The organism is Shewanella sp. T24-MNA-CIBAN-0130 (assembly GCF_040310185.1).
Lineage (GTDB): Bacteria > Pseudomonadota > Gammaproteobacteria > Enterobacterales > Shewanellaceae > Shewanella > Shewanella psychromarinicola.
The window spans coordinates 1-46,634 of sequence record NZ_JBEOPP010000038.1; the positions used below are offsets into that span (position 1 = coordinate 1).

The 46,634-nt window shown below is 40.3% G+C and carries 35 protein-coding genes and 6 pseudogenes; 30 read left to right on the forward strand and 11 right to left on the reverse strand.

The window, feature by feature from the left end; translation table 11 throughout:
- The first annotated feature begins 520 nt into the window (after positions 1–520).
- The 19 genes from AAEZ02_RS14715 to AAEZ02_RS14805 all read left to right on the forward strand — a co-directional run bounded on the left by AAEZ02_RS14715 (position 521) and on the right by AAEZ02_RS14805 (position 21,300).
- A complete protein-coding gene (locus AAEZ02_RS14715) occupies positions 521–1,633 on the forward strand; it encodes a polysaccharide export protein (RefSeq protein WP_351123737.1) in 1,113 nt (370 codons plus the stop codon).
- 29 nt (positions 1,634–1,662) lie between these two features.
- Positions 1,663–2,097: a low molecular weight protein-tyrosine-phosphatase gene (locus AAEZ02_RS14720; protein ID WP_351123740.1), complete on the forward strand. Its 435-nt coding sequence runs from the start codon at positions 1,663–1,665 to the stop codon at positions 2,095–2,097.
- A 14-nt stretch (positions 2,098–2,111) separates the two neighbouring features.
- Complete coding sequence (locus AAEZ02_RS14725) at positions 2,112–4,352, forward strand: polysaccharide biosynthesis tyrosine autokinase (protein WP_351123742.1); 2,241 nt, start codon at positions 2,112–2,114, stop codon at positions 4,350–4,352.
- 114 nt (positions 4,353–4,466) lie between these two features.
- The gene (gene rfbB / locus AAEZ02_RS14730; protein ID WP_351123745.1) at positions 4,467–5,579 is read left to right on the forward strand and encodes a dTDP-glucose 4,6-dehydratase; all 1,113 of its coding nucleotides are present in this window, start codon (positions 4,467–4,469) and stop codon (positions 5,577–5,579) included.
- Positions 5,580–6,494, forward strand: coding sequence for a glucose-1-phosphate thymidylyltransferase RfbA (gene rfbA, locus AAEZ02_RS14735; protein WP_351123748.1), 915 nt, complete (start codon positions 5,580–5,582; stop codon positions 6,492–6,494).
- A 15-nt stretch (positions 6,495–6,509) separates the two neighbouring features.
- The gene (rfbD, locus tag AAEZ02_RS14740; protein ID WP_351123751.1) at positions 6,510–7,379 is read left to right on the forward strand and encodes a dTDP-4-dehydrorhamnose reductase; all 870 of its coding nucleotides are present in this window, start codon (positions 6,510–6,512) and stop codon (positions 7,377–7,379) included.
- Entirely contained in the window at positions 7,379–7,933 is a 555-nt protein-coding gene (gene rfbC, locus AAEZ02_RS14745; protein ID WP_351123754.1) for a dTDP-4-dehydrorhamnose 3,5-epimerase, read from the forward strand. The genes rfbD and rfbC overlap by 1 nt, the downstream gene beginning before the upstream one ends.
- A gap of 15 nt (positions 7,934–7,948) precedes the next feature.
- Complete coding sequence (locus AAEZ02_RS14750) at positions 7,949–9,388, forward strand: oligosaccharide flippase family protein (RefSeq protein ID WP_351123757.1); 1,440 nt, start codon at positions 7,949–7,951, stop codon at positions 9,386–9,388.
- Positions 9,388–10,653 carry an O-antigen polymerase gene (locus AAEZ02_RS14755; protein ID WP_351123760.1) on the forward strand — a complete coding sequence of 422 codons (1,266 nt, stop codon included), beginning with the start codon at positions 9,388–9,390 and terminating at the stop codon, positions 10,651–10,653. Before AAEZ02_RS14750 ends, AAEZ02_RS14755 begins: the two co-directional genes overlap by 1 nt.
- A 25-nt stretch (positions 10,654–10,678) precedes the next feature.
- Positions 10,679–11,698 (forward strand): glycosyltransferase, encoded by a 1,020-nt coding sequence (locus AAEZ02_RS14760; protein WP_351123763.1) that lies wholly within the window; start codon positions 10,679–10,681, stop codon positions 11,696–11,698.
- A 420-nt stretch (positions 11,699–12,118) separates the two neighbouring features.
- Positions 12,119–13,981, forward strand: coding sequence for an asparagine synthase (glutamine-hydrolyzing) (gene asnB / locus AAEZ02_RS14765; protein WP_351123766.1), 1,863 nt, complete (start codon positions 12,119–12,121; stop codon positions 13,979–13,981).
- Positions 13,963–15,102, forward strand: a complete 1,140-nt coding sequence (locus AAEZ02_RS14770; RefSeq protein WP_351123768.1) for a glycosyltransferase — start codon at positions 13,963–13,965, stop codon at positions 15,100–15,102. Before asnB ends, AAEZ02_RS14770 begins: the two co-directional genes overlap by 19 nt.
- Positions 15,099–16,208: a CapA family protein gene (locus tag AAEZ02_RS14775; protein ID WP_351123771.1), complete on the forward strand. Its 1,110-nt coding sequence runs from the start codon at positions 15,099–15,101 to the stop codon at positions 16,206–16,208. Before AAEZ02_RS14770 ends, AAEZ02_RS14775 begins: the two co-directional genes overlap by 4 nt.
- A gap of 11 nt (positions 16,209–16,219) precedes the next feature.
- On the forward strand, positions 16,220–17,557 hold the full coding sequence (locus AAEZ02_RS14780) for a phenylacetate--CoA ligase family protein (RefSeq protein WP_351123774.1): 1,338 nt from the start codon (positions 16,220–16,222) through the stop codon (positions 17,555–17,557).
- A gap of 120 nt (positions 17,558–17,677) precedes the next feature.
- On the forward strand, positions 17,678–18,184 hold the full coding sequence (locus tag AAEZ02_RS14785; RefSeq protein WP_351123777.1) for a glycosyltransferase: 507 nt from the start codon (positions 17,678–17,680) through the stop codon (positions 18,182–18,184).
- A gap of 15 nt (positions 18,185–18,199) precedes the next feature.
- The gene (locus tag AAEZ02_RS14790; RefSeq protein WP_351123780.1) at positions 18,200–19,315 is read left to right on the forward strand and encodes a glycosyltransferase family 4 protein; all 1,116 of its coding nucleotides are present in this window, start codon (positions 18,200–18,202) and stop codon (positions 19,313–19,315) included.
- On the forward strand, positions 19,312–20,268 hold the full coding sequence (locus AAEZ02_RS14795; RefSeq protein ID WP_351123783.1) for a UDP-glucose 4-epimerase family protein: 957 nt from the start codon (positions 19,312–19,314) through the stop codon (positions 20,266–20,268). Before AAEZ02_RS14790 ends, AAEZ02_RS14795 begins: the two co-directional genes overlap by 4 nt.
- Entirely contained in the window at positions 20,261–20,812 is a 552-nt protein-coding gene (locus AAEZ02_RS14800; RefSeq protein WP_351123786.1) for a sugar transferase, read from the forward strand. The genes AAEZ02_RS14795 and AAEZ02_RS14800 overlap by 8 nt, the downstream gene beginning before the upstream one ends.
- A 152-nt stretch (positions 20,813–20,964) precedes the next feature.
- Positions 20,965–21,300: a hypothetical protein gene (locus tag AAEZ02_RS14805; protein ID WP_351123788.1), complete on the forward strand. Its 336-nt coding sequence runs from the start codon at positions 20,965–20,967 to the stop codon at positions 21,298–21,300.
- A gap of 72 nt (positions 21,301–21,372) precedes the next feature.
- Here the strand turns inward: AAEZ02_RS14805 and AAEZ02_RS14810 are convergent.
- Positions 21,373–22,311 (reverse strand): annotated as a pseudogene (locus tag AAEZ02_RS14810) (ISAs1 family transposase).
- A gap of 523 nt (positions 22,312–22,834) precedes the next feature.
- Here AAEZ02_RS14810 and tviB point away from each other — a divergent pair.
- Complete coding sequence (tviB, locus tag AAEZ02_RS14815) at positions 22,835–24,115, forward strand: Vi polysaccharide biosynthesis UDP-N-acetylglucosamine C-6 dehydrogenase TviB (RefSeq protein ID WP_351123791.1); 1,281 nt, start codon at positions 22,835–22,837, stop codon at positions 24,113–24,115.
- Positions 24,116–24,216: 101 nt separating this feature from the next.
- Here the strand turns inward: tviB and AAEZ02_RS14820 are convergent.
- A pseudogene (locus AAEZ02_RS14820) lies at positions 24,217–24,378 on the reverse strand (IS66 family transposase); the annotation flags it as partial.
- An 87-nt stretch (positions 24,379–24,465) separates the two neighbouring features.
- Here AAEZ02_RS14820 and AAEZ02_RS14825 point away from each other — a divergent pair.
- From AAEZ02_RS14825 to AAEZ02_RS14860, 8 genes and pseudogenes are all read left to right on the forward strand, one after another.
- On the forward strand, positions 24,466–25,488 hold the full coding sequence (locus AAEZ02_RS14825; protein WP_351123794.1) for an NAD-dependent epimerase/dehydratase family protein: 1,023 nt from the start codon (positions 24,466–24,468) through the stop codon (positions 25,486–25,488).
- A 367-nt stretch (positions 25,489–25,855) separates the two neighbouring features.
- A pseudogene (locus tag AAEZ02_RS14830) lies at positions 25,856–27,217 on the forward strand (IS4 family transposase); the annotation flags it as partial.
- 21 nt (positions 27,218–27,238) lie between these two features.
- Positions 27,239–27,394, forward strand: a pseudogene (locus AAEZ02_RS14835) (sugar transferase); the annotation flags it as partial.
- A 216-nt stretch (positions 27,395–27,610) separates the two neighbouring features.
- Positions 27,611–29,545 carry a polysaccharide biosynthesis protein gene (locus tag AAEZ02_RS14840; RefSeq protein ID WP_351123797.1) on the forward strand — a complete coding sequence of 645 codons (1,935 nt, stop codon included), beginning with the start codon at positions 27,611–27,613 and terminating at the stop codon, positions 29,543–29,545.
- A 495-nt stretch (positions 29,546–30,040) separates the two neighbouring features.
- Complete coding sequence (glmM, locus tag AAEZ02_RS14845; protein WP_351123800.1) at positions 30,041–31,390, forward strand: phosphoglucosamine mutase; 1,350 nt, start codon at positions 30,041–30,043, stop codon at positions 31,388–31,390.
- A gap of 106 nt (positions 31,391–31,496) precedes the next feature.
- A pseudogene (locus tag AAEZ02_RS14850) lies at positions 31,497–31,643 on the forward strand (hypothetical protein); the annotation flags it as partial.
- Between the two features lie 209 nt (positions 31,644–31,852).
- A complete protein-coding gene (locus tag AAEZ02_RS14855) occupies positions 31,853–32,179 on the forward strand; it encodes a helix-turn-helix domain-containing protein (RefSeq protein WP_124013248.1) in 327 nt (108 codons plus the stop codon).
- The gene (locus AAEZ02_RS14860; RefSeq protein WP_351123803.1) at positions 32,172–33,401 is read left to right on the forward strand and encodes a type II toxin-antitoxin system HipA family toxin; all 1,230 of its coding nucleotides are present in this window, start codon (positions 32,172–32,174) and stop codon (positions 33,399–33,401) included. Before AAEZ02_RS14855 ends, AAEZ02_RS14860 begins: the two co-directional genes overlap by 8 nt.
- A 61-nt stretch (positions 33,402–33,462) precedes the next feature.
- On the opposite strand, the gene AAEZ02_RS14865 is transcribed toward AAEZ02_RS14860, so the two are convergent.
- Positions 33,463–33,657 carry a hypothetical protein gene (locus AAEZ02_RS14865; RefSeq protein WP_124013250.1) on the reverse strand — a complete coding sequence of 65 codons (195 nt, stop codon included), beginning with the start codon at positions 33,655–33,657 and terminating at the stop codon, positions 33,463–33,465.
- A gap of 452 nt (positions 33,658–34,109) precedes the next feature.
- Here AAEZ02_RS14865 and AAEZ02_RS14870 point away from each other — a divergent pair, with 452 nt between their 5' ends.
- Entirely contained in the window at positions 34,110–35,306 is a 1,197-nt protein-coding gene (locus AAEZ02_RS14870; RefSeq protein WP_351123806.1) for a J domain-containing protein, read from the forward strand.
- A gap of 127 nt (positions 35,307–35,433) precedes the next feature.
- On the opposite strand, the gene AAEZ02_RS14875 is transcribed toward AAEZ02_RS14870, so the two are convergent.
- From AAEZ02_RS14875 to AAEZ02_RS14895, 5 genes are all read right to left on the reverse strand, one after another.
- Positions 35,434–36,600, reverse strand: a complete 1,167-nt coding sequence (locus AAEZ02_RS14875; RefSeq protein WP_351123809.1) for an Arm DNA-binding domain-containing protein — start codon at positions 36,598–36,600, stop codon at positions 35,434–35,436.
- 340 nt (positions 36,601–36,940) lie between these two features.
- Positions 36,941–38,197 (reverse strand): hypothetical protein, encoded by a 1,257-nt coding sequence (locus AAEZ02_RS14880; protein ID WP_351089065.1) that lies wholly within the window; start codon positions 38,195–38,197, stop codon positions 36,941–36,943.
- Between the two features lie 12 nt (positions 38,198–38,209).
- Positions 38,210–41,089: a site-specific integrase gene (locus AAEZ02_RS14885; RefSeq protein WP_351123812.1), complete on the reverse strand. Its 2,880-nt coding sequence runs from the start codon at positions 41,087–41,089 to the stop codon at positions 38,210–38,212.
- Between the two features lie 4 nt (positions 41,090–41,093).
- Positions 41,094–42,677, reverse strand: a complete 1,584-nt coding sequence (locus tag AAEZ02_RS14890; protein ID WP_351123815.1) for a site-specific integrase — start codon at positions 42,675–42,677, stop codon at positions 41,094–41,096.
- Positions 42,674–43,207, reverse strand: a complete 534-nt coding sequence (locus AAEZ02_RS14895) for a hypothetical protein (RefSeq protein ID WP_192115886.1) — start codon at positions 43,205–43,207, stop codon at positions 42,674–42,676. Before AAEZ02_RS14895 ends, AAEZ02_RS14890 begins: the two co-directional genes overlap by 4 nt.
- Positions 43,208–44,131: 924 nt before the next feature.
- Between AAEZ02_RS14895 and AAEZ02_RS14900 the strand changes: the two genes are divergently transcribed.
- Positions 44,132–44,401 carry a hypothetical protein gene (locus AAEZ02_RS14900; RefSeq protein ID WP_351123818.1) on the forward strand — a complete coding sequence of 90 codons (270 nt, stop codon included), beginning with the start codon at positions 44,132–44,134 and terminating at the stop codon, positions 44,399–44,401.
- Between the two features lie 85 nt (positions 44,402–44,486).
- On the opposite strand, the gene AAEZ02_RS14905 is transcribed toward AAEZ02_RS14900, so the two are convergent.
- The 3 genes and pseudogenes from AAEZ02_RS14905 to AAEZ02_RS14915 all read right to left on the reverse strand — a co-directional run.
- Positions 44,487–44,756: a hypothetical protein gene (locus AAEZ02_RS14905; protein ID WP_244212476.1), complete on the reverse strand. Its 270-nt coding sequence runs from the start codon at positions 44,754–44,756 to the stop codon at positions 44,487–44,489.
- A 128-nt stretch (positions 44,757–44,884) separates the two neighbouring features.
- On the reverse strand, positions 44,885–45,907 hold the full coding sequence (locus tag AAEZ02_RS14910; protein WP_351123821.1) for a HipA domain-containing protein: 1,023 nt from the start codon (positions 45,905–45,907) through the stop codon (positions 44,885–44,887).
- A 73-nt stretch (positions 45,908–45,980) separates the two neighbouring features.
- Positions 45,981–46,634: pseudogene (locus AAEZ02_RS14915) on the reverse strand (transposase); the annotation flags it as partial.

A 46,634-nucleotide genomic window follows, 5' to 3' on the forward strand; every position in this document is an offset into this window, starting at 1 on the left:
TAGAGCGGACTTCGTCCTGCTAGGTTCTAGAGCGGACTTCGTCCTGCTAGGTTCTAGAGCGGACTTCGTCCTGCTAGAATCGCTTCTAGGGACAGCTTCAGAAACGATAACAAGAGATAACAAGCGAACGCTGCGCTCACGGATTGAGCTCTCTAGCACCTAGGCTCTTGGCTTGTCATCTCGATTGTATAGCCTCTAGCCGCGAAGCGTCCTAGCAGCGCAGCGCTCTAGGCTTGCCAGCTTGATATCGCTTGTCATCATGCCCTTAGGCTTTTGGCTTGATATCGTTTGTCATCGCTTGATATCGCTTGTCATCATATTGGCTTGCCATCTAGCACTACTTGGCTGTTGATTGTATAGCATCTAGCAGCGAAGCGTCCTCGAAGACCGCAGGTCGTCCTAGCAGCCGCGGGCGCATTATTCCTAGCCTCTAGCCGCGCAGCGATCTAGGCTCTTGCTTGATCACACCCATTACGGGTAAAAAAATTTTAAAAATAGTTTAATAATTTAGGGTCTTACAATGACGTTCAGCTACAAAATATTCATTACTTCATTAGTGCTTGTCACAGTGTCAGGTTGCGGCATGATCCCGGGAAGCCACTTTGAAGGGATTGATTCTGGTGATCAGACTCGTAACCTCGAGCAAGACCTAGATAATGTTAATATTCAAATCATTGATGCATCATTAATTGCGCACCAAAAACAACAACGGAAAAAGCCTAAACCTATGTCAAGTAATGCGGGGCTCAACACCCGTCATTACCAGTATAAATTAGGGGTTGGCGACGTATTAACCATCGGCGTGTGGGATCATCCTGAGTTAACTATTCCTGCCGCAGTGCAACGTACTGCCGAGTTTGATGGTTTTAGGGTACAAGAAGACGGCACCATTACTTATGCTTATGCGCCCAATATTCCCGCTGCAGGTAAAACTGTCACGGAATTACATAAAGAATTGGTAACACGTTTAAGCAAGGTGATAGAAAAACCCCAGGTAGACATTAAAGTGGTTGGCTTTAGAAGCCAAAAAACCTACATCACTGGAGAGGTGACTCAACCGGGTGTTTATCCCATCACCCAAATACCCTTAACTTTAATTGATGCATTAAACCAAGCGGGCGGTTTATCAGAGGCCGCCGATTGGCGCACGGTCACCTTTACCCGAGGTGATAACACTGAGGTTATCCAGTTAGATAAGTTTTACGCACAAGGTGATATTTCACAAAACCGCTTACTGCAAGATGGCGACATAGTGCACGTTAACCGCAACGATGCGCAAAAAGTATTTGTATTAGGCGATGTTAAAAAAACCGGCACCGTAATGCTTAACCGCTATGGCTTAAACCTAGCAGAAGCATTAAGTGATTCCGGCGGGTTAAACGAAAACACTGCCGATGCCAATGGCATTTTTGTATTACGTAAACGCAATTATCAGCAAACCGGCATTTTAGCCGACGTATATCAATTGCACGCCAGAAATATTGCCTCATTAGTGTTAGCGGAACAATTTGAATTACAACCTCACGATATTGTTTATGTCACCTCTGCACCATTGGCCCGTTGGAACCGCGTGATCAGTCTGTTACTGCCATCGGTCGCCACATTAGACAATGTTGATGGCTTGAATAACTAATCACCCCATATTGACGAGGACTTATCCCCATGTTTGATTCCGTATTAGTGGTGTGTGCTGGCAATATTTGCCGCAGTCCGACTGCAGAATATGTATTTAAAAATAAGCTTAATGACAAAAGCATAACCGTGTCGTCAGCCGGGCTTACCGCACTGGTGGGCAAAGCGGCCGATGCCATGGCGCAAAAAATTGCCGCCAGTCATGGTGTCATCATGGATGCACATCAAGGTCAGCAATTATCGTCAAAACTGGTGGCCAACAATAGTGTCATCCTTGTTATGGAACAACGCCACTTAAACGATGTCCACAGCCGCTACCCTGAGGCGCGTGGTAAAACGTTTTTACTCGGGAAATGGATCAACAATGCAGAAATTCCCGATCCTTATCGCCAAAGCCAAGAAGCCTTTGAGCATGTGTACGCATTAATCGATAGCGCGTGTAGCGCTTGGCAAAAATATCTATAAGGAATGGCAACTTAATGAGTGCTCAGCCTACAACAAAAACTGAAAACCTTGCTCAACAAGCACAAGAAATCGATTTAATGGCCTTATTGGGCGCACTGCTCGATCGCAAATACTTTATTATTATTCTAACCGCATTATTTATGTTGGCAGGCGTGGTATACGCGGTGCTTTCAACCCCAATTTACCAAGCCACCGCAATGCTCCAGGTAGAAGATGGCGGCGGGGCCTCTGTCCCTGGCCTTGATGATATGGCGGGGATGTTCGAAAGTACCTCGGCTGCCGTGACCGAAATTGAATTATTAAAGTCGCGCTCTGTTATTGGCGAAGCCGTTGATAAATTAACCCTCGATATTGTTGCCAAGCCCAATCTATTCCCGTTTATTGGCGCCCGCTCTTTTAGGCATTTTACTCCAATCAATGCAGGCGATATCGCCGAGCCCAGCTTTGGTGCCAGCAGTTATGCTTGGGGCGGCGAGAGTATCAACATCTTCCGCTTTGATGTGCCTAAAAATGCTATTGGCAAAGGGTTTACCCTAATCGCATTAAACAATAATGGCGTTGCATTATTAAATAGCGATGACGAGCAAATATTAAAAGGCAAAGTAGGCCAAGAGCTTAGTAACGCTCAATACAGCTTAACCGTGCGCAGTTTACAGGCCCGCCCAGGAACTCAGTTTACCCTAGTCCGCAGAAACCGATTAAATACCATTTTAGACCTGCAAACCGATATAGGTGCAAGTGAGAAGGGTAAAGACTCAGGCATTATTAACCTAAGCTTACAAAGTGATAGTCCACTCTATGCCGAAAATGTGCTCGATAAAGTAGCGGCAATTTATGTGCGCCGCAATGTGGAGCGAAATTCCGCCGAAGCGCAAAAGTCATTAGAGTTTTTAGAAGTTCAACTGCCAGAAATTAAAAAGCAGCTTGAGCTTGCTGAGCAACGCTTTAACGATTACCAAATTAAGCGTCAGTCTATTAACATCACTTTGGAAACCCAAGGGGTGCTCGAACAAGTTGTCAAACTTGAAACTAAACTGCAAGAGTTACATTTAAAACGCCTCGAAGTGGGCCGTAAATTTAAGAAAAACCACCCAAAGTACCAAGCCTTAATCGAACAAATTAGTGCGGTTAGCGAGCAGAAAAAACAATTAGTCGCAGAGGTCGGTAATCTGCCAGAAACCCAACAAGAGCTATTACGCTTAAAGCGTGATGTTGAAGTCAGTAACGAAATTTATACCATGTTGCTGGGCAAAACTCAGGAGCTGGATATCGTCCGCGCTGGCACCGTGGGTAATGTGCGCATTATTGACTCCGCCGCGGTCAATACTTCAAAACCCGTAAAACCTAAAAAAGCCTTAATCGTGGTCATGGCCACTATGTTAGGTGGCATGTTAGCCGTCGCCATTGTATTGCTGCAAAAAGCCTTAAACAAAGGGGTTGTAGACCCAAGCGAAATAGAAGCCATCGGTTTGCCTGTTTATGCCAGCGTGCCGTATTCAGACAATCAAGATAAACTGCTAGACTTTAGCCAATCGCGTAAAGCTAGAACTGCCAAAGCCAAAGCCAAAGCCAAAACCATTTTAGCACTTGAAAACCCCGCCGACTTATCTATCGAGGCATTACGCAGCCTGCGTACCAGCTTACATTTTGCGATGATGGAAGCTAAAAACAATATCATTGCCATCTCAGGCCCAAGCCCTGGGGTGGGTAAATCATTTATATCGGTCAACTTAGCTGTAGTACTGGCCCAAAGTGGCAAAAAAGTGCTCATTATCGATGCCGACTTACGCAAAGGTTATTTGCAAACTCAATTTGGACTTAAGTGGGACGATGGTTTAAGTGATTACCTTTCCGGTCAATTAACATTGGAGCAAATCACCAAGCCAAGCCAAGTCGAAGGCTTAAATGTGATCACCCGCGGCCAAATACCGCCCAACCCTTCTGAGCTATTAATGCACGATAACTTCAGCAAGCTAGTGGAAGAGGTCAGTGCAGCCTACGACATCATCATTATTGATACACCGCCGATATTAGCAGTAACCGATCCCGCCATTGTCAGTGCCCACACAGGTACAACCTTATTGGTGGTCCGTTTTGGTCAAAATCATTTACGCGAAATCGAACTTACCCGCAATCGCTTCGAGCAAAACGGCATCGACGTAAAAGGCGTGGTATTTAATGGTTTGATTAAAAAAGCCAGTAATGCTTATGGATATTATGGTTACTACAACTACGAATATAAGTCAGATAAGTAAAAGGCTAGTGTCTACATAATCGATAATAGAACTGATTTAATATGACGAGGGTTTCGGAAATACTATCTTTAAATAGTATTTTTGAAAACTTAGAACGTAAATTAAGGATTAATAGTGAAAATTCTAGTCACAGGTGGAGCTGGTTTTATTGGCTCTGCAGTCGTGCGTCATATCATCAATAACACCCAAGATAGCATCATTAATGTTGATAAATTAACCTATGCCGGTAATCTTGAATCATTGGTGAGTGTTGAGTCAAGTGAACGTTATGTTTTCGAGCAAGTCGATATTTGCGATCGCGCTGAATTAGACCGAGTCTTTAAACAACACCAGCCAGATGCAGTGATGCACCTAGCAGCAGAGTCTCATGTTGACCGCTCTATCACTGGACCGTCTGGCTTTATACAAACCAATATCGTAGGCACCTATACGCTACTTGAAGCGACTCGCGAGTATTGGAACGCATTAGCAGCAGAGGCCAAACAAGCATTTCGTTTTCATCATATCTCAACAGATGAAGTTTACGGTGATTTACCTCACCCAGATGAGCAAGATGGCCAGAGCTCTAATGAAGCGCTGCCATTATTTACTGAAAACACCCCTTATGCACCAAGCAGCCCTTATTCAGCATCAAAAGCATCAAGCGATCATCTAGTCAGGGCATGGTTGCGCACTTACGGTTTGCCAACGTTGGTGACTAACTGCTCCAATAACTATGGTCCTTATCACTTCCCTGAAAAGTTGATCCCACTGGTTATACTCAATGCACTAGAGGGTAAGCCGCTGCCTATTTATGGCAAAGGCGATCAAATTCGCGATTGGCTTTACGTTGAAGATCATGCTCGGGCACTCTATAAAGTCGTCACCAACGGCAAAGTAGGTGAGACCTACAATATTGGCGGTCATAACGAAAAGCAGAATCTTGAAGTGGTACATACCATTTGCAGTATTTTAGACGCCCTAGTGCCTAAAGAGACTCCTTACGCTGAGCAAATCACTTATGTTACCGACAGACCTGGTCATGACCGTCGTTATGCCATTGATGCCAGTAAAATGAGCAATGAATTGCATTGGGAACCACAAGAAACCTTTGAGACGGGTCTGCGTAATACAATTGTTTGGTATTTAAATAACAAAACCTGGTGGACTCGAGTGCTGGATGGCTCTTACTCGTTAGAACGTTTGGGTGTGCAGAATGAATCAGACGTTATCAAAGGAAATATTTAAATGATGTTTAATGAACACGTTTCATCCACCAACTCAGATCCCCATACTAAAGGCATCATTCTAGCAGGCGGCTCAGGAACGCGTTTATACCCAATAACTAAGGGCGTATCTAAGCAGTTATTGCCTGTTTACGACAAACCGATGATCTTTTATCCGTTATCAGTCTTAATGTTAGCGGGTATTCGTGAGATATTAATTATTACCACGCCAGAAGACAATGAAGGTTTTAAACGTTTATTAGGTGATGGTGCAGATTTTGGTATCAATCTAACGTATGCAGTTCAACCTTCACCAGATGGATTAGCACAAGCATTTTTAATTGGTGAAGAATTTATCGGCAAAGACAGTGTTTGTTTGGTCTTGGGTGACAATATCTTTTATGGCCAATCTTTTAGTAAAACACTGCAGAGTGCCGCTAATCAAGAAGAAGGTGCGACGGTATTTGGCTATCAAGTAAAAGATCCTGAGCGTTTTGGTGTTGTCGAATTTGATGAAAATTACAAAGCCATCTCGATAGAAGAAAAACCATTGCTGCCAAAATCTAATTATGCAGTAACGGGTCTATATTTTTATGATAACAGTGTTGTAGATATCGCCAAATCAATTAAACCGTCAGCACGAGGTGAATTAGAAATTACCTGTGTTAATAATGCTTATTTAGAGCGTGGTGAACTTAATGTTGAAATCTTAGGGCGAGGTTTTGCCTGGTTAGATACAGGTACGCATGACAGCCTACTAGAAGCATCATCTTTCGTGCAGACCATAGAACACAGACAAGGCTTAAAAGTAGCTTGCCTAGAAGAAATTGCTTTTAATCAAGGTTGGCTTACTTCTGATGATCTGAAGCGCATTGCATTACCAATGCTTAAAAATGAGTATGGCCAATACTTAAATAAATTAGCTATAGAAAAATAATGCGCTAAGGGTATCATGAAAGTATTAATTACAGGGTGTAATGGCCAAGTCGGGTATTGTTTAGTTCAGCAGTTAAATGATCTAGCTGATGTGTTGGCGTTAGATTCTTCCGAACTAGATATTACAGATGAAAATAAAGTAATATCTACTGTAAATAACTTTAAACCTGATTTTATTATAAATGCTGCAGCTTACACATCAGTAGATAAAGCCGAATCAGAAGAATTATTGCCTTACTCTATTAATCGTGACGGACCTCAATACCTAGCACAAGCTGCTAATTCAGTTGGGGCTGTAATATTTCATATATCAACCGATTATGTATTTGAAGGCAATAAAAAAGGCCAATATAACGAATTAGATATTACTAACCCTCAAGGTGTTTATGGAGCAAGTAAACTAGCAGGAGAGTTGGCGGTAGCAAAATATTGCCCTCGTCATATTATTTTAAGAACTGCTTGGGTGTTTGGCGAACATGGTAATAACTTTGTTAAAACAATGCTGCGATTGGCTAAAGATCGAGATGCATTAAGTATTGTGGGAGACCAGTTTGGTGGGCCTACTTATGCTGGTGACATTGCTACTGGGTTACTTAATATAATAAAAGCAATTCGAGCAGATAATAAAGCTTGGGGCGTATATCATTTATCAGGAGAACCGCATGTCAGTTGGTTTGAGTTTGCAGAAGCTATTTTTGAGCAAGCGGATAAGCAAAACTTAATTAACAGAAAACCAGTATTAACTGCTATTACAACTGAGCAGTATCCCACACCAGCAAAACGGCCAGAAAATTCAAAGTTAAATTGCAAAAAGATTATAGAGACCTTTGGTGTAAAGCCAAGTGATTGGCAACAAGCCATAAAGCGCATTAAAGAGTACAAATAATGAAAGTCATAGATACCAGTATTCCGGAAGTTAAAATAATAGAACCGAGTGTTTTTGGAGATGAACGTGGTTTTTTTATGGAAACTTGGAACCAAAAAACGTTTGAAGAAAATGTTACAGGTCAATTAACAACTTTTGTGCAAGATAATCATAGCAGGTCGGTAAAGGGTACACTCCGGGGCATGCATTATCAAATCAAGCACGCTCAAGGAAAACTTGTTCGTGTCACGCGCGGTGAAGTATTTGATGTGGCAGTGGACCTACGTAAAAGCTCACCAACTTTCGGTCAGTGGGTTGGAGAGTACTTATCAGAAGAAAATAAACGACAACTATGGGTACCACCTGGGTTCGCTCATGGTTTTTTAGTCACTAGTGAAAGTGCAGATTTTCAATACAAATGTACTGATATTTATGCTCCTCAATATGAACATTCAATTCATTGGGCAGATAGTCACTTAAACATTAAATGGCCATTTGTAGAAGGCGTTAAACCTTTAATATCTGCAAAAGATGAAAAGGGATGTAGTTTTCTTTTGTCTCAGACATATGAGTAACCTTGTGAGAAAGTTATGATCCTTCGTCATACACTACTTTATACTGGTGTAAAGTTTTTACCTGCTTTAGCATCACTAGCTGCATTAATGATATTTACCAGACTAATGTCTCCTGCGCAGTTTGGTGGGTACTCTTTAACTGTAAGTGTTTCAGCGACTTTAGTCGCTATTTTTGCAAACTTTATAGTGATTGGCTTAGGGCGTTTTGAGCCAGCTGTCAAATCAGACTCAGAAAGAGATATACTACATTCTACTATTACGTCAACAGCTATTATGATAAGCCTCAGTGTGACTCTTTTCATCTTACTGTTAGAACTGTTCAATTTACTGCCTAGTTTGTCAGTAGACTTTATCTTTCTTGTAGTACTTTTTAACGTGTCACTATTATTAATGTTAAGCCAAAAGCTAATCAATGCTAATCTTCAGCCAAAACGGTATGGGCTTTCATTAGCATTAAAAAACTTTTTACTACTAGGCTTTGGTAGCGTCAGTTTGTTGCTTGGCTTCGGTATGCCAGCAGTATTAGCAAGTCTTACTGTCGCATGTCTCATTGCATCTTTACCAGCAGTTAGCTTATGGGGGAATATTTCTTTAAAGCGCTTTAATTTAGATGTTCTTCGGCAACTATGGACTTACGGCGCGCCACTAACATTGCTGTACCTCTTTGTGATGATAATAAGCTTTTCTGACCGCATATTTATAGATGTTATGTTGGGTAGCTCTGAGGTTGGTATCTATTCAGCTGGCTACGACCTTACTCAATATACAATAGGATTCGTTGCATCTATAATACACCTAGCTGCTTTTCCAATAATACTTAGCACATATGAAAAAGAGGGTGAAGAAAAGACTAAGACACTATTAACGACTTCTTTTAAGGTCTTATTATTACTTATGGTACCTGTTACTTTAGGTTTTATAGCAACTCAGAGTGAGATTGCGAAACTTCTTCTTGGCGAGGCTTTCTCATCAACAGCTATAACACTTATGCCAATATTAGCATTGTCAGTTCTACTTTCAGCTATTAAATCTTATTACTTTGATTATACGTTTCAGCTGACTAAAACAACTTGGCTACAGGCAATTCCTCCTTTAATCGCAGCTGTTATTAATTGCATATTAAATTATATTCTAATTTTACACTGGGGCTTGATTGGCGCTGCTTATGCTACGCTCGTATCTTTCATTATTTATTTAATTGCAACCATTTATTTATCAAGCAAGATCTTTAATTTACCGCCATTTCCTTGGTTGTTTACTGTTAAAGTTGGTATCTCAGGACTAGTCATGGCATTTTCTGTCTCTGCTCTTCCAACTATTTTACCTATGTTACCATTACTAATATTTAAAATTTTACTTGGTGCTATTGTTTTTAGTGTTTTGTTATTTGTTTTACTTAAAGGTGAAGTTGTAAGTCTAATAGAAAATATTAAACATCATCAAAGGCTAAGCTAATGGGGTTTGATTGGGGTTTTGCATTAATACCCTTAACGGGTGGTATTACTTTATTAATATGCGCTTATTTATCTAAAAACTATGAAAAAACAGTTTTTGCACCTGCAACAGCTATGTTACTTACATGGGGTGTGGCTTTAACTATTTTATCCTTTTTACCACTCATTGGATTTTATTATGTATCAGCAGAAGCCGTTTTATTATATGTATTTGGAGCAGGGTGGTTTGCAATAGTTGCTTTACTAACTACTTTTTTGCTAAATAGTTTCTCTAAAAAAAATGAAATGTATCAAAACCTTGAGCTTGAAAGTTTAAACTATACGCATATTGTTTATTTTTGGACTTTTATTTCCTTTGCAAGTTACCCCTTTGCTTATTCTGAAATACTTAGTCATGGCTCCAACCTTACTGAGATTTCTTATAATATAAGGCGGTTGTCGGTATCTGGTGAGTCGATTTTAAATCCAGTATTAAATAATATATTTGTTATCGTAGGAATATTAGCAAATATCGTATTATTTGGCGTAATAAAGAAGAAAGTAAAGCTAACGACTTTTTTGGCTGTTGCATTACCGTTTCTCTTTATAAGTCTTGTTCTTAGTGGGCGAAGCGGTCTTGTTTCGTTAATACTCGGCTGGTTCGTTATAATTTCAGTTTTGTCTAACCGAGTTAAGTTTAGAATATTTGTGTTACCGATAATCCTCTTGTTAGCTATTATATTTTTTGGTGGTGTTTTTGTTAAGAAATTTGATATTGAAGGTAAAGGTGGAAGCGATACATTCATAGTTTTATTTGAACATGTGTTTGGTTACTTATATCAAGGACCTATTTTATTTTCACGCTACTTTAATAATGAAATAGATATAGCTACAAATTGGGATTTTTTTAATTCAGCATGTCATGTTTTATCTAAAGTGGGTTTGTGCGTGCCTAGCTCGATACATGCAGACTTTGCAGGTTATAGCCCTGAAAATATGGGAAATGTTTATAGTATTTATTTCTCGATTATACCTCACTATGGAATGTTTGGCTTGATTGTTGTGTTTAGTATTTATGCTATTTTATTAGCGTTTTTATTCCATAAATTAAAATCTTTAAGTCTTTTTGCAGTAGTGGTGTACCCATTAATGTTTTCAGCAATTGTTCTTTCAACATTTAAAGATAGCATTGGCTATTCTTTTTATTTTTTATTAAAAGCCGGTATCGCTATCTATGTGATAAATTTTTTATTTTCAATAAAAAATAATTACAAGCCAACTAAATAAGTCGAATCATACAGAGGAAAGTAGGTTGAAAATAAACGCTGTAATCGCAAGAAAAACTTCCCCTTCGGGCTGGTATAGGGTGGGGGTTCTTCAGGAGCTTTTTGCACAACAAGGTATAGAAATAAATCAGGTTATGCCTAAAATATCAAGCTATCCTCCAGCTAAAAAATTCAAAAGACCATTGTGGCTTTTGCCAGCACTTTTAGAACGTATTACATATATTTATAAGTTACGTGGAGCCGATGCAACAATATTACAAAGAGAATTAATATCTACATTACCAACAGTAGAACGCTTGCTCCCAGGTAAAATAATTTTAGATGTTGACGATGCCATTTTTTTGAATAGAAAGGGTTATGCAGCAAGAAATGCAGCTAAAGCAAGTATTGGGGTTGTTTGTGGTAATAGCTATTTAGCGGACTACTTTTCCAATTATAATAAAAATATTCAGATCATCCCCACTGGAGTCAATGTATCTGAAATGAAAGTCAACCAAAATAGGCTAAGCAATAATGGTAAACGAGTTATTGGTTGGCTCGGGACAGCGGGTAATTTACCTTTTTTTGAACCTATCATTGCTGATCTGAAAGCTTTATTAATAGAAAAAGCAAAAGATGTTGAGTTTAGAATTATAACTAGTCACGCCAGTGCCATACCGGCAGAGTTGCGACCACATTGTAAGTTTGTACAGTGGTATCCTGGGATTGAATTTTCAGAACTTCCACAATGGTCAATAGGTTTAATGCCACTTGCGGATACCGAATGGGCTAAGGGGAAATGCTCATTTAAGATGCTTCAATATATGTCGGCAGGTGTGCCTGTTGTAGTCTCTCCCGTAGGCATGAATACAGAGGTTTTAGAAAAAGGCGAAATCGGTTTTGGCCCAAAAACGGGTAGTGAGTGGTATTCGGCCATAAAAACTCTACTCGATGATGATCAATTAAATCAAAATTACGGCAACCGAGCTAGGCTTGTTGTAGAAGAAAATTACAGCCTTGAATATGTTGTTGATAAATGGCTTGGTGTTTTTGAGTCGTGGTTATAACATACTTTTTATTGGTAGGCTTCTTAACTAATTGCTTATGCTTAACTTAAAAGTTGTGTGATAATTAGGCAGGTAAAGATCATGAAACAACCTTATTTAATAGGCTATTCACTGAAATTTTATATGTGAAATCCTATTTGATTATTAAAATAAAAACAGATCGATTTTAAAAACCACTGGGGTCAGGTCTTTCATTTTGCATTCTTTCACTTTCAGAAAGTGGTGTTAGCGAAGTGATGAAAAACCAGAACTTGTAGATAAAAAAACGAAAAAATACAGGCCACGGCTGAAAAACCTTAATACAATAACATTCAAACTTACTCCTTGTGGTTTATTTTTGAGCCAATAATACAACGCAGTTTTTTTGACTATTCCATATGCAATTAAAAACTAGCTTTTAAGTTTATAAAAAGGATAAATATGTGTGGTTTTGCGGGTGTAATTCACTCTTCAGTAAAAAGTTTTAGTACTTCTACTTTACAAAAAATGCTTGATGCTATTAAACATAGAGGACCAGACGATGCAGGTTTATGGTCTGAAGAAAATATTTTTTTAGGCCACAGACGCCTCTCAATACATGATTTAAGTACTGCTGGTCATCAACCAATGCAAAGTAAGTCAGGTCGCTTTACTATTATATTTAATGGTGAAATATACAACTTTGAAGAGTTAAGAGCACAGTTGCCCTCAATATTGTGGGAAGGCCGTTCAGATACTGAAGTGATGTTACATGCATTTGAGGTTTGGGGTATCGAAAAAGCATTACGTTCATTCAACGGCATGTTTGCTTTTGCACTATGGGATAAACAAGAAAAAATACTAACATTAGCGCGTGATCGAATGGGTGAAAAGCCTTTATATTGGGGCTGGTGTGATGATACTTTATTATTTGGTTCTGAATTAAAGGCCTTGAAAGTACATCCTTCGTTTAATGCGAAAATTAATAGAAGTGCTCTAGCACTGCTAATGCAGCATAACTATATACCAGCACCCTATTCGATTTACGAAGGCATAGAAAAGTTATGTCCAGGCCAATACGTGCAAATCAAAGTTGGTCAAACACGTAATGACGTGATACCTAAGCATTATTGGCAACTAAATACAGCAATAGAAAGTGGTATAAAACAGCCTTTTACTGGTACAGATGAACAAGCTGTTGATTTGTTGGAGAATACACTAAAGCAGGCTGTTTCTAGCCAAATGCTTGCCGATGTACCTTTAGGTGCTTTTTTAAGTGGAGGTGTAGACAGTAGTACTATTGTCGCTTTAATGGTTAAAAGTTCATCGCTGCCAGTTAAAACCTTTGCGATTGGTTTTGATGAGCCCGGTTATAATGAAGCCGTTTTTGCTAAAGAAGTAGCGCAACATTTAGGTACTGAACATACAGAATTTTATGTTAGCGCAAAAGATGCACTTGAACTAATCCCTAAACTACCTGAAATGTACTGTGAACCCTTTGCTGATAGTTCACAGCTGCCTACGTATCTTGTTTGTAAAATGGCTAAGCAACATGTCACCGTTGCCTTAAGTGGTGATGGTGGTGATGAACTCTTTGGTGGTTATAATCCTTATCAGTTTTCACCCAAAATATGGGCAAAAGTGAAGTTATTGCCTTTATCGCTTCGTGATTTATTGTTCAAAGTGCTTTCTGGTTCCTTATTGCCAGATAAATTAAATAAACTACTTGCTGTTTTTCCTGCAAAAGATAAAGAGCATTTTTACCAACTACTAATGAGCCACTGGCAGCACCCACAACAATTAGTCATTGGCGCGCAACCACTACCAACCTTACTTAATGCTCATGAAAAGTGGCCTAAAACAGACAGTTTTGAGCATTGGATGATGGCAATGGATGCTGGGCAATATATGCCGGAAGATATTTTAGTTAAAGTTGATCGTGCAGCCATGGCAAACAGCTTAGAAACTCGTGTACCCTTACTTGACCATAGAGTAGTAGAGCTTGCTTGGCAGCTACCTTTGCATTTAAAAATACGTAATGATGTTGGTAAATGGGTATTGCGTGAAGTACTTTATCGCCATGTACCACGTGAATTGATAGAACGCCCTAAAAAAGGTTTTGCTATTCCCCTTGCTCAATGGTTACGTGGTCCTTTAAAGGAGTGGGCTGAAACCTTATTGGATGAACAGCGTTTAATACAAGAAGGTTACTTTCACCCTGAATTAATTTGTACTTATTGGTTAGAACATTTGTCTGGAAAACGCGATCACTCAACTAGACTTTGGGGCGTTTTAATGTTTCAAGCATGGCTGGAGAAACAATAGTGCGTATTGTTCATGTGATTATAGGACTTGGTGTTGGTGGGGCTGAATTAATGCTTAAGCGTTTGATTGAAGGATTAGATGGAAAAGACGGCATGGAACATAGTGTTATATCATTGACCGATCTCGGACCTGTAGGTCACCAACTTAGAGATCTAGGTGTCGATGTTAAGGCTTTAGGTATGCGTAACGTCCTATCAATACCAAAAACTCTGTTTAGGCTCCGGGTTGAATTGAAGAATTTAAAGCCTGATATAGTACAAACATGGATGTATCTTGCTGATATCCTTGGTGGGTTGGCCGCTAAATCCTTAAGGGTAAATAATATTATATGGAATGTTAGAAACACTAATTTTGGTTTGAATGGCCTCTCTCATACAATACTAATTAAAGTATCAAGTGTTCTATCCAAATCAATACCCAAAAAAATTGTCTATGTTTCTAACTCCGCAAAAGATTCGCATGAGTTAGTTGGTTATAGAATGGAAAAATCAATTGTTATTTATAATGGTTTTGATACTGAAAATTACTGTTATAAAGCTTTAGAAGGGAAAAGTTTAAGGGAAGAGTTTCAGTTTAAAAACTCAGATGTAGTTTTTTGTTCGGTCGGGCGTTATGCTGTATCAAAAGATCACTTAACCCTTATTAAGGCAATTAAGATAGCAATTAAAAGCAATAAGAATATTAAAGTATTAATGGTTGGGTTAAATGTAGATAATAGTAACGCTACTCTTGTAGATGCCATAGGAAATGATACTAGTTACTTTTGCTTAGCAGGCCAGCGTAATGATATACCAAGTGTTTTTAGTGGGGTCAATGCGTTCTGTTTACACTCAATTACAGAGGGCTTTCCTAACGTATTAGGAGAGGCTATGAGTAGTGGTCTACCGTGTATTACTACCAGAGCAGGTGATGCCGAACTGATTTTAAATAATAAAGATTATACTGTGAATATTAAAGATGTAGATGATTTAGCAGAAAAAATTATAAACATGTCGCTATTATCATTGGATCAAAGAGTTAAACTGGGCAAACGTAATAGAGTATTAGTTTTAGATAAATACTCTCTAAATAATGTATTTGAAAAGTATAAGAGCCTTTACCTAAGAGAAAGTAAGAAATGAAAATAGCATTACTAGGCGATATAGGACTTTTTGGTCGTTTTAATTTTAACAGTAAACTTGATGCTGAAAACTATTTTAGTGACTTTATTGCAGTTACAAAAGATTGTGACGTAATTGTAGGTAATTTAGAAACTCCTTTTAGTAGAGTCTATAAAGAGTTTACTGCTAAATCAGCTGTTCTTGGTGCAGATGAAAAAAATGTAAGTATTTTAGAATTACTTAATATTGATTATGTCAATTTAGCAAATAATCATACAGGTGATTTTGGTAAAGAAGGTTATGAATTAACAAAAAAGACATTAGATGCTAATGATATTAAATATTTTGGTATCGAAGGAATTGTTAACTACTTTGAATATGAAAATAATAAAATATGCTTAAGCGGTTTTTGTAATATGGACTCTAATCCAGTCTATCTTGCAGGAATAGATGAGCGTAATGGTGATGGGGTAAATGTTGCCGATTTTGATAATATTAATAGTGTTTTACAAAAAGCCGACGATGCAGGCTACTTGAACATATTATCGTTTCACTCAGGACTTGAACATATTAACTTACCAGGAAAAGCAGATGTTTGTTTTGCTCGGTATCTAGCTGAAAAGTTTAATTATGTTTTGTATGGTCACCATCCACATGTAGTACAAGCATATGAAAAGCACAAAGAGTCTTATTTGTTTTATAGCCTAGGTAATTTTTGCTTTGATGACGTTTATTCTAACTCTTCTAAAGAACCGTTTGTGAGAATGACAGAAGAAAATAGAACTGGATTAGTGCCCATTTTAACCATTGAAAATAATATAGTTATAAATGTTGAATATATTTGGACTTATTTAGGTGAAGATAAAATGCAAATATTGGATCCTAAAGTTAATAGTATAATTAAGGCGGTTAACAGTATCTATCTTACAGACTTAGATGCAGCCAAAATTAAACGAGATAAGCTTTTAAGTGAATTTATAAATAATAGAAAGTCTCAAAGAAATTTAACTTGGTATACTAAGCGCTTGAGATGGAAGTACTTTAAGCTAATTCTTAATGCTAAGAAAAATCGTAAATTATATGAACTTAGTTTCTTAAATAAACTTATAAAAAATGGCATTATTTAATCAAGGAACTTATGTTTTTATTTAACTTAACACCAACTTTTTTTCAAAATATTTTAATTAGCATCTACAACACTTATCTATATAAAATACGCCAAGGTGGGAAATACTTAGCTTATCGTAAATATTATAAAGAATGTTCTATTTTAAGCGAAAGTGCTATTGAACTAGAAAAGACTACGCGTTTGGAGAGTTTTTTGAATGCTGCTACGACTAAATCTAAATGGTATTCGAAGTTTTCAGACTATAAAACTCTTAGTGATTTTCCTGTACTCAATAAAACTGACTTGATTAATTACTTGGCTGATATTTCTACCATAAAAGAAAATGATGCCATTGTAAGTTTAACTGGAGGCACAACAGGTGCTTCTATGAAAGTTTTATACAATAAAGAAAATACCCAAGAACGACATGCGATGCTAGATCATTTTAGAGCTGAGTATGGTTATTCATTGGGCAAAAAATGTGCTTGGTTTAGCGGTAAAAATATAGTCACGCAAAAAGATATACGTAAAGGCGTGTGTTACCGCGACGATTATATAAACAAAATACGTTTTTTTTCTACTTTTCACATCACAGATGATAACTTCAATGTTTATTGGGACGCTTTATGTAACTTTACACCTGAATATATTGTTGGTTTTCCTTCTAGTGTTTATGAAATATGTTTAATAGCACAATCTAAGAGCTTAAAGCTGAACAAAAAAGTAACCGCTTTCTTCCCTACGGCTGAAACGGTTTTACCTAACCATCGTCAAGTCATTAGTTCTGTTTTGGGCTGTCAACTTGTTGATCAATATGCCTCCTCGGAAGGTGCGCCATTTATTTTAGAGTGTAAAAGTGGTCGTCTTCATATTCACCCATTAACAGGTATTTTTGAAGTTGTTGACGAAAATATGGAACCCGCTAATGAAGGTGAGATATTAGTAACTTCTTTTACTACAGAAGGTACTCCATTAATACGTTACCGAGTAGGTGATAGGATAAAGTTAGCAGCGAATGATGTTCATTGTGAATGTGGTTCGCACTTTCCTATCGTTGAAAGCATTGAAGGAAGAAGTAGCGATTATATTCTCTCGCCATCGCATGGAAAAGTTAATTTAGGAAATATAAGTAATGCAACAAAAGATGTTCAAGGTATTATTAAATTTCAAGTTATTCAGCATAAGCTAGAAGAAGTAGAAGTTTTAGTTTTAGCTACGGAACAATATAACCAATCCCAGCAGGGTAAATTTATTAAGGCTTTAGCTCAAAGGTTTGGAGAAGGGATTAACATTAATCATAACGTTGTTAATTCTATTCCGAACGAAAAAAGTGGAAAATTTAGAATTGTTAAAAATAACTTAATTTAACGGTGTAAAATACATGTCTTGTATTTTAGAAAATATAAATAATCACAAGAAAGTGCTAACACCTAAGTAATACCCATATTAATTTTTATCAATCACTGGCAATAGCAAAAGAAAGGAATCATGAGAATTTTAGTTATAGGCACTCTCCCTTCTTCTTTATATAATTTTAGAGGTCAACTGCTTAAGCATATCAAAAATGCTAATTTAGAGGTTAATGCTTTAGCTTCTGGTGCATCAAAGCAAGATATAAAAGCAGTAGAAGCGTTAGGTGCTAATTATATTGATTACTCTGTTAGTAGAAGTGGCTTAAGCCCAACTCAAGACTTTAAAACCTTTACCGCACTGCGTAATATTTTTAAGCAGCAAAAACCTGATGTAATACTAGCTTATACAATAAAACCTATTATTTGGGGCGGCTTAGCTGCTCGCGTTTTGCCTAACTGTCGTTTTTATGCGTTAGTTACTGGTTTAGGTTTTGCTTTTCAAAAAGGTAACTGGAAAAAGAACTCACTGCTAAAGCTTGTTGCGTTTTTGTATAAAACAGCATTAAAAAAAGCTGACAAATTTATTCCCCAAACCCCTGATAATCAAAAAGTATTTATTGATAATCCAGTGATAATCCAGTGATAATTAAGGCCGTTAATGAAATTATTATTTATAGTAAACGTAGATTGGTTTTTTATTTCACACCGTTTACCTATTGCTTTAGCAGCTATCAAGCAAGGTTACGAAGTGCATCTCGCTTGTGGAATAACTAATCGTAAAGCTGAACTTGAAACTTTGGGTTTAGTTGTTCATTCGCTTTCAATAAGTAGAAGTGGAACGAGTTTATTAAAAGAATTAAAAGTTATTAAAGAAATGAATACTATAGTGGAAAAAGTTGCACCCGATGCAGTTCATTTAGTGACGATTAAAGGCGTTGTTTATGGTGGTTTAGTCACGCGTTTTAAAAAGATTAAGGTTCGAATCGCTTCTATTTCTGGCTTAGGTTTTGTTTTTATAGATAAAGGCTTTAAAGCACTTATTCTTCGCTTTTTAATAACTAAGCTATATCGTATTGCATTAAATTCATCTAACACTAAAGTGATTTTTCAAAACGAGAATGACAAAGCTATTTTTATTAAAAATAACATAATTAAGCCTGAGCAAAGCCTTATTATTAGAGGTTCAGGGGTTGATTTAGAAAAATACAAGTATTTACCTGAGCCCTCAGGTGAAAAAGTGATTATGTTTCTTGCTCGTTTACTTAAAGATAAAGGCTTAGTTGAATTCTGTGAGGCAGCTATAACGCTTAAAAAGTCAGGCTTTAAAGGGCGCTTTGTCCTAGTGGGCGACATTGATCTTTATAATCCTAATTCTTTAAACCAACAAGAGCTTAATAATTATGTAAATTCTGGTTATATAGAACATTGGGGGTTTTCAACTAATGTTGCAGAAATAATCGCCCACTCTCATGTTATGGTACTTCCTTCCTATAGAGAAGGGTTACCTAAAAGTTTAATTGAGGCTGCAGCTTGTGGACGGGCAGTTATTACCACTGATGTACCAGGATGTAGAGATGCAATAACACCCAATTTAACGGGTATTTTGATCCCCGTTAAATCGTCAGAGGCAATAATCTATGCTATTCAAACCCTGTGTGATAACGATGATACAAGAATAATAATGGGTAAAAAGGGAAGAGCATTAGCAGAGTCTTGTTTTGATATAGCTGATGTTATTGAAACTCATTTAAAACTATATAAAGAGGCAGTATGAGAGTTGCTATAACAGGTGCAACAGGTTTTGTTGGAAAACATTTGATTAATGAGGTAATAATAAAAGGATTAAATGCTGAAGAGTTAGTTATTATAGGTAGGCGTAAAATTGACATATCCAACGCTATTTTTTTCAAAGGCTCTATTGATAAAGAGAGTGATTATAGCAAAGCGTTAGACTCAGTAGATGTTATTGTCCATTGTGCAGCACGAGCACACATAATGAATGATATTGTCGAAGACCCGTTAGAAGCATTTAGAGACGTTAATACTTATGGTACATTAAATTTAGCGCAGCAAGCTGCTTCATTAGGTGTTAAGCGCTTTATTTATATTAGTTCCATAAAAGTTAATGGTGAAAGTACTACAGAAATACAAGCCTTTAAGTTTGATGATGAGCGTAAGCCAATTGATCCCTATGGTACTTCAAAGTCTGAAGCTGAAATTCAGTTATTAAGCTTAGGTAAAGAAACAGGCATGGAAATCGTTATTATTAGACCGCCACTTGTTTATGGTCAAGGTGTTAAAGCTAACTTTGCTTCGCTTATGAAGTTTGTTGGTAAAGGCTTATCGCTTCCTTTTAGATGCATAAATAAAAATAAGCGTAGTTTAGTGTCTGTATATAATTTAGTTGATTTGATTCAGGTTTGTATCAAACACCCTAAAGCAGCTAATCAGGTGTTTTTAGTTTCAGATGGTCATGATATTTCTACCGCTGAAATGGTTGCATTGATGGCTAAAGTACAAAACAAAGCTAACCTGTCTTTGCCTGTGCCTTTATGGTTTTATAAGCTAGTGGGTAAAGCACTTTCAAAAGAAGATGTTATTGACCGTTTAACAGGTTCACTGCAATTAGATATAGAACACACTAAAAACACCTTAGACTGGAAACCACCTTACTCGATAGAGCATGGTTTTAAATTAGCCGCCAAAGTAGATACAAAAAATGATTAGATTACTTGATATAATATTTGCCTTTTTTGGCTTAATTTTCGCTTTTCCAATTTTTATAGTTATTTATATTATTGGTTTATTTGATACAGGCTCGCCGGTCTTCATGCAAGAGCGGGTAGGGCGTAATAAAAAGCCTTTTACTTTAATTAAATTTCGTACCATGTCAGTTGACACTAAATCAGTAGCGAGTCACTTGGCTAGTAGTGCTTCAATTACTAATTTAGGTGGCTTCCTTAGAAAAACTAAAATTGATGAACTGCCACAGTTATGGAATGTATTAAAAGGTGAAATGAGTTTAGTAGGACCTCGTCCTGGATTATTCAATCAAGAAGATTTAACTACCGCTCGTGATGCACATGGAGTTTATTCAGTTCGTCCTGGTATTACTGGTGAAGGTCAGGTAAACGATATTGATATGTCAACACCAGAGTTACTTGCTGAGGTAGATGCAAAGATGATCCGCGAATTAAACTTGAAAAATTACTTTAAGTTTATTTTGCAAACCGTTACTGGGAAAGGCTCTGGAGACAGGATTAAGGGATAATTGATTTTAGTTCACCCTACGTTAACGCAAGCTGAGATTGATAAAACGGTTTCCGTGATTAAGCAGGTAGTTACTCTAGCAAGTAGAGACTAGTGATTTAATATTGTCGGGCCTCGCTGCGTTATTAGCGCTTTTTGCGAAAAAGCGTATTGATGTCATTGCACATTACAGCTACTTTGTTGAACAAGGTGGTTAATAAGACAATTTGGGATGATCTACAGCATCAAGTATTTCTAGGTGATGATGTATTTGTAGAAAAACATCAGTTAATGCAAGAACTGCTCGAAGGTGACGTATCAGAAATTCCTTTTAAGCAGCGCAGTGTTACACTACTAACGTTAGATGAATACCAACGGCAGTCAGTAACGCGTAACGAAGCAATAATAAATGCCTATCGATCGGGTGGCTTTACGATGAAAGTGATTGGTGAATATTTTAAAGTACATTATTCACTTGTTAGCCGGTTAGTAGCGGCGAGTAAAAAATAAGTACCAGAAAAAGCGGAAAGAGAGTGCAAAATGAAAGTCCTGACCCTCCGTGCAGGGCAACCGCATGAGTGTCTAATTTTTACACATCTCGCTAATACCCGCTTTTAAAATAGTTTCTAAGAAGGTTGGTTTCATCCATGCTCGTTTGCGTGTTGCACTGATACTGCCTTTTAAGGCTCTGCCCTGAGCATATTTAAAGAGAGTCGCCTTAACATTGCCCAATTCTCGGCACCATTTTGATGATGAATTTGACACTGGTCTTCCCCTAGGGTGACATCTAATACCCAGTGCAAACTATTTTCGATAGACCAATGAGCACGGACAGCTTCGGCCAACGCTTTTTCGCTAAGCTCGGCGGAGCTGATGTAATATCGATAACCCAGTTGAGGTGCTTTGCCTTTAACTTGACGAAACCCGATGCTGCGCAGATTAGGCCATTGCGGGAAGCGGGTCGCCAATTCGCTGGCATCTTTGACATAATACACGCGGGCTTCTACACGTTCATGATTTTTTCTATCGCTAAACCATCCAGCGGCGCTGCATGCTCATCAATAAATACATCACGAAGCGCCTGATGTCGGTGGCCTTGATTACCTTTTACGGCTAATAGGTAGTCGGCTTCTTTCTCGACTATTTGCTGTGCTATTTCTGTTTGCCAGCCCATCGCATCAATGGAAACCAGCGCACCTTTTACCTTCAGTAGCTTAATGAGTGCTGGGATGGCGGTAATTTCATCCAATTAATAAGCATTGGCGGAACTGCTCAGGTTCAATTTTAGCGATAATACAGGCAATCGTGTCATCGACAGGTACGCCATCGATAAGAAAACCCTGTTGCTTGAACCCGTCGTGGTGACCTTCAGCGTAATCAAATATTTCAGACCAACCTTCTGCGCCTGCTATCACGCCACAAAGGGTGATGAACAAGATATCACAAGGGATAGGTAACTTTAGCGGATTGACCTTGGTCGGTAATGGCACTGAAATGAATCGTAAACGCTTCAATATACATAAAGGCCTCCACAAGAGGGAGTATAAGATCACAGCTACCCATAAAATTAAAGAATTATCTTAACGAAAAATTCTAATAGTCTAAAAAAAGTTCACGATCTCGCCTTGCTTATCAATGCATGTTAAATGCTTGATAGCGTAATAATAAAGAACATGGTTATTTAATGTAGTTGAAAAGTTGTTTGCTATATTATTAAGAATAAATTTTAGTCAAAATCATTTACGTGAAATCGTACTTACCCGTAACCGCTTCGAACAAAACGGTATCGATGTCAAAGGCGTGGTATTTAATGGTTTGATTAAAAAATCCAGTAATGCATATGGCTATTATGGTTATTATAACTATGAATATAAGTCAGATAAATAAGTGATACCTAGTACTAACTAAGGGCTAGAGGCTAGTTGTCAGGAATGACTTATCCAAACTAGCCTATAAAAGGTTATCTATTCGTGATGGTCTTTATTCTCCTGAAGAACCTAGAACCTAGAAATTGATTTCAATATTTACATTAAGAGAGTATAAAATGCACGATTCATTAAAGAATTTAAAAATTGGCATAATTGGTTTAGGTTATGTTGGCCTCCCTTTAGCAGTTGAATTTGGTAAACAATTCCCAGTTATAGGTTTTGACATTAATCAAGGGCGTATAGCCCAACTACAAGCTGGGCACGATTCAACCTTAGAAATAAGTGATCAAGAGTTAACTGAATCGCCATTACTGAGCTATTCGTCCACGGTTACTGATCTTGAAAGTTGCAATATTTATATCGTTACTGTACCAACCCCAATAGATGAATATAAACAACCTGATTTAACACCACTGATTAAAGCAAGTGCAATGTTAGGTAAAGTGGTAACAAAAGGTGACATCATTATTTATGAGTCTACCGTTTATCCTGGCGCGACAGAAGAAGTGTGTTTACCTGTTGTTGAGCGCGCGTCTGGCCTTACCTTTAATAAAGACTTTTTTGCTGGCTATTCACCAGAGCGAATTAATCCTGGCGATAAAGAACACCGTGTAACCAACATTTTAAAAGTGACCAGTGGGTCAATACCAGAAATAGCCGAAAAAGTTGATCAACTTTATAAATCAATTATTACAGCAGGCACCCATAAAGCAAGCTCGATTAAGGTCGCTGAGGCTGCAAAAGTAATCGAAAACACTCAGCGTGATGTTAATATTGCACTGATTAATGAGTTATCAATTATTTTCAATAAATTGAATATTGATACGCTTGAAGTGTTAGAGGCCGCAGGAACTAAATGGAATTTTTTGCCTTTTCGTCCTGGTCTTGTTGGCGGACATTGTATTGGTGTCGATCCATACTATTTAACCCATAAAGCTCAAAGCGTAGGCTATCATCCAGAGATGATATTAGCAGGTCGTCGTTTAAACGATGGAATGGCTAAGCATGTCGTATCAGAACTTGTAAAAAAGATGCTTAAAAAACGTATTCAAGTCGAGGGCGCCAATGTATTAGTTATGGGCTTAACTTTTAAAGAGAACTGCCCGGACTTACGCAATACTAAAGTCGTTGATATTGTTAGTGAACTAAAAGAGTACAACATTAACGTAGATATTGTTGATCCTTGGTGCTCGAACGACGAAGCACAACACGAATATGGTTTAAGCTTAACTGCAGAGTACAAGGCTAATAATTATGATGCCATCGTGTTAGCCGTAGGCCACAATCAGTTTAATGTAATGGGTGCTGAGCAGATAAGGGCTTTAGGTAAATCAAAACATGTCTTATACGATCTTAAGTATATTTTACCGAAACAAGATGTAGATATGAGATTGTAGATTTGCGATCAAAGGAGAAGTGAAAACTCATGTTTTTCTCCTTTTTTACAACCTTTTTGATACGAGCTTTACTTCTACATTGTATGTTTATTTCTTCGTAACTACTCAGCAGGAGTAAATATATTTGACAGCATGCCATTTAATAACAGTGATAAAGCAGTGGACCTGCTCACTCCCTGCTTTTTACAGCTAGATAGATAACTTCTCAGACCAAAAAACATTTCTGCACCATATTCACTTCTGAAGCAGTCTGATATTTTTTGATCTGCAATAAACTAGCAAAAGTGTGATTTAAGTGCTGAGTAGTTACATTTCTTCTACAATCTAGAAATAATTCCCAAAGGGTTACCATGACTCAATACGAAAAAATTCAAAAAGACCTACTCCAATCCCCTAAAACTTGGTTAATAACAGGCGTAGCTGGGTTTATCGGCTCAAATCTTTTAGAAACATTATTAAAGCTCAATCAAACCATTGTCGGCTTAGACAACTTTGCCACTGGTCATCAACGCAATCTTGATGAAGTGAAATCATTAGTGGCAGACGTGCAATGGGAACGATTCAAGTTTATCGAAGGAGATATTAAAGCCGATCAAACTTGTCGAGAGGCCGTAAAAAATGTGGATTATGTGTTACATCAAGCGGCATTAGGCTCAGTACCGCGCTCTATCAACGACCCAATTACCACCAATGCAGCTAACATTACTGGATTTCTTAATATGTTAACGGCAGCTAAAGATCAGCAGGTTAAAAGTTTCACTTATGCTGCTTCAAGCTCCACCTATGGTGATCACCCGGCTTTACCAAAAGTTGAAGATAATATCGGTAATCCGTTGTCACCTTATGCCGTCACCAAATATGTCAATGAGCTATACGCAAACGTATTTGCCCGTACTTATGGTTTTAAATCGATAGGTTTACGCTATTTCAATGTATTTGGTCAAAGACAAGATCCTAACGGCGCCTATGCTGCCGTGATCCCTAAGTGGACCGCTGATATGATCGAAGGTGAAGAAATCTTTATCAATGGTGACGGTGAAACAAGTCGAGATTTTTGCTTTATAGAAAATACCGTACAAATGAATATATTAGCGGCAACTGCAAGCGATGAAGCTAAAGATAATATCTATAACGTCGCCCTTGGCGACAGAACAACATTAAATGAATTATATCAAGCTATTCAAGATGCCTTACAACAACAAGGTGTAAAAGTTAAACGCTCACCTACATACCGTGAATTTCGTGCTGGTGATGTCAGGCATTCTCAAGCGGATATTACAAAAGCGAAAACATCACTTGGTTATGCACCTGAATATAGAATCCAAGAAGGTATAGATAAAGCAATGCCTTGGTATAAAGAGTTTATAGGTTAAAGAATACAACTGAGTAACAGGCGGAGCCGATTCATCAATTCCGCATCATCTTCGAAGTATTTTTATCGTGGATCTCAGTGAGTTATACCATAGTCTCCCGAGATGTTGTGATACCGTCATCCTCGTAGTATTTTGTTGAGTAGCGAGTTAGACGACAGTCTAGTATCATGAGCGGAGGAGCTCTGCGACTCTTTTTTCAAAGAGCTGTACACCTGACTCTTCTACACAAATCTGAAGCAAAATGAACTTTGTTAAAAGTTGATGATCAGAGTAGATAACTCAATCAATTTGCAGATTAATAATGTCTATTTTCAACGCAGAGCAATGGTCACACAATCACTTTTAAAACGGTTTCTTTGGTGACCCACGTCGCACTGACCGTGCAATCGAAGTCGCTGCAGATATGGCACGTTGTAGTAGTAAGTCTATCGCTTTATCATGTCAAGGTAATGAGGCTAAAGTTGAAGGGGCTTATCGATTGATCCGTAACGACAACATTTCTCCAGAAGTAATTAGCGCTTCTGGTTTTCAACATACTGCAGAGCTTGCCCAGCCCTATGCTGAGATGTTAGCCATTGATGACACCACTGCGTTGAGTTACAAACATCAAGTAGCACAAGAGCTTGGCAAACTGGGGACGACGACAGATAAATCACGTGGTTGGTGGGTACATTCAACCCTTCTATTAGACAGCTTCACCACTCAGACTATCGGGCTCATTCATCAACAATACTGGCTTCGTCCTAATAATCCTGAAGATGCTGACGAAAAAGAAAGCGGTAAGTGGTCAGAAGCGTCCTATTTCTGCCGTCAACGCTTGGGAAAGCTCATGTCACGGGTCATTTCAGTGTGTGATAGAGAAGCAGACATACTAAATTATATTCAAGATAAACAGAAACATAATGAACGTTTCGTTGTGCGATCGAAACATTCTAGAGCGCTGATAGAGACTAACTCTACGTTATTTGAACATCTTGAGTCACAACCAGAACGGGGTGAATACACTATCGATATCGCCCAGAAAGGGACAAAAAATAGTAAAGGGAAGCCTGTAAACCGCGTGGCAAGAAAAGCCAAGCTAACAATTAAAGTGGCACAGGTTACGTTCAAAACGAAAGGTGAGACTAAGCCAGTAAACGTGGTGTACGCACAAGAAAAAACATCAAAAAGCGTTACTGAGCCGTTGCGCTGGGTGCTATTAACAACAGAGCCAACCGATACGTTAACTCAAGCACTTCATATTATTGATATTGACACAGCAAGATGGCGAATTGAGGATTTTCATAAAGCATGGAAAACGGGTGCAGGAGCTGAGCGCCAAAGAATGACAGGGCCTAAGGACTTAGAAAGAGCGGTTTCAATCTTAGCTTTTATCGGCGTCCGTTTACTGCAACTCAGAGAAGCCATCACCCTCCCTTATTATTTACGTAAGAAAGGGCTGGTTGAGGAGGCCAAAGCAGTGGAGACTCAATGCTGTGACACGGTGCTCGAAGAAGATGAATGGAAGGTGCTAATGCGGTTTAATAAGCCTAGAGGGCATAAAGATAAAGGAGCACCGAGTCTGAAATGGGCGTATCAATCAATCGCAAAGTTGGGTGGTTTCACCGATACCAAACGAACAGGCATCGCAAGCTGGACGGCGGTTTGGGAAGGTTGGAGTACATTACAGTCTCATGTTGTAGGCTACCGAGTCGCGAAAGAAATGATTGCTGATGGCGAGAGCTTATGAGATCTGATCAAGAGACAGGCGTTAGCCCTAATACACAATATTGATATGTCTACGCCTAAGTTGCTTGCTGAAACAGATAAACAGATGATCAATTCTTTAACGTTAGGACTTTATATAAAATATATCCTCATGACATTAACCGGCAGTGGTACTGGAGATGCCGCAAAATCTAAGTAGTATAATTTTGTAATTTATTTTTATTATTTTTATTATTTGTATTATTTTTAACTTGTACTTTTTACTTTTTACTTTTACTTTTTACTTTTACTTTTTACTTTTACTTTTTACTTTTACTTTTTACTTTTACTTTTACTTTTTCCTATTTATTATTTGCAGTAATCATACCTAATATATTTTTGGGGCTTATGATTTTTAGTATTTTGGAGCTTAAAAATGGATTTTTTGCAACATGTGTTTGCTTTACCCCGTCGTCAAAAACGATTGATCAGTTTATTGATCGATTCAGTCTTTATGTTATTGGCTTATTGGAGTGCTTTATTAGTCCGTTTAGATAATATATCGGTTTTGATTGAGCCGGGTTATTGGATTGTTATTGCCACCGTGATCCCCATTAGTTTATTCGCCTTTATGCGGTTAGGTCTTTATCGTGCGGTATTACGTTACATGGGCTTGCAGGCATTAGTGGCGATTATAGTGGGGGTTATTATTTCAACCCTGTCATTGGTGTTGGTTTCATTTTATGTCGATGTTATTACCCCTCGCACAGTACCGATAATTTATACTGCTTTTGCACTAGTGCTAGTGGGTGGTTCACGCGCGGTAGTTCGCTCGCTGGTTGGTAGAGGAATGAAGCGGGTTGGTGAACCGGTGATTATTTACGGTGCGGGTGTGAGCGGCCGCCAGTTACTGAGCTCGTTAGCACAAAGCCATGAGTATTATCCATTTGCGTTTGTTGATGACGACGTTTCCTTGCATGGCACGGTGATCCAAGGAGTACATGTTCATTCTCCGTCTATTATTCGTAAATTGATTAAACAGAAATCGGCCCAAAAAGTGTTACTAGCCATACCCAGTGCCTGTCGAGCGAGGCGCAAAGCGATATTAAATGATCTTGAACCCTTGGCGGTACAGATATTAACCATTCCAGCCATGCCTGATTTGGTTAATGGCTCCAAGCATTACAGTGATCTTAAAGAAGTTGAAATTGATGATTTGCTTGGTCGTGATGCGGTTGCGCCTAATGAAGATCTTTTAAGCGCTAATATTAAAGACAAAGTGGTGATGGTGACGGGCGCGGGTGGCTCTATTGGGTCTGAATTATGTCGGCAGATTTTAAAACAGTCGCCTAATAAATTAGTTCTGTTTGAGTTGTCTGAATTTGCCTTATATGCCATTGATCGTGAATTAAATGCCATTGCAAGCGAACTTGGCTTAAGCGTGCAGATTTTTCCTATGATGGGCTCGGTTCAGCGTGAAAACCGAGTACAAGCTGTTATGGAGTCTTTTGGGGTGCAAACGGTTTACCATGCTGCAGCGTATAAACATGTGCCTTTGGTAGAGCATAACGTAGTCGAAGGTGTACGTAATAATGTATTTGGTACTCTTTACACTGCCCGTGCTGCTATAGCCGCAAGGGTTGAGACATTCGTGTTGATTTCAACTGATAAAGCGGTGCGACCTACCAATGTGATGGGCACGACTAAGCGTATGGCTGAGCTAGTGTTACAGGCTCTGTCTCGCGAAAATCATCGCACCCGTTTTTGTATGGTGCGCTTTGGTAATGTGCTCGGTTCATCGGGTTCTGTGGTGCCGTTGTTTAGATCTCAAATCGCTAGTGGTGGCCCCATGACCGTTACCCACCCTGATATCACGCGTTACTTTATGACTATACCTGAAGCATCGCAATTGGTTATTCAAGCTGGCGCTATGGGTAAAGGTGGTGATGTGTTTGTGCTGGATATGGGTAAGTCGGTAAAAATTGTTGATTTAGCCGCCAAGATGATCCGCCTAAGTGGTTATGACGTTCGCAGTGATGAAAACCCAGACGGTGATATAGCCATTGAATTTAGTGGATTACGCCCTGGTGAGAAGTTATACGAAGAACTGCTTATTGGTGATGATGTTACCGGCACTGACCATGAACGGATTATGACGGCAAATGAGTCTTATCTGACGTGGGCTGAATATTCAATCATTCTTGAACGTTTAGACCAGGCTTGTCATGAATTTAATCATGAAGCTATTCGTTATATTTTACTTAATACGCCTACGGGTTTTGCGCCGACAGATGGTATATGCGATTTAGTCTATCAACAAAAAGCAAAGAATATTGCATCGACTAAAAAAGTGATGAATCTGGTCTATTAATCTAATGCAAAAGCAAAAGCAAAAGCAAGAGCCTAGATATTAGATGACAGGCGATGGCGAGCGAAAGTGCGGTGGCAGGCGATAACAAGAGATGACAAGCGAAAGTGCGGTCACAGGCGATAACAAGAGATGACAAGCGAACGCTTCGCTTACGGAAAAAGCTATAAAGAGCGGTGACAAGCGGTGGCAGCCGATAACAAGAGATGACGAGCGAAAGTGCGGTGGCAGGCGATAACAAGAGATGACAAGCGAACGCTTCGCTTACGGAAAAAGCGAAAGCTATAACAAGCGAAAGTGCGGTCACAGGCGATAAAAAGTGATATTAAGCTGCAATTAAGAGCGATATCCAGCGCTGGAAAGCGTAATGTGCTATATTCGCGCGCAATTCCGCTTACCCGCATGTAGACATTCGGTTTTGCTTGTCCGTTTACTCGCTCGATATCGCTTGTTATCTGCTATCTCGCTTGTTATCGATTATTTTATATTGGAGTTTTTATGTCTCGTAAGTATTTTGGCACCGATGGTGTGCGTGGGAAAGTAGGGACGTTTCCGATCACCCCTGATTTTGCAATGAAGTTGGGTTGGGCGGCGGGTAAGGTTTTAGCGTCTACTGGTACCCAAGAAGTATTGGTTGGTAAAGATACCCGCAGTAGCGGTTATATGTTTGAATCGGCTATGCAGGCTGGGCTATCAGCTGCGGGCGTAAACGTGGCACTCGTTGGCCCTATGCCAACGCCAGCGGTGGCGTATTTAGCCTCGACCTTTAGAGCGGATGCGGGGGTAGTGATTAGTGCATCACATAATCCTTTTTATGATAACGGCATTAAGTTTTTCTCCAATGATGGCACTAAGCTAAATGATGAGCAGGAGCTCGCCATTGAAGCGCTGTTAGAGCAAGCCCTTAATCATAATGCTATGCAGTGTGTGGCGTCTGAAGATTTGGGTAAAGTAAGGCGTATTAATGATGCAGCCGGCCGTTACATTGAGTTTTGTAAAGGGGTGTTTGCTAAAGACTTAACCTTAGCAGGGCTTAAAATTGTGGTCGATAGTGCTAATGGTGCGGCTTATCATATTGCGCCCAATGTGTACCGTGAGTTAGGTGCTGAAGTGATTAGCATTAATGACAAACCTAATGGAGTTAACATTAATGACCGTTGCGGCGCGACCCATTTAGACAGTTTGCAAACGGCTGTGATGGCACATGAAGCTGATTTAGGTATTGCGATGGACGGTGATGCTGATCGGGTTATGTTTGTTGATCATAATGGGCATGTAGTAGACGGTGACCAAATTTTGTATATTTTGGCCAAGTCTGCCAAACAGCAAGGCACAATGACCGGCGGTGTGGTTGGGACGTTAATGTCTAACCTTGGCCTTGAGATTGCCTTAAAAGCACTGGATATTCCGTTTAAACGCGCCAAAGTGGGTGACCGTTATGTGGTTGAACAATTAAAACAGACTGGCTGGCGCATAGGCGGTGAAGGCTCTGGGCATATTTTACATCTTGACCATGCATCCACTGGCGATGCTGTAGTGGCGTCGTTATTAGTGTTGCAAGCGGTATTACAATCGGAGCAATCGTTGGCCGAGATAGTATCTGGCATGAATAAATTACCCCAGGTGCTGCTCAATATTCGGTTAATTGCTAACAATGCCAATGAAATCCTCGCCTCTGACGCCGTTAAACAAGCGGTAATTGAAGCTGAAGCGGTACTCGCTGAAAACGGCCGCGTACTACTACGCAAATCCGGCACAGAACCACTCATCCGCGTAATGGTAGAGTCTACCGACATCGAAATGTCAAAAGCACAAGCAGAGCATATCGCTAAAGCGGTTCGTGGCTAGGCTATATTACAGCTTGCTACAAATGAAACATAAAAACAGGTGATTTGCTTAGCAGTCACCTGTTTTTATATGTGCACTTTTTGTTTAACAAAAATCTATTACGATGATATTTGTTCGTGTTGTTGTCAATAGCGAAACGATAGTGCAATTTTTCGGGCAATTAAGAGATAAATACCCACTCAATCACAAGCTGCACCTCATCCTGGATGGAGCGGGATATCACCGAGCGAATGTGATCAACGACTCGGCTCTTAAAACGAGGTATTTTGTAAACTCGCTACTCTAATTACTGCCCATTGTCCCATCTGCCTACAGCAAGTGAGTGCGCTATAGTTTATCTATAATTACGCATCATAATAGCTCTTATGATATACAATAACTAATCACTCTTGTGTTATTTTGGTTAGGGTGATATGTTTTTATATATAATTTTTCTTTAGTGATGCATTAAGACGTATTGAAATGAGCTATGTAACAGAGCAGATATTAGAAAGCCTTCGAGACGCTCGGGTACGTAAGGGGTTTAGCCAGAGAGAGCTGAGCGCTCGTTCGGGTGTACCGCAAAGCCATATATCGAAAATCGAGTCTGGTGGCGTTGATTTAAGAATGTCCAGTTTGATTGCACTTGCCCGTGTACTCGACCTAGAGTTATTTGTCGCACCTAAAAAGTCTGTTCCTGCCATCAAGTCGATCATTCGAAGTAGTAACGGTACTCATAATAACGGTCTTAGCGATGAAAGTGAGCAAATGTCGCCAGCATACCAGTTAGAGGAAGACGACGATGACTAATAATGTCTCTACGTTAAACGTTTTGCTCTATGGTGAACCCATCGCAACGATCACTAATGTGGGCAATGACAGAACGCTATTTGCCTTTATGGATCCGTACATTAATGACGAATCACGGCCCGTATTAGGGCTTGGCTTTAAAGATTCGCTAGGTGGCTTGCTGACCAACTTCAAACCTACCCAAACCAAGTTAACCCCATTTTTCTCTAATCTTTTGCCAGAAGAAACCATGCGTAATTACCTGGCAGAGCGTGCTGGTGTGAACCCTGCGCGGGAATTTTTTCTATTGTGGGTGCTAGGGCAGGATTTAGCTGGCGCGATCACGGTTGAACCGGCCGATGGTGAAGCGCTGCCGCCTAATGTGCATCAAGACATTGAAGGTGAAACGAAAATTGAAGCTCCAATGCGCTTTTCATTGGCGGGTGTGCAGTTGAAGTTTTCAGCCGTACAACAAGTAAACGGCGGTTTGACCATTCCTGCTACGGGCACCGGTGGCTCTTGGATTGTGAAATTGCCGTCGTCTCGATTTGAGGCTGTACCAGAAAATGAATATTCGATGATGGAATTGGCTCGAATGTTGGGAATGGAGGTGCCAGAGACTCAGCTACTTTCCATTGACCAGATTGCCAATATTCCAGAAGGCATTGGCAAATATGGCAGCTCTTTTAAAAATGCTCAGACTTTTGCGATCAAGCGTTTTGACCGTGCAGATGGTCAAGCTGTGCACATTGAGGACTTTGCGCAAGTTTTTGGTGTCTATCCTCAAGATAAATACAAAAAAGCTAGTATGCGGAATATTGCTCAGGTTATCGGCATCGAAGGTCAAGACGAGGACATCGCAGAATTTACTCGCAGGTTAGTGTTCAATACGTTAATTGGCAATGCCGATATGCATTTGAAAAATTGGTCTGTGATTTATAAAGACAAGCGCACCGCATCGATTGCACCTGCTTATGACTTTGTCTCGACCATTCCTTATATCCCAGATGATAGTGCGTCGCTCAAGGTTAGCCGTAGCAAAAAATTCAGCGATTTCACGTTGGATGAGTTATCACACTTAGCCGCTAAGGCCATGCTGCCAGAAAAATTGGTGTTAGATACCGCCAAGCAAACCGTAGCAGGCTTCCATGAGGTATGGGCGAAAGAAAAAGCGCATTTACCACTTACCAAGTCGATGATTGAAGCAATCGAGACACACTTACGAAGCATACCGCTACGCTAAAATGAGAACCGACGCGTACAGAAATGCATAGGCGTCGGTCATATTGGGTTGAAGATTATGTTTAGTGACTTGTTTTGTCAATCATTGCCCCTGGTTGCCCCATTCCTTGGGGCGTTCGAGCTTCATCTATCCATCCTCTAAAGCTTGCGATATAAAGTTTTGCCCCATTGTCCCAACTACCCACAGTAAGTGAGCAAATGGTGGGTAGGCTAGTTTCTCCTGATTGGCTTTTTTGGCATACGGCTGCGTTTACCATCTGTAACCATCCCTTATATCGATCATATTTTAAGAAAGTTTTCCTCATTTATCCGCTGACGCAATTTGGGCGGTAAATCAGTCAGTGATCCATGCGCCATCGGCCAAGTTCAACAAACATTTTATGCCTTGCAAACTCAAGACAAGAAAACACTAAAGCGAATTAATAAGCTTGGCTGCTTGGCTGCCTGGCTGCCTGGCTGCTAGGTTCTAGGGCGCTGCTCGATTACGTCGTTCCGGTAACGCTGTTAAAGCCGGAACCCAGGTGTTCGCTTTTAATTGTTCAGGAGATGGGGCGCTGCAAAGGGGGAAATTGAAAGTAAACGGCGGTGACAAGCACAGCGCCCTATACATTTAGTCACCAAGAACCTAGTCTGTAATGGTTGATGAAAACGGCATCATTCTTGATAATACACTCACTGAAATCAAAAAAACTTCAATACGGTACTCTGCATGACATTAATGACCATTATCGACAACTCTGAGCTCAACACATCTAACAAACAGTGGCAAAAGCTCGACAAATTGTGGCAAGACGTCGAAAAGAAGCAAACTCGTAATCAACGCTATCGAGCTAAATTAGATGACTTTTACGAAGAATTTAAGCCGCTAATAGAGTCAAAAGAGCATGTTGTGTGTGCTGCGACCGGAAAGTGGGTCCAACATTTACTAACGTTTGTGCCACGCAAAACGATTAAGGGTAACCAAAGGGTTGAACTTTATGGTTGGATTGAAGAAGAGCTCACTATACTTGAGGCCAACCCATTTAATCCCATTGGCACAACTGATTTGCGAGAGCTTTTTACATCGTTATTGATTGATTTTCAATCGGCTATGCCAAAGCAAACGGTGAGTGATGATGAACTTGAGGCTCTACGGGAAGATCTGTTTGGCATGTTCGGTGAGTGGTTGCCTTTAAGTGATGATGAGCTGACTGACATGATCCACAATCCTGAAGACTTTCAAGCTTATATTGAAGAAATGCTCAGCCAAAGACATAAGGCTGAAGCACAAGATGAAGGTGAGGATGAAGGTGAGGATGAAGGTGAGTGGGATGAGCCCGCCTGGGGTAATATGGGAGATGACTTTTCATTCGAAAAGCGTGGATCTGACCAGACGATGAGCTCAGCGCTATTTGAAAATAAAGCGATGACGAAACTGTATCGACAACTCGCGAATCAACTTCATCCTGATAAGGAGCAAGATCTTGAGCAAAAAGCCTTAAAGAAGGACTTAATGCAGCTTCTTTCCCAGGCTAAAAAAGATAAAGATGCGCTCGCGTTGTTGATGATGGCGCAAGAACACCTGCCTGAGTATAAGCTTAAAGCAGACGAGGACATGATAAAGCGAGTTGAAGCCGCGTTATATTCAAAAATAGTGTCATTAAACCAAGAACATCAATTTATGCAGCATGGCAACGACATTAAATCGGAAATTTGGCGTCGTTTTGGCGGTGGCGGGAAGGCGTCGCGCGCAAAAACGTTGCAACAGTATGGCGATCTGCTGATCATTGAAGCTGAAGCATTATTCGCTAAAGTTGGCAAGGTTTCGACTGTGCAGGCCATGCGTAAAGAATTAAGTGAGCGGATCCATCAACAGGAATTGAATGACATGATGAATTATGGAATGTTTGAAGGCTTTTTGGATTAGATTTTGTTTGTCGAGATGTCATCGCTGACGTTTTAAGCGTTTGGCATACTCACTTCATCTATTATGATGGGGTCTTAATCCAAGCCACTATAGACCTTGTCACAGTGTCTATAGTGGCTAAGGTTTTTTAGCCCAGTCCCTCGCTTTTCATCAATGAGTCAAATGCACTACCATCAAGGCGAGAAGCATTGGCAACATAGGGGGCGTAGACTTCAAACAGTAGTCGTGTGTCGCTGTGTCCTAACATGTGCGAAATGTAAAGCGGGTTCTCATGAGCCGCAATATGCAGCACTGCGGCGGTATGGCGTGTTTCATAAGGTCGACGGAGTTTTAAGCCTGCGGCTTTTAAGGTGGGGAACCACAATTTACGACTTATAAAATGCGTTGAAGGTGGTAAGCCTGTCGGCGCGATAAATACAAAGTTAGATCGTCCGGTTTTAACGGCTTGAATACGTTTAAACGCATCAAATACGGTGTCACACATCTTAAGCTCACGGCGTGATTTTGGTGTTTTTACATCACCCACTTCACCATTAACCCAATTTTGACGAACGCGAATTAATCGATGGTCAAAATCAATGTGGTCCCACTCTAAACCATGCACCTCACAGCTGCGCATGCCCGTCCAGAAGCGAATGATAAAATAGTCTTTCCATTTTTGTGGAACCTTCACAAGAAACTTGCGGACCTCATCGATGGTCATCGGATTCGATTCCGCTTTTTCTTCTTTGAAGGCCTTATAACGTCTCAGTGGATACTCAAACTTATACTCTTCTGCTGCTAAGCTGATAATGGCAACCAAAGGCCAGAGGATAAAATTAATTCGCCGATTAGACAATAAACGAGAACCGTCTTCTTTTACCCCATCACTTAAGTCCTGACGGAAGTAATCCACCTGTGACAGCGATAGTTCGTTGACTAATGTATTGCCGAAGTGGGGGATAAGGTATTTATCCAATGCACTGCGCACCGTATCTCGATAGCTGTTTTTCCAGGTGGCTTTTTTTCGTTCAAACCACTGGTTCGCAAATTCATCAAAGAAGGGGTGTTGACGGTCGGGGTGAGTGGCGCGTTGCAGTTGTTCAAACTTGACCACTTTTTTACTCTTGGGGAAATAATCACGGTATTGAAAGGTGCCTAAATCAATTTCCGCATTCATTTGCTTGAGTGTGGCTTTGGTTGTCGCGAGGTTTTTAGGGGTGGCCATCAATTGACTGCCTTCACGAAAACGGCAGCCATAAAGATGAAAATCGAACTGAATACGCCCGTTGGGGCGAATACGAATATGGACCATGAAAGGCCTCCATTGATCTCAGATCGTTAAATAGATCTGTCCCTTACCAATGGAATTCGTTAGAATTTAGCCATCGGCTGAGTTCTGATTAAAGGTCGGTGCAGCCGGTACGGGGGAGAGTGGTTGCCGCCACTCTCTCCCAACTGCTATTTAAGGGTAACTCAACTCACAAAACGCGCAAGTCAATCACCTCAGTGTGTCTTCCCAATAGGCTAAAAATATAGCTTATTCGTTAACCAGTTCCAGTTATATACCCAGTACTGTGTATTTGTCCAGTGTTTTATTGTACTTATTCAAACAACACATCAACATAATGCAGCACGCCCGTTTTATTCCGAAATCAAACATCCTTAAAACCAAATAAATCATCCTGGCTATGTGTATCGCCATCAGCATTCTGCTGTTTTAGCATGATCTCTAGTCTGGCTTTCGACTGCAGTACCAGTTCCATTTTCGGGGAAGCATATTCGATATCTGTGATACTTTGGTAAGGCTCGGCATTATCTCTGTCGTTATAAAACCCCAACTTTAGCCCTCCTTGCTCATTAATTAATACCGCGATTTTCATTTGTTCAGCATTGGTAATATCTTTAATTCGCACATGATTTAGCTGACTCAGATTGATGCTGTATAACGAGGGCTTGTGACAATCGATGTGTTTTGTGCGAATAAAACGGTTACTGCCGGTCTCTTCAACTAAGCTGGCAAGCATGACATAGTCTTTATCGATATAGAGTAGTGCTTGATTGGCTTTTTTGAGTGGCGTAATCGACAAATATTTTTTGAGATCTTCTTTAAAATCATAAATGTTGATGAAAATTTTTACCTCGACCCGATACGCTGTTTCTTTTTTTAATCGATATTCACGCAGTGATGCTAACGAGCTTGAGTTCACGCTGTGACCATCACTAAATATTGCGCGTTCATCATCTAGATAATACAGGATCTGTTCTGCATCAGTGTTATGACAGATCCGTTCTAGTTGTACCACGCTATCTTTGTTCAGCAATATGCCATGTGTTACTTCCATATTCTCTGGTAGCGCACAGGTCTGAATATTGTTGTCACGCTCAATACGGACTTTTTGTAGCTCTTTATTGAGCTCAAACACATCAAACGGCTGATGGGCCTCGGCGACGTCAAGGATCACCCTCGCCGAATCAGTAGGTAGTGACTGGTAAGCTTGGTTTTTATGCTGTTCAAGAAAAGCAAGATGCTCCTCGATTGGCGGTTTAGCTTGAATGTATAGACGAGATACTTGTGCCATCAGGGCATTGAGTATCGGTAACTTTTGCTGTTTACCATACTCGACTTCGATAGTGATTGGGTTTCTATTTAACGTGTTATCTAGTTCAGCCCGCCACCATGTACCGAAGCTACTTGCACATAACGACCATTGACCTTTTTTGAGTCCCCAGTCACTGCTAAGTGGCAATTGAACCATAGAGGGGAAATCGCTCTGACCTCCGATTAAATAGCCCAGTTCTTTGTTCTCTATCACCACAGTGACATAAGGAATAGGATCTCTATCACTGATAGCGTTAACCAGGTGGCTAATGCCTTGTTTACGGTCTGCATTGAATTCAAGTTTTGGCATGGTGGGATCCTTTTAAGTCGTGATAGTTAATAGATCAGCAAAATACTGCGCTAGTGGGCGTTTGAATATTATTGCTGAAAATGGTGTGTGCAATATGATGTTAAGACTGGTGTCACCAACTGGTATAACGTTATGCAACACTGTGTCTTGCTTGCGAGCAAAGTGGCTTTTGATCAATTCAAGCTTATGACTGTTAAGGCTTTTTCGATTTTGCACTAAAGTCAATTTTGCATTGAATGATTTGAGAAACCCTTGATGACATAAGCTCTGAAATGCTTTAAGTGTTCGTTGGTTGCAGGGGCAATTAAATACAATATCTAGCTTGCCTGGCTCATCCGGTCTTGCTAAGTGTTCACTTATGAACGCTTCAGCAATCGTTGCTCCGCCTAAGTGCTTCATCGCGGTGCATTGCTTTTTATCCAACACTAACCCTTGGTGTTGCCCCAACAGCATCCACGCTTGGCTCAGGGACCTCATTGTAAGCTCTCCAGTTGTTAACTTGCGCATTGCTTGACCATTTATAAGATGAAATACTTGCCCGTTGTGCCATTGTCTTGGTGCGTTAGCAGTCCAAATTTTTAACCATTCATTGTCATCCCATTGCTGTTTAAGCATGGATGCTGGCTGTTTTGGGACGATTCTTTTTAGCAGTTGCGCTTCGCTATAGTAGGGGCGGTAACTTTTTTTAGCTTGTTCAGGCAATGAGGCGTATTGAGGACTAAGTTCAGCAAGTACCCTGGCTATATCATTTGAACCAGTGGGCATATCCAAAAGGTAGCGCAACTCATCACGGCTATAGTGGCGTTGGTGTGGCTTAAAAAGCGGGATGATCCTTTCAAGTCCATGCAAGTAATGACGTCGAGTTGTTGCATAGTGAGCATGGCCAAATTGAGCGCTAATCACATCAAAAACAAGGCTGTCGTTTACCTCGCTAAAATCACGCCCTTCTAGCCAAAAGCTAAAGCGTGCTAAGCAATTCTGTTTGGTCAACATTGTTTGCATTGCTCTATCATCGAGCAAACAGGCCAAATGGTTATCTTCTCGTTCATAGGCTAAATGTAACCCTTGCAGATAAGTGAGCTCAATACCTGAATGACGTAAATGATGGAAGCGTACCTGAGGGCCGAACATCCCTTTAAGCACCTGTGTTACCGGGTATAAATAATGACTTGCGCGTGACGCAATGGATTCACCACATAATGCCAATAGCGGTTGTGCGTGATCACTCTCTGCATGGATTTTAATGACAATACGTACAAGTTTGGCTGCTACTTCAGGCATGACAATATACACATGGCGAGTTTGTCGATTTTTAGTTCGGCCTTCAGCAGTTTTTGTGATGGTGAGCTGAAAATGGTTATTCTGATTGAAGGCTTGACGAATATCCCCCACACGAAGGCGTAATACCTCGCCACGACGTAACGCACCATAGAAGCCAAATAAGGCTGCGACACTGGCAAACAGTCGTTGCAGAGCGTGGCCATTTGATGAAGATAGTAAGTGCTCGATAACTAGGTGTAACTGAGCAACACTCAGCCGAAAGGGATCAACTCGAGCAGGTAAACTAGGCTTTTCAAATTGACTCAAATCAAGGTGATCGGTCAATGGCTGTTGGGACACACTGCGTAAAAACTGGTAGAAATGCCAGGCCTGAGAGTCTTTGTCATTAAGGGTTTCAAATGCTTGCTGCGCCCATAGTGCTAATTTATCGGGCTCGCAAGCCGCTTGATACGTTAACGGAGCAAGGTTTTTGTAAAAGTTGCTGTAGCGGTCGACTGTGTCTGCTGGTAGGTTGTCACGTTTAACTCCGCCCTCAATAAATAACGACTCGCAGAAATGAAACAGAAGCTTAGGCAAGATGTTATCTTGAGTCCAACTGGGCACTAATGGGATTACTGCGGATGCGTTTTTTTTACGGCGGTAAGATTTGATTAATTCTTTGTGTGGCCAATGAGGCTTCCCCGACTTTGAATGAATGGCATCTTGGTTTTCTTGTCGCTGAAATACGATAGGTTGGTAGAGTGATTTTTTGATTGCGAGTGGCAACGTTGGGCTGAAATGTTGAGGTAACGTCGCAACATGGCGTAGAGGATCTGAAATATCGCGCAACAGTTCGGCAGGTACTTGATAATGATGGTGCCACAATGACTGAAACGTTCGTTGCCACTTCGCTTCTGAGCGCGGAGCAAGATAATAAGGCTGCGCAGATAATGCACTATTTAATGCTTTTAAAAGGGCACTTTTTGTTGGTTCCTGAGTTTGCTGTAGCATATATTGTTGTAATAGCCGATAAGCAAACAGTGGCAGTGGTAACCGGGTAAAACTAGGCTGAGTGTTGTTAGCAAATGCCGCGATAGGCGCTGGGTGTGGCACCTTTAGGGTATATTGACCTTCAAAAAATGTGATTGGATCAGTACTACAGAGCACCGCTTGCCAGTAATTTAATGGCAGGGGCGCTACTTCTATGTAGAGCACGACCAGTAACCAAGCTAATTCACTCTGAGATCTACTTTTGGGGGCGGCGAGAAAGCGCTGGCGTTGCTGAGAGTAGCCTCGTAGTACTCTGCCAGCATCGTCGTTGAAGATTTGTATTTCACGCATCCACTCGAGTGCACGATCTTGACACCGCGCCTCTTCTTTTAGAGGCAGCACCCAATCACAGACTTCATAAAGAAATTGTAAGACTTGAGCTTTTGCTCGTTTGAGCCGACGTTGTCGCCCAGTTGGAATGTCGCTTATGGCATTATTTATTTGCTTGAGACTGACTTCACTGAGTTGACGTTGGCTGGCGTGTTGCTCAATCTGTAGACATACCCAATCGATATCGCTGCGTTTTTCTATCACTAGCCCCAAGTCATCATAGTAGCGCTGTAATGTACTGTAATTGAACATATCACTACTCCTCCATGATTGTCGGTAGCTGTAAAAAATCACTGATGCCGTTAAGGTGTTTTTTGAGTTTTCTTTGTGATGCTGGGAAATGCATATCACTGCCAAGGTGCTCACCGAAGGAGGAGTGTCCCATTAGTTGATCAACATCTTGAGTCGATAAGACTGGATCGAGTGACGCCCTTGCGTGCTGAGCAAAAAAATGCCGTAGTTGGTAGGGCACAACCTGAACACTTTGTATGCATTCAGACCAGTACTGCCTCATAAAATAACGCAGTGTCTTTGCTGTGAGAGGCTGCGGTTCACCTACTTCATTGATCTCAAACCACACCATTGGTGAGGGGGTAAACTTTGGGAAAAATTGATTGAGTTGGTGTTTGAGCTGTTCAAATCGCTGGATTGCTTGCTGCAGATAATCAGGGAGCATAATACTGCGCCAGCGTCCCTTGTCGCTAACAATAGCGTATTGAAAGTTAAAGCAGTAAGCCTGTTCAAGCGTAATCGCATGCGTCGGGCGAGCACCTGTTAATACGATGAACAGTAATGCGAGTTCATTCGCGTGAAAATTAACTAACTCACGTAAGGCGCTCGTGGTGTACTGCGGGCGTGTCAGCTGTCGCCCTTGTTGATGTAAATGACGGAAAAAATGCCTTACTTTATCCACCTCCAACATCCGCTGTGACCCAATAGCAAGTGCTTGTGTTTTGACATAGGTTTTGGTTGCTTTAGTGAGATCGAGGTGAAACTCTGCAATGCGGCCCGCTACGAGTAAATGTTCAGGCAGAGGGTCATTTCTATGTAGCAGTGAACGTTCGTTAGCGGTGATGGGAAGCGGCACACTGAGCATCGGTTCGAGCTTCGGATCCATCAGTACTTGACGAAGTCTATCGAGATATCGGGTTTGTGCGTGAAAGATCTCGTAACGTAGCTGATCGCTGTCTTGGGATTGATAGGCACTGGCAGAGTGATGATGCAAGCCTGCTTCACCGAGCAATGTTCGTTTACTGAGTGTCGATAGGCTACTATCAAGATTGGCTAACGTTTTGAAGTAACCAAAAAGTCCATCACGGCGCATGCGGTATCGGCCTGATAATGAGGGTGGGGTTCGCCATTTTGTCGTTACCCAATCAATAAAAGCCTCTTTTTCATGAACGGATAGATCCCAATGCTCGATAGACTGGGTTAAGGCATGGCTAAAGTAAGCATTGAGCCCGTTCGGTAACGGCTGCCACTGCCATTTAATGCCATGTTGTGTGTCGTGTGCCAATGCATACTCGACCCATGAAATATTATTCATACGCACTCGCCGTAGTGCATTGGCTCTGCATGGCTCACTGCCAGTGAGAATGTCTATCGTGGGGATATCGTCAATAGTTTTGCAGTCCACAAGTTCGCCAGTGAGCCAAAGATAGACAAAATAAAACAAATGTCGATCGTAAGGGCTGATCTTTTTGTTAACGCTAGGGTGTCTTTGCGATTTTAATCGATGCAGAGCGGTAAGTAATGTTAACGCTACGCTCATCGACTCAGGGAAGACGCCACCGCTATTTCGTTGACGTGCTTTACGTTTGATAGCACTTAGTTTACTCATGCTTTGCCTTTGCTCTTATCGTCATTGCGGGCTAGCTTCTTGTTGTCTAACCGTATTGCAGATGGCGATACCCCTGCAAATAGTGCTAAGCGGCTTTTCTTTGGCAGAGTATTGGCTGATATCGAATGGGTTGACTTAGCATTATTGAGTCTAGAAGCCAGCGTTTTTAGGTGTGAAGATTGATAGCTGTTTTGCAATGCTGGAAGGGTGAACATTAATGTCGTGATTGTTTGCTCGATGTTATCTGCTGAATGTTGGTATTCACATAAGCTCACTTTTTGTGATTGAGCACAGGGATGTTGTCTCAGTAGAGCAAACAATGGTTCGGGCGTTAAAAGTAGAAAATGCTCATGAGTTACAGATATGACATACAGAGTTATTGTTTTCAGCAAGATATGTATTTCATGCTCATGAAGATGGTCAATCACGCCGGCGGGGGACGGCACCGTTATCTCCTCGCGGAGTAAACTTGCGACCAAAGGATGGTACTCAAGGGTAAAACTGTTAATTAAGCGCTGTTTTGTTTTCATATTTATCATATTTTTATTCTTCATGCGCATATAGATTACGCTTACCGAAATTAATTTTTCACGTCTCTTATTTACTGTCTATTTGTACAGTAATTATTGGTAATTACAATAGATATACTATTTATATTTATTAATAAACCCTTTACTATTCATGATATTACACAAAAAAAATGTTGTTTTTTATTGTGTAATAAACGATTTAGGTGATTTTGATTCATATTTTGGCGAAAGATAAATTGATTGGGATGATGAATTTAAATTGATGTGGATGCACTTATAGATTGTCATTGAGCTTGTCGTGGAGAGTCAATTGATAGTATCCCCCGAACCAATTATTGGCATCTCTGAATGAAATGGCATTACACCTTTTTGATTTTAAAAGTCTAATACAACGAAAATTACCTGATCACATTGTGGAAAAAGCGGTTCCATCATAGTATTTTTTAACATTAGCAATTGTGGATTGCACCGTGCAAAAGGAACAAAATTTTCAATACGAATAATTGATTACGATATTTCTAGTCGAGGCATGATTATTCGCAAGATCCGCTAGAGCAGCGTTAAAGTCGATTTGACGACAAACAACAATTCACTGCACAACATAAAATCAAGGTCTCGACCTTTTTTGTTTTTGTTTGTCGATCTTGTGCACCAGTTTGCTTGGGAGTCTTTGACAGGCCTATGGTAATTGCAGACGATTAATTAGTTTCTTACTTAGGCTGTTGTTGAATAATGTTAACTTCTTGACCTTTTAAATACTGTGGATGATATGGCTGATATGGCTGATATGGATGATATGGATGATATGGATGATATGGTTGATCGGTAAGCAATGGAATGGACACAACCTCACCCATTCGTCCCATATGCTGACAATAGAGTAAACTAGCAGCAGGAGTCTTTTTTATAACCAGTGAGGTTTTTATGAAAAACACGATAAGAGTCGGTGTCGATTTAGCCAAGAACGTTTTCCACATTCATGCTGTTAATGAAAGTGAAGATATTATCTGGCAAGGAAAATATAATCGTACTAACTGGATGAAGGCCATTGTTAAGCGTGTACCGACAACGGCAGTCATTGGCATGGAAGCTGTGGCTCTGCAAATTATTGGGCTCGAGAGCTTCATCTATTTATCCTCTAAAGCTTGCGATATAAAGCTTTGCCCCATTGTCCCAACTACCCACAGTAAGTGAGCAAATGGTGGGTAGGCTAGTTTCTCCTGATTGGCTTTTTTGGCATACGGCTGCGTTTACCATCGAAAAAGGCCAATACTCTGAACTAATAAAGTGATTCTTCATAACTCAGGCTACACGTTGGGCGTGCAAGCGCGATTAGCCCCTGTTTGCGTCCTAGGCTGACAATCACGAAGAACGTGAGCTTTAGCGTAAGCCCAGGGGCGAGTACCACAAATATCATCATGCAATATCGGGTAATTGCATAGCCTAAGCCATGTGGCTGTTCGAGTAAGGCAATGCCAATACACCAACCAAGGCCTGCCAGAATGGCTATTGGAAAGGTAATAGGTGCGAGTCGCATCATAAATTGCATGTTATATCCTTCCTAATTGGATCCGCAGCAGTGTTGGCTACGTTCGTTGGTAATCCCCCCTAAAAAAACCTATTCCACTAATTGGACTGAGTAAATCGTAAAAACACGATCCCACTAAGTGGACGTCTCTATACTTCAATATAAGGTATTTCAACTGCTTGAGCTTTTAAATACTCGGTTCTTGTAAGTATGTTGTCACTCAGTTGCTGAAAATACTTTATATCATTAGCAGAAAAATGAGATTGAGTTTTCAGACTTTCAATCAACGATTCAGTAGATAGTTGTTTTATCACTTTATTTGCCAATTCAGTCAATAACCTAGATAACAGTTTCTTATCGATACCACATGTTTCTGCGAAATCAGCCAGTTGATACGCGTGAATATCATTGGGGTCAAACTCATCTCCCATAGCCATCGCCAACATGTGTTTAAATTGAGGGAACAAAGCGATATTGACGAGATCATAAGCTGGAGTGAATCGTGCGTTATTTCTATCAAAGAATAGTGAAACGTTCTTGCCGTGACTGTCGTAGTTGCTGATCATTAAATTAAACAGTTGCCAGTTTATAAGCCATTGCTTACTTTCAATTGGCGAAGACATATGTTCAGTGAATTCAAATAGCTTTACTAAGCTAGCTCCATCTCGAATATGTTGAACATCTCTTCCGTCACCCAAGTTTCGCTCATATTTGTAGTCTCTTGGTAAATTCAATGCTTGGCAGCCATCGATAACATGACGTCTCATTACTTTGTTGGAGTTGGCAACATATTTGCGGTCAAATCGTTTTACGATGAGCGATGGGTGCGGTCCAAAATGTCTATACTCAACATCAGCAGTTGGCAATCCAACTGCATTAGAGAGCTTCATACAAAAGAATTCGTTCAAGACGAGATTAGGACAGTTTCTCTTTTCAAATTTTAAAATATGGGTAGAACAGAGTGAGCCATCACCAAAGCCAATAGTGCCTTTCTCATCAATAAAAACATTTAATTTATCTTGAACTCCGGCCACGCTGAGACGTGGCTTATCGTCCCATATGAGTAGGCCAAATTCTTCTTTATTGTCGAGTCTTGTAATTAACTCTTCTTCTTCAAGTATTCTAAAAGACGGCTGGTTGTGTTCTTCTTCTAATGACGGTAAAAATGTCACAGCGCCTGCTAAGTCATTTCCAATGGCACGGACTCGGTGTTTTTCAAGGTAGTTGGCACTCTTTACTTAAATTTTAAGCTGCATTTCTTGTTTCTGTTTCAGACTTCTTATCTGGGTTCAGTGTGACTTCACCTACAGCGTCACAATTCCTTATACCGTTTGGCCAGCGTTTAGGATTTCTTGACCTCGCTTCCTCTAGCACTATCTTACGCTTAGATAAAATAGTCCTGTCTTGCATCGCATGACGCTCACTCGGTGACACAAAGTTGAGCTTGCTGTGTTTATGCTTAGTATTGTACCAAGTCACAAATACTTCGACCCATTCTCGTGCTTCGGTGATGCTTTTAAAGCCAGAGCTAGGCCATTCTGGCCGATACTTTAATGTTCTAAACAGCGACTCGGAGTAAGGGTTATCGTTACTGACACTCGGGCGGCTTAATGACGCGGTAACGCCCAACTCTTAAAGCTTGGCTTTCATTGTTAACGACTTCATCGGAGCACCATTATCTGAGTGCAATACCAGTGGCTTCTTAAAGCATTGCTCACGCAGCATATTGCGTTGCATTAACTCGGCCGCTAGCTCACCACATTCACGTTCATGGACTTCATAACCCACAACCTTACGGCTATAAATATCCTCAAACATATATAGATAATAAAAGCGTCCTTTGATGACCGAAGCTAAATAAGTGATATCCCAAGACCACACTTTGTTCGGCCCATCTGC

Bases quoted from the DNA above. Each gene is read 5' to 3' on its own strand.
- rfbC (WP_351123754.1), top strand. From the start codon at position 7,379: ATGAAAGTCATAGATACCAGTATTCCGGAAGTTAAAATAATAGAACCG.
- AAEZ02_RS14895 (WP_192115886.1), bottom strand. From the start codon at position 43,207: ATGAAAACAAAACAGCGCTTAATTAACAGTTTTACCCTTGAGTACCAT.
- rfbD (WP_351123751.1), top strand. From the start codon at position 6,510: ATGAAAGTATTAATTACAGGGTGTAATGGCCAAGTCGGGTATTGTTTA.
- AAEZ02_RS14790 (WP_351123780.1), top strand. From the start codon at position 18,200: ATGAAATTATTATTTATAGTAAACGTAGATTGGTTTTTTATTTCACAC.
- asnB (WP_351123766.1), top strand. From the start codon at position 12,119: ATGTGTGGTTTTGCGGGTGTAATTCACTCTTCAGTAAAAAGTTTTAGT.
- AAEZ02_RS14855 (WP_124013248.1), top strand. From the start codon at position 31,853: ATGAGCTATGTAACAGAGCAGATATTAGAAAGCCTTCGAGACGCTCGG.
- AAEZ02_RS14715 (WP_351123737.1), top strand. From the start codon at position 521: ATGACGTTCAGCTACAAAATATTCATTACTTCATTAGTGCTTGTCACA.
- AAEZ02_RS14885 (WP_351123812.1), bottom strand. From the start codon at position 41,089: ATGTTCAATTACAGTACATTACAGCGCTACTATGATGACTTGGGGCTA.
- AAEZ02_RS14750 (WP_351123757.1), top strand. From the start codon at position 7,949: ATGATCCTTCGTCATACACTACTTTATACTGGTGTAAAGTTTTTACCT.
- AAEZ02_RS14770 (WP_351123768.1), top strand. From the start codon at position 13,963: ATGGCTGGAGAAACAATAGTGCGTATTGTTCATGTGATTATAGGACTT.
- AAEZ02_RS14875 (WP_351123809.1), bottom strand. From the start codon at position 36,600: ATGGTCCATATTCGTATTCGCCCCAACGGGCGTATTCAGTTCGATTTT.
- AAEZ02_RS14785 (WP_351123777.1), top strand. From the start codon at position 17,678: ATGAGAATTTTAGTTATAGGCACTCTCCCTTCTTCTTTATATAATTTT.
- AAEZ02_RS14805 (WP_351123788.1), top strand. From the start codon at position 20,965: ATGTCATTGCACATTACAGCTACTTTGTTGAACAAGGTGGTTAATAAG.
- glmM (WP_351123800.1), top strand. From the start codon at position 30,041: ATGTCTCGTAAGTATTTTGGCACCGATGGTGTGCGTGGGAAAGTAGGG.
- AAEZ02_RS14825 (WP_351123794.1), top strand. From the start codon at position 24,466: ATGACTCAATACGAAAAAATTCAAAAAGACCTACTCCAATCCCCTAAA.
- rfbA (WP_351123748.1), top strand. From the start codon at position 5,580: ATGATGTTTAATGAACACGTTTCATCCACCAACTCAGATCCCCATACT.
- AAEZ02_RS14860 (WP_351123803.1), top strand. From the start codon at position 32,172: ATGACTAATAATGTCTCTACGTTAAACGTTTTGCTCTATGGTGAACCC.
- AAEZ02_RS14880 (WP_351089065.1), bottom strand. From the start codon at position 38,197: ATGCCAAAACTTGAATTCAATGCAGACCGTAAACAAGGCATTAGCCAC.
- AAEZ02_RS14890 (WP_351123815.1), bottom strand. From the start codon at position 42,677: ATGAGTAAACTAAGTGCTATCAAACGTAAAGCACGTCAACGAAATAGC.
- AAEZ02_RS14865 (WP_124013250.1), bottom strand. From the start codon at position 33,657: ATGGTAAACGCAGCCGTATGCCAAAAAAGCCAATCAGGAGAAACTAGC.
- AAEZ02_RS14775 (WP_351123771.1), top strand. From the start codon at position 15,099: ATGAAAATAGCATTACTAGGCGATATAGGACTTTTTGGTCGTTTTAAT.
- AAEZ02_RS14725 (WP_351123742.1), top strand. From the start codon at position 2,112: ATGAGTGCTCAGCCTACAACAAAAACTGAAAACCTTGCTCAACAAGCA.
- AAEZ02_RS14800 (WP_351123786.1), top strand. From the start codon at position 20,261: ATGATTAGATTACTTGATATAATATTTGCCTTTTTTGGCTTAATTTTC.
- AAEZ02_RS14905 (WP_244212476.1), bottom strand. From the start codon at position 44,756: ATGCAATTTATGATGCGACTCGCACCTATTACCTTTCCAATAGCCATT.
- tviB (WP_351123791.1), top strand. From the start codon at position 22,835: ATGCACGATTCATTAAAGAATTTAAAAATTGGCATAATTGGTTTAGGT.
- AAEZ02_RS14870 (WP_351123806.1), top strand. From the start codon at position 34,110: ATGACATTAATGACCATTATCGACAACTCTGAGCTCAACACATCTAAC.
- AAEZ02_RS14840 (WP_351123797.1), top strand. From the start codon at position 27,611: ATGGATTTTTTGCAACATGTGTTTGCTTTACCCCGTCGTCAAAAACGA.
- AAEZ02_RS14900 (WP_351123818.1), top strand. From the start codon at position 44,132: ATGAAAAACACGATAAGAGTCGGTGTCGATTTAGCCAAGAACGTTTTC.
- AAEZ02_RS14780 (WP_351123774.1), top strand. From the start codon at position 16,220: ATGTTTTTATTTAACTTAACACCAACTTTTTTTCAAAATATTTTAATT.
- AAEZ02_RS14795 (WP_351123783.1), top strand. From the start codon at position 19,312: ATGAGAGTTGCTATAACAGGTGCAACAGGTTTTGTTGGAAAACATTTG.
- AAEZ02_RS14720 (WP_351123740.1), top strand. From the start codon at position 1,663: ATGTTTGATTCCGTATTAGTGGTGTGTGCTGGCAATATTTGCCGCAGT.
- AAEZ02_RS14755 (WP_351123760.1), top strand. From the start codon at position 9,388: ATGGGGTTTGATTGGGGTTTTGCATTAATACCCTTAACGGGTGGTATT.